We start from the raw sequence: 55627 nt of genomic DNA, 5'->3' as shown, positions 1-55627 counted from the left end.
CCGCTGATGCTGCTGCTCGCGCTGCTGTTCGCGCTCGCCCTCGACAGCGGCCTGCTGCGCCTCGCCCGCGTGATCCGGCTCGGCATCTTCGTCCCGTACGCGGTGCCCAGCGTGGTCGCCGCGCTCATGTGGGGCTATCTGTACGGGCCGGACTTCGGCCCGTTCGCCCAGCTGAGCCACGACCTCGGGCTGCCCGCACCGGACTTCCTCAGCGACGGCTGGATGCTCGGCAGCCTCGCCAACATCGTGACCTGGGAGTTCGTCGGCTACAACATGATCATCCTGTACGCCGCCCTGCGCACGATCCCGCAGGAGCTGTACGAGGCGGCCGCGATGGACGGAGCGGGCGCCTGGCGGATCGCCTGGTCCGTCAAGCTCCCCGCGCTCAAGCCCGCCCTGCTGCTCACCCTGCTGTTCTCCGTGATCGGCAGCTTCCAGCTGTTCAACGAACCCAACCTGCTGATGAAGATCGCCCCGGACGTCATCAGCAGCTCCTACACCGCCAACCTCTACGCCTACTCCCTCGCCTTCACCGGCCAGCAGGTCAACTACGCGGCCACGGTCTCCTTCCTCCTCGGTCTCGTCATCGTGTTCGCCTCCTACGCCGTCCTGCTCACCGCGAACCGCAGGAGGACCCCGTGACGACCACGACCCCGCCGGCCACCACGGCCCCCAAGGCCGCCGCAGCCGAGCCCACCCCCCGTAGGACCCGGCACCGCTCCCGTCGCAGCACCCCGCTGACCATCGCCATGCTGGCCGCGCTCGGCTACTTCCTGCTCCCCCTGTGCTGGCTGCTCATCGCCTCGACCAAGAGCACGCAGGACCTGTTCAACAGCTTCGGCCTGTGGTTCTCCCACGCCCCGCAGCTGCTGACCAACATCAAGGAGACGTTCACCCAGGACGACGGCGTCTTCGTGCACTGGCTGCTCAACACGGCCCTGTACGCCGTCGTCAGCGCCCTCGGGGCCGCGCTCCTCGCGGCGGCGGGCGGCTACGGGTTCGCCAAGTTCCGCTTCCGCGGCGACCGGCTCGCCTTCAACCTGGTCCTCGGCGCCGTCATGGTGCCGACCACGGCCCTGGCGATACCGACCTATCTGCTCTTCGCCAAGGCCGGTCTGGTCAACACCCCGTGGGCGATCATCCTGCCGTCCCTGGTCAACCCGTTCGGCCTCTATCTGATGCGTATCTACGCGGCCGACGCCGTGCCCGACAGCCTCCTGGAGGCCGCGCGCATCGACGGCGCGGGCGAGGCCCGCATCTTCTTCCGGATCGCCCTGCGGCTCCTTGGCCCCGGCCTGGTCACGGTGCTGCTGTTCACGCTCGTGGCGACCTGGAACAACTACTTCCTGCCGCTGATCATGCTCAACGACCCCAACCTGTACCCGATCACGGTCGGGCTGGCCTCCTGGGCCGCGCAGGCCCAGAACGGCGGGGCCGGTGCCAGCAGCGACATGCTCGCGCTCGTCGTGACCGGCTCGCTGCTCTCCATCGTGCCGCTCGTCGTGGCCTTCCTGATGCTCCAGCGCTACTGGCAGAGCGGCCTGGCCGCCGGCGGCGTCAAGCAGTAACCCCTCAACCACCCTTCGGAGGTCTCCTTCATGGCGGCTCTGCCTGCCCGCGTCCTGTTCGGCGCCGCGTACTACCACGAGTACCAGCCCCACCCCCACCCCGCCGAACGCCTCAAGACCGACCTGGACCTGATGGCCGACGCCCATGTCACCGTGATCCGGGTCGGCGAGTCGGTGTGGTCGACCTGGGAACCGCAGAACGGCCGCTTCGAACTCGACTGGCTGCAACCGGTGTTGGACGGCGCCCACGAGCGCGGCATCTCCGTCGTCCTCGGCACCCCGACCTACGCGGTGCCGCCGTGGCTGGCCCGCCAGTACCCGGAGATCACCGGCGAGGGACGCACCGGCGAGCGGTTCGGCTGGGGCGGCCGTCAGGAGGCCGACTTCACCCACCCGGCGTTCCGGTTCCACGCCGAGCGGGTCATCCGGAAGATCGTCGCCCGGTACGCCGACCACCCGGCCATCATCGGCTTCCAGGTCGACAACGAGCCCGGCCTGCACCTCTTCCACAACCACGGCGTCTTCCAGCGCTTCGTCGACCACCTGCGCGACAAGTACGGCGACGTCGAGACCCTCAACCGCGAATGGGGCCTGGTCTACTGGTCGCACCGCCTGTCCACCTGGGCCGACCTCTGGACGCCCGACGGCAACCAGCAGCCTCAGTACGACGTCGCCTGGCGGGAGTTCCAGGCCGCGCAGGTCACCGACTTCATCGGCTGGCAGGCCGACATCGTCCGCGAGTACGCCGCACCCGGGCAGTTCGTCACCACCTGCATCTCCTACACCCGCCCCGGAGTGGCGGACGACGAACTCACCGACCGCCTCGACATCGCCTCCGGCAACCCCTACTACGACATGCAGGACGGCCTGCGTCTGCCCGATCCCACGCCTGACTCGCACGAGCAGATCTGGAAGACCACCGGCGTGTGGGCGCTGTACCAGACCGCCGACTGGATGTTCTCCTCCCGCCAGGAACCGTTCCTGGTCACCGAGACCAACGCTGGCTCCATCGGCTTCCCGTGGGACAACCGCCCCGGCTACGACGGGCAGTGGCGTCAGGCGGCCTGGGCGCTGGTCGCCCGCGGCGCCCGCATGATCGAGTACTGGCACTGGCACACGCTGCACTTCGGCGCCGAGACCTACTGGGGCGGCATCCTCCCGCACACCGGACAGCCCGGCCGGACGTACGCCGAACTGGCCCGTCTGGGCGCCGAGTTCGAGACCGCGGGACCGCTCGTCGCCGGTCTTGAGCCGGACGCGGACATCACGATGGTGTACTCGACCCCGAGCAAGTGGCTGATGCAGAAGTACCCGCCGCTGGCCCAGCCGGACGGCAGCCCGGACCCGGCGGCCTACCACCGCTTCTTCGACCCGTTCTACCGCGGCGCGTTCGAGGCCGGGCGCCAGGTGCGCATCGTCCACGCCCGCCAACTCCACGACCCGGAAGGCGAAAGGGAGGGCCTGAGCCCCGCAGACGCCGTACTCCGCCATCCCGTCCTGGTCGTCCCGGCCCTGTACCTCGCCGCCGACTCCACCCTCGACTGGCTCGCCGCCTACGCCCACGCCGGCGGCCACCTCGTCCTCGGCCCCCGCACCGGCTACGCCGACCTCGAGGCCCGCGCCCGCGCCGAACGCGCCCCGGGACGGCTCGCCGAGGCCGCGGGCGTGTCCTACGACGAGTTCAGCAACCTCACCCAGGACATCCCGGTGCGCCCCGCACCCGACAGCCCCCTGCACCTGTCCACCGACGCCGCGGCGACCCGCTGGGCGGACGGCCTCACCGTCGCCGACGCCGACGTCCTCGCCGCCTACGACCACCCGCACTTCGGCCGCTGGCCCGCGGCCACCACCCGGCGCCACGGCGCGGGCCGTATCACCTGTGTCGGCACCGCCCCCGGCCGCGCCTTCGCCCGGGAACTGGCCGCCTGGCTGGCACCGGCGGTCCCCGGAGCATGGCGTGACCTCCCCGACTCCGTCACCGCGACCAGCGCCACGGCCACCGACGGCCGACGTGTCCACATCGTCCACAACTGGAGCTGGCAACCGGTCGCCGTGCAGGCCCCGTCGGACCTCACCGATGTGCTGACCGGCGCCACCGTCCCCGCCGGGACCGCGCTGGACCTCGGCCCGTGGGACGTCCGCGTCCTGGTCGTCTGAACCCACCGCACGGCCCTCAAGGAGGAGAGACATGCACAGAAGAAGACCGGCCCAGGCACTCGGCACCGTGCTGGCCGCGTCGGCACTGCTGGCGATACCGATGGCCAGTGCCCACGCGTACAACCCGACGGGCGGCATCCTCTACCAGCTCGGCAGCGAGCCGTGCCTGAAGGGGCGCGGCAACTGCGCCGTCTACCCGAAGTCGGCGCAACTGCCGGGCGGCCGCCTCGTCGCCTCGTTCGAGAAGTCGACGGTCGTCTCGGCGACCGGCTCCGCCGACCGGCAGACCCTGCCCGTCCACAAGAGCGACGACCACGGCACGTCCTGGCAGCCGCTGTCCGAGGTGAAGGCACCGGCGTACCTGTCCAGCGACCCCAAGTACGCCAAGTACACGAGCAATTGGACGAACCCCTACCTCTACGTCCTCCCCCAGGACGTCGGGAACCTCAAGCAGGGGACGTTGCTGCTCGCGAGTGTCGTCTCCGGCGACGACGCCTACTACAAGGAGCACAAGGCCGCCGACCCGAACTGGACGCCGTCCAACGACGGCGACCGCAGCGACCTGGCGATCGCCCTGTACTCCAGCACGGACAGCGGCGCGAGCTGGAACGTCGTCAACGTCATCGCCACGGGCGGCTGGCAGGGCGGCAGCGCGGGCGCGGTCGGGCAGAACGTCGCGACGGCGAACACGACCAGGCAGGTGGACCCGGTCTGGGAGCCGTATCTGATGGTCCACAAGGGCAAGTTGGTCTGCTACTACTCCGACGAGAACGACTACACCGGCTTCGACCCGGTCACCGGCGTCCCCACCCTGGACCCCGCCAATGACACCGCCCCCGACTCGCACGGGCAGATCCTCGCCCACAAGACCTGGGACGGCCGCAGCGCCCAGTGGAGCAGCCCCGTCGTCGACATCGCCGGGCTCACCCAGGACATGGGCGGCGGCAAGACGGAGATCGGCGGCGGGCGGCCGGGGATGGCGAACGTCGTGCGGACGACGGACGGCAAGTGGCTGCTGACGTACGAGTACTGGGGCGGTGGCGCGAACACCCGGTACCGGCTCGCCGCCGACCCGTTGAAGTTCTTCACCGGGTCCCCCACGGGCGACGCCGTCACCTCGCTGCCGGTCTCTCCCGGCAGCCGCCCGCTCGCCACCGGCGGCAGCCCGGTCCTGGTCCGGCTGCCCGGCGGGCGGCTGGTGTACAACGCGGCCGGCAGCGGCAGCGTCTGGGTCAACGACGGCGGTCGCGGCGACGGCGTCTGGAAGGAGTACCAGACCACGTCTCCGGCGGGCTACAGCCGCGACCTCCAGTACGTGGACGGCACGGGCCGGGTCGCGATCCTCAACAACCAGGGCACGTCGACCATCGCCTTCGCGGAAGTCGACCTCGGCCACTCCGCGGGCGCCTACTTCCAGTTGGTGAACCGCAGGACCGACCAGGTGATCGGCACCGGCGACAAGACCAACGACGCCAACCTCGGGAACGGGGACGTGCCCGACGTCCGGCTGGAGGACGCCGGCTCCGCCGGCAACCCGGACACCCAGTTCTGGCACGTGGTGACCGAGCCGAACGGCGGCGTCAGTCTGCTGAACAAGTCGGGAGGCCGCGCGGCGGCGATCTGGACCGGCAACGCCACGGCCGGACAGCGCATCGGCCAGTGGGTCGACAACAGCTCCACCGGCAGCTGGAACCTCGTCAAGACCGCCGACGGTTTCTACAGACTCCAGTCGGTCAAGAACCCCAGCCTGTATCTGACCGGCGCCTCCGCCGGCGCCCCGCTCACCCTGCAGAGCGCCGCTTCGGACGGTTCACAGGACTGGGAACTGATCGAGTAGCCCCTCCCGCATCGGCTACGATCTACGCCGACATCGCGTGTCGGTCACCGGCTGGGTGAGGCATGGAGGTGTCAGGAGATGCCTTCGGAGGCATTCCTTGTCAGTTCAGTTGAACCACACCATCGTGCACGCCCGGGACAACCGGGAGTCGGCCGAGTTCTTCGCCGGCCTGCTGGGACTTGAGATCACCACCGAGTGGGGCCCGTTCATCGCGATCGCCCTGAGCAACGGCGTCACGCTGGACTTCGCCACGATCCCCGCGGAGAAGATCACCCCCCAGCACTACGCGTTCCTGATCTCCGAGGAGGAGTTCGACGCGGCGTACGCGCGGATCCGCGAGCGCGGCATCGAGCACTACGCCGACCCCATGCGGCAGCAGCCCGGAACCATCAACCACCACGACGGTGGCCGCGGCGTGTACTTCATGGACCCGTCGGGCCACGCCATGGAACTCATCACCGTTCCCTACGGCGGCTGGGGCGAGTAACCGCACGCGTCGAGGGCCGCACCCCGTGCTCGGGGTGCGGCCCTTCGGTGTTCCGGACGTCTCAGGTCCGGGTCAGGCGTCCTCGACCGTCGCCGTCACGGGCGTGCCGATCTCCACCGTGCGGCTGACCGTGCAGAGCCGGTCGTGGGAGGTCTTGACCGCCCGAGGAAGAATCGCACGGGCCCGGTCGGCGCCCTCGCCGTCCGGGAACGTGACCTGGAAGGTGACCGTGAGGTCGGTCAGCCGGTTGCCGAGGTCGTCGCTGACCTTGTTGCCGGCCACCGTCACGGAGAACCCGGCGGGCTCCGCGTGGCGGCTGGTCGCGATGTCCACGTCCACGGCCGTACAGCCGCCGAGTGCCGCCAGCAGCAGCTCGACGGGGGTGAATTCGGTGTCGCCGTCGGCACCGGTACCGAAGCTGACGGTGCCGCCGCGGGTGTTGGTCGCGGTGAAGTGGCCGGTACTGGTTCGCTCGACGGTGACGGTACGCACGGGGTTGTCGGTCATGCCGTCGACATTAAGGGCACGGCCCGGATGTCCCGGCAGCCGCGCACGCGCCCGTGGCCGCTCATCCCCCGATTTCCGCCAGTTCCCGGCCGTCGGCGCCGTACGCGCGGAAGACAGGGAGGTTCAACGACTTCGAGCCCTCGGGGCTGTTCTCGTAGCTCCCTTTGACGGGCGGGCTGATGGCGTAGGAACTCACATAGGCGGGGTCTCCGGACAGCCGCACGACGGGGAGCACGGTGGTGCGGCCGTGGTCCGTCATCGTGATGCGGGCGGCAGGCGTCTTCCCGGTGTAGGCGAGGACGGTCACCACCCCCTTGGGGAAGGGGTACCAGTTGAGGGTCATGGGTACGTCGCCCGGCTGCTGCCGGTCCAGCGGCCCCACGCAGCTCGGCTTCTTGTCGAGCGGGTGCTTCGGGCAGAACTCCCGCTGCCTCAGCAGATACCAGACGCCGAGTCCGACATCGATCCGCTCTCCGGGCCGGACGACCCGTACCGGGGACCGGACGTCAGCCGTCCCGGGTGAGGCGGAGGGCCGCGGGGACTGCTGCCGGTCGGTTCCGGTGACCGCGTGGGAGGAGGCGGGCTCCTGGTCGAGGGCCAGTTCGCCGGCCGCGGGGGTCAGCAGCAGCGCGGCCAGGGCGACGGTCACCAGCCTGCGGCGCCGTCTGATGGTCGCGGCCCGGCGCACGACGCGGTCCCTCGGGAACGGCGTGGGCGCGCAGCCCCGCGCGGCCTCGTCCAGCGCCCGCCACAGCTCGGGCCCCGGCGGCTGTGGCGAGAGGTCGGCCCGCATGTCTGACACTCCCCTACTCCCCGTGGGTCATGGTGGCGGCGTACTCGGACAGGGCCGCGCTGGAGCGCAGCTTCTTCAGCGCCCTGCTGGCCTGGCTCTTCACGGTGCCGACGGAGCAGCCGAGGAGGTCCGCCGTCTGCTGTTCGCTCTGGCACTCCCAGTAGCGGAGCACGACGATGGCCCGCTGGCGGGGCGGCAGCGTGGCCAGGGCGTCGAACAGTTCCGAGCGCGTCTCGTAGTTCTCGCTGCCCGACGGGCCGCGCTGCTCGGGCAGGTGGGGTGTGAGGAGCTGTACGACCCGTCGTTTGCGCTGCCGGGTGGTGTTGTTGTTGATGAGCGCCCGTCGGACGTACTGGTCGGGCGCGTCCAGGGTCTGTATGTGATGCCAGCGCAGATAAATCTTCGCCAGCGTCACCTGGACGAGGTCCTCCGCCTCGTGATGGTCCCCGTTGGTCAGCAGATACGCGGTACGCACCAGCCGAGACCAACGGACGGCCGCGTACGTCTCGAAGTCCCGTAGATCCTCCTGCGGTGGCTCGCCTTCGTAGCGCCCTCCCATACATGGGCTGGTGATCGCGCGCACCCTGAGTTCCCCCGATTCCCTCCGCTGCCGCGCGCAGGTCAGGCGCGCGTGAGCTTCTCCCAGTAACACCCCGCACAGAGACCTCAGGTTGCCTGCGCCACGGATCCGGATGGGTGCTCGCGGCCCGGGGGCGACCGCTAGGCTCGTCGCCCCACCACACCGATGGTCACGTACCCCTCGCCCGGCCCCGGTGGTCGACGCCACGACCGGGTGCGGACGGTGTGCAGTCGCCCCTGGGTGAGGGCGAACCGCGGGAGCCGGACGCCGAATTCGGCCGCGACGGCGTCGAGGGCGTGCCGCTCGCCCTGGCGTCCATCACGCGGTGCGTCCGGTGGGAAGAGGAGATCCGGGTCCAGGCCGCTCGGCACGGGGCCTCGTCTGCTGATCGTGGTCGGTCGAACGGTGAAGGCGTACGACTCCTCGCCGTTCTCGGCGACCGACAGGTGGAAGACGCCGGGGCGCTGTCCGTCGAAGGGTTCGCTCCACACCGTCACCACCCTGGTTCCAGGAGAGGCGGCCGTGGCCTGGGACGCGGCGATGCTCCGGGAGGCCGCGATGCCCGGGGAGACGAACCACCTCTCGTCCAAGGAGGCACCCGGGTGGGCCTGGAGGGCGAAGCTCCAGCCCTCGCCCGCCAGGCCGACGGAGACCTGCGGTTCGTCGGCCCACGGCTCGCCGCCGGGGCCGCCGCGCGGCCGCATCCGCGACTCCCACACCATCGTCGGCTCGTCCAGGGCGCTGGTGCCTTCGGCGCCGATACGGCCCGGAAGCTCAGCCGGTTCCACGCCCTCGACGAGCAGGAAGCGGTACGACGTCAGGACCTGGCCGGGCTGTAGGTCCGCCAGCCACGCGAGGCCGGGCGGGTCCAGGTCGGGGGTGGGCGCGGGGGCGCTGCCGCCGTGGCCGGCTCTCGGTGTGGCCAGTAGCTCCCGGCCCCGTTCCGGTGTGATCAGGGGGCCGAGCAACGGGTCGGCGTACAGGCCGAAGGGGGCGAGATGCTCCGGGCCGAGGGGCCGCCACCGGGGCAGTGCGGCGCGCAGCGTGTGCCAGGCCGCGTCCGTCCGGCCCCAGCGGGCGTGTTCCCGCGCCTGCTCCACCGCGGCGCCGAAGGGTCCCTCGGGCGTGTAGCGGTACGTCCCGGCCCATACCTGGCGCGCGGCCTCCTCGACCGCGGCGCGCTCCGCTTCGGTGGCGTCCCCCAGACGTTGCGCCAGTGTCCTGTCCTCGCGGTTCATCCGTACGCCCTCGGCGGCCAGCACCGGCACGGCCTCCAGCGCGTACCGCGGGTCGGCCACCAGTTCGTTGAAGGACACCAGATAGGTCTCCCCCAGCAGCCGACGGATCTGGTCGCGCAGCCCCGCCGCCCGGGGTCTGCCGTACGCGACCGCCTCCGTCAGCGCCGCCGCGGCCTCCTCGTACCGGCCGGACAGGGCGGCCAGGCGGGCCGACTCGACCGACGCGTCCAGCGCCCGCGTGGTGGCGTTGGCGAACTCCGTCCCGGCCCGCCGCGAGCGGTCCATCTGGAGGTGGTGGAACTCCCGGTACATGTCGTCCATGAACAGCCTGAACGAGGCGTACCGTTCGGGCGGGCTCGCCCGCCACGACGCGTACGTGTACACGGCCCACTCGCCGTCGTCACCCACGTCCCCCGGATCCAGCAGGAGGTACACGGCGTCCGACTCCACGTCGAGTTGCAGGGCCCGTCCCCACATCCCGGCGAGCATCTCGTCCTCCGGCGTGGGGTGTTCCACCTCACCGGGGAAGTACTCGGACAGGCCCGCCGCGTCCTGGTGCCGGCGCACCTGACCGGTCCCGGCGAGCAGCCAGACGAACCCGCCCGCGTTCCGCCAGCCGTCGGTCACCGCCAGGAACTCACGGTAGGAGGGCGGCAGTCGGTGCCCGAGGCGCTCCTCCACCTCGCGGATCCGCTCCTGCGACGCGCCCGGGAACCCCAGCCATCGCGCGCGCACGGGTTCGTCGTCGGACGCGTTCCGCTCGCCTGGCGGGGGCGCCAACTGCTGTGCGTCCGCCCACTCCTGACTCCACCGCGCGAGGAACGGCCGCCAGTCCTCGATCATGTCTGCCATGACGCCGATGCTGCCAGCCGCCACTGACAACGTGAGGCACGGATGTCACGGCTCCGAGGTCTCTGTTTCGAGGGCGGCGCGGGTCTGCGGTCCGTACACGCCCGACTCGTCCTCCACGACCACCCGGGTCACCTGGTAGCCGCGGACGGCGCTCTCGACCTGGCTGTCGTAGGTGCCGTCGGCGTCGCCGCTGTAGAAACCGGCCTGGCGCAGCCGCAGTTGGAGCTCGACGACCTCCGGTCCCTGGTCGCCGGGGCGCAGGACGGGAGCCTGGCCGGCGGAGGAACTCGGTGTGGGAGTGCCCCCCGTGGCGGTGGGAGCCGCGGCGGACGCCGTCCGTGTCGGGGTGGCGGTGTCGGGCGGCGTGGTCGGGCTCGCGGTGGCGGAGGCGTCCGCCGAGCCGTCGGCCGAGGCGGGCGGTCGTGGGGGTGACGTCGTCGGCGAACCGGTCGAGGCCGAGGGGCGGTCGTCGGAGGTCCGCGGATCCGGGAGGCTCGCACGCACGCCGCCGGGCAGGGAACCGTCGCGGTCGGGGCCGTCGTACCAGTAGAGCCCGCCTACGACGCATCCCGTCAGCACGGCGGCCGTGGCACCGCCCCAGCCCGCGGTCAGCAGGGCCCGTCGGCGTCGGCGCTGCCGCACGGTGTCGTCCGGGGCGGGGTGACGCGGCGCCGGGGCCGGGTCGTCCGGTGAGAAGAGCGGCGACGACAACTCCCCTGCGCCGTCGGCCGGTTCCGCCGTCGGGTCGCCCTCGGTGGCGGCCACGGGAAGGTCGGGCGATGCGGTGGGAGTGCCGACCTCGACGAACGGCCGGATGCGGACGGGATCGAAGTCCTCCGCGGCCGCGGCCGCCGCGCTGCGTTCGGCACGGTGGGCGTCGGACGCACGGCGAGCGCAGGGGCACGCCGGGGTGCCGTCCGCGGCGCGAGCCGTTCCGCACTCCGGGCAGACAGGGCCTGCCTGTTCACTCACACGTGCTCCCTCTCCGTACGAGGTCCAGAGTCTAGACAGAAATGGCACACACAACCTGCACAACAGTTCGAGGATCGGAATCCCGGCGTCCGCACCGCCGGGATTCAGCCACCCGGGCGGGACGGGGTAGGTTCCTCGGCGTGAGTCGCTCGGGGGAGGAAACCTGCGTATGAAGTACGAGACCACGCCCTCGCCGGCCGTGGCGGAGCCGCACGACGGGTCGGCCGTCCGGATCGGCGTCCTCGCCCCGCTGACCCGGCCCGGCTGGACCGAGGCGGGCCACCATCTGCTCGCGGGGGTCGAGTCGGCCGTTCGCGAGGTCAACGACGCCGGTGGAATCGTCGGAAGGCCGCTCGAACTCGTGGTCCGGGACACCGCGGCCGACCCCGCGAAGGCCGCGGCGGCCGTGGCGGAACTGGCGGACCGGGGAGTGGCCGCCCTGGTCGGGGAGTATCACAGCGTGGTCGCGCGCGCCGCGGCCGGCCGGGCCGATGCCCTCGGGCTGCCGTACCTGTGCTCGTCGGCCGTGCTCGACGCGCTCACCGAGGGGCCGACGGACTGGGTCGCGCGCCTGTCCCCGCCGCAGTCGCGCGGCTGGCGGGTCTACGCGGACCACCTCCTCGACGCGGGCCACCGTCGCATCGCCGTGGCCACGCAGCCGAGTGTCTACTGGGCGACCGGGACCCGCGTCCTGCGCGACCACTTCGCCGCGCGGGGCGGCACGGTCGCCGAACTCGACCTGAGCGAGCTGTCCCCCGCCGCCGTCCGCGACGCGCTCGTCGACCAGCGCGCGACCGCGCTCCTGCTGCTGGCCGGCCATCCGGAACCGGCCGTGCCGATCGTGCGGTCGGTCCGCCGCGACGAGCGCCTCGCCGGCGTCCTGATCGGTGCCCCGGCCGGACAGCCGGAGTTCGCCGAATGGGCGGCGCTGCTGGGTGCCGAAGGCACCGCGATCCCTTTCCTGCGTTATCTGCCCGAGCGCCTCACGCCCCTCGGGGCCCGGGTCGAGACGCTCCTGCGCGAGCGGCTGGCCGCCGCGCCCTCCTTCGTCGCCTTCGAGGGCTACGACACGATCGTCGTCCTCGCCGAGGTACTGCGCGCCCACGGCACGGACCGGGCACGGATCGCCGCGGCCTGGCCGAGCGTCGAGGTGGAAGGCACCCGTGGCCTGATCCGGTTCTCCCGGACACCCGGCATCGGGGTCTGGCAATGGGCCTGGGCATCGATCCAGGTCGTCGACCGCGACCCGGCACGTCCCGATCGCTTCCGGGTCCTGCGCACCGGCTGACCGGCCGTCGCCTCCGCGTCCGCGCGTCGGCTTGTAGCATGGTGATCCACTTCCGGAGGACAGCATGCGCGCCCGAGACGACGCGAACTCTCTCGACCAGGCCACCAGCGAGTTCCTGACCGCACGCCCACGGCTCTTCGGCATCGCCTACCGCATGCTGGGGAGCGTCGTGGAGGCCGAGGACATCGTCCAGGAGGCATGGCTGCGCTGGCAGAACACCGACCACGCCGAGATCCAGGACCCGGCCGCGTTCCTGGCCACGGTCACCTCCCGGCTGGCCATCAACCTGGCCCGGTCCGCGCCCAAGCGACGGGAGGCGTACGTCGGACCCTGGCTGCCGGAGCCGGTGGAGACGAGCGCGGATCCGCAGGTGGGCGCGGAGCGGGCGGAAGCGGTCGATCTGGCGGTGCTGTTCCTGCTGGAGAAGCTGAACCCGGTGGAACGGGCCGCCTACGTGCTCAGGGAAGCCTTCGACTACCCCTACCAGCGCATCGCGGAGATGCTGGAGACCAGCGACGCCAACGCCCGGCAGCTGGTCAGCCGGGCCCGCAGGCACCTGGCGGCGGAGCGCCGGGAGCCGGTGAGCCCCGCCGCGCACCGCAGGCTGCTGGAGGTGTTCCTGTCCGCCGCGCGGACCGGTGAGCTCTCGGTCCTGGAGGAGGTCCTCACCATGGACGTCGTCAGCTACACCGACGGCGGCGGGATGCGCGGAGCCTCCAGGATCCCGGTCATCGGGCGTGCGCACGTCTCCAGGTTCGTCGTCGCCTTCGCGCCGCGCTTCTGGCCGGGTACCGAGGAACGCTGGGTCGAGGCCAACGGCCGGCCCGCCGTCCTGGTCACGGCCGGTGACACGGTGCTGGCCCTGGTCTCCGCCGAGGTGTCGGAGCGCGGCATCGAGCGCCTCATGTGGGTCCTGAACCCGGCGAAGCTGGCCCCGTTCGTGGCCTCTCTGGACGGCTGAGGCACCCACCGCGTCACCGGTGACCGAAGTTCTGCGCAGCCAGTCAGGCGGAACCGTGTCACAGGCGGGAGGGCTGTCCGGTCTTGTCTGGTGCAGAACGCATTCACGCACAGCACCGGAAGGAATTCCGTCATGAAGGTCGTAGTGATCGGTGGCACCGGGCTCATCGGCTCCAAGCTGATCGGCCGGCTCGAGGAGCACGGGCACGAGGCGGTCGCGGCAGCACCCAGCACCGGAGTCAACACCCTCACGGGCGAGGGGCTGGCCGATGTCCTCAAGGGCGCGTCGGTCGTCGTCGACGTGTCCAACTCCCCCTCCTTCGAGGACGCGGCGGTCCTGGAGTTCTTCCGCACCTCCACCGCCAACCTCCTCAAGGCGGAGTCCGAGGCCGCAGTGGCCCACCACGTGGCCCTGTCCGTCGTCGGCACCGACCGTCTGCAGGCCAGCGGCTACTTCCGTGCCAAGCAGGTCCAGGAGGAGTTGATCAAGGCGTCCGACGTGGCGCACACCATCGTCCACGCCACGCAGTTCTTCGAGTTCGCGAAGGGTCTCGCCGACGGCATGACCGACGGGGACACCGTTCGTCTGCCCGATGCCAAGATCCAGCCCATGGTCTCCGACGACGTGGCCGCGGCCGTCGCCCGCGCCTCGGTCGGCGATCCGGTGAACGGCGTGGTCGAGACCGCCGGGCCCGAGGTGTTCCAGCTGGAGGAGTTCATCCGCATGGGGCTCGCCGCCCAGAACGACCCGCGCACGATCGTGACGGACCCGAAGGCGACGTACTGGGGCGCCGAGCTGCGGGAGAACACCCTCCTGCCGGGTTCGGGCGCCCGTCTCGCCGAGACCCGGTTCGCGGACTGGCTCGCCCAGCAGGCGTGATCCCTCGCGGTCGGCCCCTGCCGGGAGGCGGGGGCCTGCCGCCCACGTGTCAGGAACAGGCCTGCACGGCAGCGTCCCAGACACCCGGATCCTGCCGGTGGTTCGCCTGTCCCCCGGCGAGGACGAGACGCAGCTCCTGGACGTGCGGGGTGTCCGCGGGCAGTCGCAGTCGTTCCAGGAGAGCCAGCGCGGCGGCGGGTTCCAGAGCGCCGTGGACGTCGTGGTACCCGGCCAGCAGTCCCTCGAAGAGCGCCGGGTGCAGGGCGGGAAGGCGTACCGCGGTGTCGTAGGCGTTCTCCTTCACCGGCCACGGCACCGGACCCGAGCACGCGAGCACCCGACGGGCCCGGCGGACCAGGGCGTCCGAGCCTTGCGTCACCACCCGCTCGACGTCGTTGCCGAGTACTTCGGCGAAGGCCGTCTCGGCGGTGGCGCGGTCCTCGAACCAGTCGACCCACAGCGAGTACGTGACCGTCTCCGCGTCCCGTTCGGCCTCCAGCCGCCGACGGTAGCCGTCCCACAGCGCGTCGGCGGGCAGCGGACCGTCCGGGCTCTGGTGGGCGAAGCGGATCTCGCACGTCACCCAGTACTCGTCGAGCAGGTCCAGCAGTCCGAACGCCAGCCGCACCTGGCCGGCCGCGTCCAGATCGTCGTCGGCGAACACCTCCTCGGCCCAGGAGTGCGCGACCTGACCGGCGGTGAGCGGTCGGCCGGGCGCCTCGGCGCGGACCCACCCGTCGCCGGCCTGCCGCACACCCCGCTCGCCCAGCCAGCGCCGCGCGTCCTCCATGGCTTGCGTCGTCATCCGGGAAGTATGACCCGCACGGCGACGCCCCTGATCCGCGGGTGTCAGGCGTTGAAGCGGTACGAGCCCGCCCGCGCCCGGTAGACCCGGTAGGCGGCCCCTCCCGAGGTGTCGTCGCGGAGGTGGGTGACGCCCCGGGGCGCGCTGACGGGGCGGTCCTGGGTGGGGACCCAGATCTCGGCCTCGGTGTTGTGCGGGACGGTCACCGTGAGAGCGATCCTGCCGTCCGCGCGGCGCCGCCACTCCGAGGCCACCGTGCCCCGCACCGTGTCGATCGAGGCGGTGACATGGTCGAGGGTCGCGGGCGAGAGGTCCATGTCCTGGGTGTCCTTCGGGACCCTGCTGTTGACCGCCGCGGCAGGGATGTACGGGCGAACGCGCAGCGTCTCGTAGGCGGTCGAGGTCGGTCTGATGCCGGCCAGGCTCTGGTAGAACCAGGTCGCCACGTTGGAGCGGTAGTGGTGGTTGACCGAGAGCCGGTCCGTCCACTGTTCCCACAGCGAGGTGGCGCCCTTGGCGATCTGGTACACGTAGCCGGATGCGCCGGTCCGGGTGACGGCCTTCAACGCCACGTCCGTGTAGCCGTGTTCGCTGAGGATGACGAACTCGTAGCGCGAGCCGTACATGTCGTTCTGCAGATGCTGGTCGGCGGCCACGATCCGGTCGGCGAGCAGCTTGGCGAGGGCCTTCGTGTTCTCCTCGACCGTCCTGGTCCCGGCGAGGTGGCGGGGGTCGTCGGGGCCGAGGTCGGAGCCGGGGACCAGGTCGAAGGCGATGGCCATGGCGTTCTCGCTGGAGATGCTGCCCTGGGTGAAGTACCCCTTGTCCTCGTCCCAGTGGTTCGCGATGAACGCCCTGCGCAGGGTGCGGGCCAACTGCGCGTAGTGCGCGGCGCGTTGGCTGCGCCCGAGAAAGCGGCCGACCTTGTCCATGTAGTCGCAGAAGTGGACGTAGAAGGCGAGGCTGATGACGGCGTTGCTGCCGGGGGGCTCCGCGCCGGAGTAGGCGCCGAGGGACGCCTCGAACGTGTAGTCGTTCTCGGGGGTGAACAGCGTCTCGTAGTAGGTCAGGAGCGCGTCCTGGTGGTCGTACAGCTCGGCGAACAGGCTGCTGTTGCCGTAGTACGTGTACAGCTCCCACGGGATGACGAAGTACGCCGAGTCCCAGGCCGGTACGGCCTTCCACGCGGCGTTCCAGCCGGGGGTGCGGTCGTAGCCGTAGCCGCCCTTGGCGACGGGGACGATCATGGGGAGTTGGCCGGTGGAGATCTGGTTGTCGGGGAAGTGGCGCAGCCAGTTGGTGAGGAGGGCGTTGACGTCCCAGGTCAGCGACTGCGACTCGGAGCTGGCCATGGCGTCGCCGGTCCAGCCGTTCTTCTCCCTGGACGGGGTGTCGGTGGGCTTCTGCACGAGGTTGTTCCGCTCGGCCCACTCCAGGTTGCGCTGAAGGCGGTTGAGCAGGGCGTTGTCGGTGCCGAAGGTGCCGGTGCGGGCGAAGCCGGAACGGGCCACGCCGACGGTCAGCACGTCCAGGTCACGGTCCGGGTCGGGAGCGCGGCCGAGGGCGGCTTCGAGGTTCATCACCTCCAGGTAGCGGAAGCCGAAGTGGCTGAACTGCTGCTCCCAGGTCTGCCGCGGGCGCCGGCCGAGGGTGTAGTAGTGCGTCTGGAGGTTGGCGTCGTGCTGGAAGTTCTCCTCCTCGACGGAGAGCGGGGAGGCGGTCGTTCCGTCGCCGGTGGAGATCCGGTTGCCGCCGCGGATCCGCAGGGTGAGGCCCTCCCTTTCGGGGCGGACTCCGGTGAGGGACAGGCGCACCAGGCCGGTGAGGATCTGGCCGTAGTCCAGGACCCAGATGCCGGAGCCGGGCGCCGTCTCGGCGATCGACACCGGGCGCAAGGTGTGGCTGACCAGGACCGGTTCGGCTTCGTGGGCGCGTACGGCGGCGGGCTTGAAGCCGTCGGGGACGGTCGTGGCGGGCAGCGGACCGTGGTGCTTCGGCGCCGGGCTCGCGCAACTCCCCGGCGGAATCAGGACGGTGGCCGCCCCCCAGTCGCGCCCGGCGCGGTAGCCGGTCGTGCGCCACTGCCCCAACTCCTCGGCACGGCGGGCGTCGTACTTCTCCCCCGAGTACACCGAGTCGAAGGTGGTGGGTCCGTCGGCGGCCTGCCAGTCCTTGTCCGTGACAAGTGTGGTCACCGAGCCGTCCGTGTACGTCACCACGAGCTTCGCCCGCAGTCGCGGCTGACCGGCGTAGGGCGCCAGCTGCCAGTACCACTCCTGAGGGGTCGTCACCCCGTACCAGCCGCGCCCCAGTTCGGCGGCGACGACGTTCTCCCGGCCCGCCCTCAGCAGCCGGGTGACGTCGAAGGTGTCGTACAGGACCGTGCGGTCGTACGTGCTCTGGTCGGTGAGCAGTCGCGGCACGTTGGTACGGCCCCCGGTGGCGGGCTTGGCGTCGACCGTGAGCGGGTCCCCGTTGACGGTGAGGGTGACGTTTCCGGCGGCGGAGAGGTGAAGCCGGGCCTGGGCGATACGACGCCCGCGCGGCAGGGCGAAGGCGCGGCGCAGGACCGGTGCCGGGTTGGCGATGGGGAGGATGGCGTTCTTGGCGGGGATGTAGGGGTTCTTGGGCGGGAACGTCAGCCCGTCGAGGGTGGCGATGCCGCTCTCGAACGGGTTGGCGCCGGTGGTGAGGTCGGCGGTCAAGTCAGGGGCGCCGGTGCCGGTCACCCTGACGCTGCGGACGACGGCCGAGGTGCCGCCGGCGAAGCCGAAGCTGCCGTGGCGGCGGATCTGGTCGCCGGTGAGGGTGCGGGTGTCGACCTCGACGCCGTTGACCGTGGTGGTGACGGTGAGGCCGCGCACCTCGACGACCACGGTGTGATCGCGGGTGGCCCAGGTGTCCTTCGTCAGCCCGGTCGAGGCGGGCAGGACGACCGTGCCCACGGGGACACCGCGGGTGCCCGCGACGGTGGGGTTGGTCTCGCTCTGGGGGTCGTACCGGTTCACGCCCCAGTCGGGCTCCGAAGTGCCGTCGTCGACCGAGGTGTTGCCGGCGTAGTGGCTGGTCCTCATCACCAGGTGCAGGACGCCGTCGAGCTCGCGGACGGTCCAGTTCAGGCCCTCACCCCAGGTCTTGCCGATGGGCTCGGCGCGCAGGAGGAGCGACAGCCCGCCGGTGGGGTCGGCTCCGCCGCGGAAGACCACGGTCGCGGTGAGGTCCCGCCAGTCGTGGTCCTGTGCCACCCGGCCGCCGATCCAGCGCGCCCCGGCCCAGTCCTCCTCCCCCTTCAGCAGACCGGTCTCCCAGCGGGCGGGCTCGCTCCAGGGGCCGCGCACCCCCTGCTCGTCCCAGGTCCGCACCCGCCAGTGGTACGCCCGCTGCGACCGCAGGTCCGGCCCCTCGTACGGCACTTCGACACTGCCGGACCCCGTGACCCTGCCCGTGTGCCAGACGTCCGCCTTGCCGGGGGCGCTGCCGACCTGGATCTCGTACGCGCTCTGCCGGGGCACCGGCGGCACCCAGCTGAACGCCGGCGCGGTCTCGGTGCCCAGCGGGGCGACCCGTGAGTTGACCTGAAGGTTCGCCGGCGACGCGCCGCGCGCGCCACCGCTCGCCGCGACGGCGTCCGGTGCCGTGGCGAGCGGGAGTGCCACTCCCGCACCTCCCGCGGCCGCCGCCGTCATGATGCCGAGCAGGTGCCGGCGGCTCAGTGCGGCGGTTCTGTTGTCCTCGTCCACGGCCCACCTCGTTTGAAACGTTTCAATACCTTCCAAGTGGAAAGCTTACGAATGGGTGGGCCGGAGGACAATGGGTGTGCCCGGTTCTTCTCATGGCGGCCCGAGGCCCGGCGGGCGCCAATCGATGCCCACCGGGGCGGACACGACCTGGTAGGACTCCGTCAGGTCTGTGGTGGGAACACCCGCTCCCCCGTGACCGTCTCGGTGATGCCGATGGCCTCGATCGGGCAGGACTCAGCGACTTCGAGGACGGTGCCGGAGGCCGGGAGCGTGGCCGACCGCGGGCGGCCCTGGCCGGTCTCGTCGAGTTCGAACTCCTCCGGTGCGCTCGCCGCGCACAGGCCGGTGCGGACGCACCGGCGTCGGTCGACCGTCACGGCCCAGTGGTCGTCGGCCATCACCGGCCCCCCTCGATGACCAGCGGCAACGTCCTCCAGCCGCGGACCGTCGAGGTCTGCGCCAGTTCGGCGTGGTCCCAGTCCACGTCCCAGCCGGGGAACCGCCGGAGCAGTTCCTGGGCCGCGATCGTGCCTTCCAGGCGCGCCAGTGCCGCGCCCAGGCAGTAGTGGGCGCCGACGCCGAAGCTCATGTGCTGGCTGACCCGGTGGATGTCGAAGCGGTCCGGGTCGGTGAAGCGCCGGGGGTCGCGGTTGGCGGCGGCCTGGACGAACAGGAGGGCGCTGCCGGCCGGGACGGTACGGTCGTACAGCTCGACGTCCCGGGTGACATGGCGTGCGGTGAAGGGGCCGGTCGGTTCGAAGCGGAGGATCTCCTCGATGGCGTTGGGAATGAGGGACGAGTCCTCCCGCAGTTCACGGCGGGCCGCGGGGTAGCGGGCCATGAGCGCGCCGAACCAGCCGATCAGACGGCCGGTCGTCTCGTTGCCGGCACCGGCGACCACCGTGCAGTAGGTGAGGACCTCGTCGTCGGTGAGGGTGCGGGTGACGCCGTCCTCGTCCTCGAACTCGGCGGTCATCAGGTCGGTCATGAGGTCGCCGGAAGGGTGCTTCTTGCGCCAGTCGATGTACTCACGGAACGCCTCGGTGCTGAGGATCTCCGTCTCGTCGATCTTGCCGCCGTTCTTGGTGCCGAGGGTGTCGTCGGTGTAGTCCCGGATGGCGGGTTGGTCGGCCTCGGGGATGCCGAGGAGCATGCCGATGACCCGCATCGGCATCTCGGCGCCGACGGCCTCGACGAGGTCGAACCGCTCGGCGCCGGTGACCGGTTCGAGCGCGCGCCGGCAGAAGTCCCGTACGCGGGGCTCCAGGGTGGCGATCCGGCGGGGCGTGAACACCCGGGCCAGCAGGCGCCGGTGGATGTCGTGGACCGGCGGGTCCTCGAAGATCAGGGTGCCCGGCGGGAGTTCGATGTCCGCCTGGACGATCTCCAGGATGTCGCCGCGGGCGGAGGAGAAGGTCTGCCAGTCGGCGAGGCCGCGTTGTACGTCGGCGTAGCGGCTGACGGCGTAGAAGTCGTGCCGGTCGTTGTAGTACAGCGGCGCCTCTTCGCGGAGCCGCCGGTACAGGGGGTAGGGGTCGCGGGCGAGGGCGGGGTCGTAGGGGTCCCAGTAGATGGTGTCGGTGGTGGTCACGGACACACCTCCCTTGGTGTGCGGCCTACTTGAGCAGGGCGCCGGCATCGATCGGGAGCGTCACGCCGGTGATGAAGCGGGCCTCGTCGGAGGCGAGGAAGAGCACGGCGTTGCTGATGTCCAGCGCCTCCACCCAGGGGGTGGGCAGGACGTGCATGCTCTGGGAGACGGCCGCGAAGTCGTCGACGGTCGGGTTCTCCAGGTCGGGGCGGAACATCCGGTAGGTGCCCTCGTGCATCACCATCGGCGTGTTCACCTGGGTGGGGTGCAGGGTGTTCACACGTATGCCATGTGCCCCCAACTCCCCGGCCAGCGTGCGCATCAGCCCTACGACGCCGTGTTTGGCGGCGATGTAGTGGCCGATGTTGGCGTAGCCCTTGAGGCCCCCGACGGAGCTGGTCAGGATCACCGAGCCGCCCCGGCCGCCGGCCAGGATGTGCGGGGTCGCCACCTTGGTGGACAGCCATACGCCGGTCAGGTTGACGTCGATCATGTCGCGCCAGGTCTTCTCGTCCATCACGTCGAGCGTGGCGCCGCCGCTGCCGAGACCGGCGTTGGCGACGACGATGTCGAGGCGGCCGAACTCGCCGACCCCGTCGTCCACGGCCGCCTTGAGGGCGTCATGGTCGCGTACGTCCGCCTGCACGGCGTGGATTCGGCGGCCCAGCTTCTGGACCTGGTTGACGGTCTCCTCCAGGTCCTCGGGCGTGGACATGGGGAACGTGACGCCGTCGAGTTGCTCGCACACGTCGACGGCGATGATGTCGGCGCCCTCCTCTGCCAGCCGTACGGCATGGCTGCGGCCCTGGCCGCGGGCGGCTCCGGTGATGAAAGCGACCTTGCCCTCGACTCGTCCGGGCATGACTGACCTCGATTCCTGGGACGGGTGGTTCCTCGGCGCGCGGCGCGCGGAAGCGAGTTGAACGAGTGTTTAACACTGGCGCTGAACAACTGTTTAACAGCACCTCCAGGTGCCGTCAAGGACAATGAGCGGCATGACCGCTCCTCGCCGCATGGGCACCGAGAACTCGAAGACGCGCCAGGTCCTGCTCGACGTCACCGAGCGGCTGATGCTCAGGGAGGGGTACGCCGCGGTGGGCATCCGCCGGGTGGCACGCGAGGCGGAGGTGGCGCCCGCGCTGGTCCTGTACTACTTCCGCACCCTCGACGACCTCTTCCTGGCCGTGTTGCGCCGACGCGGCGACGAGGAACTGGAGCGGGTGACGCGGCAGTTGGACGGACCCCAGCCGCTGCGCGCCCTGTGGCGGCTCACCAGCCACCCCGGCAATGCGCTGACCACGGAGTTCACGGCGCTGGCCAATCACCGCAAGGCGATCCGCGCCGAACTCGCCGACCGGGCCGTGCGCTACCGGGAGGCACAACTGGAGGCGCTCACCCGCCGCCTCGCGGAGACGGGCACGAGCCTGCCGCCCGAGGCGACTCCGGCCGTGCTGCTCATGCTGACGAACGCGCTCGGCCGGATCCTGATGATGGAGAACACGATGGGCATGACGGCCCACCACGACGAGGCCCGCGCGTTCGTGGAGAGCTTTCTGGAACGGTACGAGGGCGCCGCCGAGGACTGAGAGCCACGGCGCGCGGTACGTCGGGGTGTCGCGAACGGCGCCACAGGGCGAGCGTCGCATTCTCGGACGAGGACGCCCCCTATGAATACTTACCATATGGTAAGTATTCGATATCTGTTTGCTGGGGAAAGTGAGCACGCTGTGGGAGAGGCGAAAGCGCGGGGTCCGTACGCCAAGACGGCGGCCCGCCGCGCCGAGATCGTACGGGCGGCACGCGACAGCTTCGCCGAGAGGGGCTACGCCAAGGCGTCCCTGCGCGACATCGCCGAACGCGTCGGCATCACCCACGCAGGCCTCCTCCACCACTTCCGCGACAAGGACGAACTCCTCGCCGAGGTGCTGGCCCAACGGGACTCGGAGGAATGGTCGGACGGCGTGGCGCAGGTCGACAGTCCGTCCCGACTCCCGCCGTACCTCGGCGAACTCATCCGACACCACCAGAAGGCGCCCGAGCTGATGCGCCTGTGGATCGAACTCGCCGCGGCTGCCTCACGTCCCGATCACCCGGCCCACGGCTACTTCGTCGAACGCTACGCACGGGGCCGCGCCCAGTTCGCGGACGGCTTCGCCGACGAGTCCGCACGCGCGAGCCTCCGCGGCGGCCTGAGCCCGGAGAGCGCGGCGATGCTCTTCCATGCCGTCCTCAACGGGCTGCAGTTGCAGTGGGTGCTCGATCAGGAGCTCGACATCGTGGGGCCGGTCACTGACTTTGTGCGGTTGCTGTTCGAGGAGGCGGATGGTGGTGCCGCGGAGGAGTGAGCGGGGGCCGGGGGGCCGCCGCCCTTATGGCTCCCGCAGCTGATGGCCCGGAAACAGGGTGCGGTCGGCTGAACTGGGGTGACAGCCACGCGATGTGACAGAGAGTCGTGGGTATTCCGCCCTGCTGCCACTGATCGACGAGCGGTCGGCCGCGTTCCGGAGCGCGGTTGCCGCCGCGCCCAGCCTGCGGCGAGCTGGGCGTCGTAGGTGTGCACCAGCACCTCCTCCGCGGCATCCTTGGTCGGCGGAGCCGGCACGGAAGACCGAGGGCGACCCGCAGGTGTTCGAGCAGCTGATCGCCTGGGAGCCCGAGGAGTAGCCGCCTCGTACGGTTCGGGCCCGCCGTCGCATCGCCGCTGCGTCCAAGGATCTTCCATTCCGCCTCCGTCTTCACCGCCGTCACGAAAACGCGGCTGCCGGCAGCTCTGCCTCGGTCTCTTCCCAGGGGATCCAGAGGCCCAGCTCGTCCTCCAGAAATCGTAGGAACGCGACGTCACCCAGCTCGTCTCCGCGCGGGACGAAGCCGAGCGCCACTTCCGCCGGGGCGCCGTTCGTGAGGTGCGGCAGGCCGGGCTCGAAGGAGGTCACCGGTTCCCCTTCCAGGGCGTAGTCGACACGGCTGAAGCCCTTGGCGTTGCGGTGGACGGTGAACGCCCTCCCCCGCCGGGACAGCGCGGCCAGACGACTCCCCGTGTGGCACTGGAACTCCTCCAGCGCGTACGCCCACCCCGGCACCGCACCCGCTCGGACGACGGTGCCGGGCGGATCGGGAAGAAAGCCTCCGCTCGTCAGACGGGTGACCGCCGCTTCGTCTTCCCAGTCCAGGAAGTCGAGGTCGCTGATGTGGGCGTCCTGGTCCCTGACCAGCAACTCGTACGCAGCGGAGCGAGTCAGCGGGACGATGTGCGGTTCCTCGGCTCCTACGCTGCACAGCAGTTCGTGCGGCGAGAGGCCCTCGCTGAGTGTGAGGGTGAAACTGACGTCGTAGACGTCCGCAATCCAGCGCAGGCCGTTCTGCTCATGTCGCCGATCCATCAGCTTCGTACGGCGTCAGGGGCCTGCGGGGCCCGTACCCGGAAGCCGTGCAACACGACGGCGCTCGCGTCGATGTCGCCGGGTTCGGTGCGCCCCTCCAGGACGAACCCGCAAAGTGCCCGCAGGGCCTCTTCGCCGAGCTCCAGGGGATGGAAATGGAAGGGGAGCGGGTACGGCTTCTCGTCCTCGCCCGCCCAGTAGGGGCGCTCGAAGGCCAGTGGGTCGCCGATGTTCTCGATGATTCCGCTGTCCGGGGACAGACTCAGCGAGCGCAGCAGGCGGCCGTCCTCCCAGACCGCGAAGGCCAGCCAGTCGACGACGCTGTGCATCGCGTGCAGGTCCTCGCAGGGCTCGAACTCCCCACCGGGACAAAGGCGTCGCATCATGTCGGACGTCCGCGCCGGATCCGCCGCCCCCACCTGACGCAGCAGGCCGGGCACCTCACCGTCGGCGTACACGAGAAGTCCCGTCTTGGCTCCCACAGACCCTCCCCAGGTCCAGCCCGATCAATGGCGGTCGCACCATAGCCGCCCGCACTGACAGTGAGAGTTCCGCTGAAGCCCCGACAGGTCGAGGTGGAAGCAGGGACCCTGAGCCGTCTCCTCGTGCTCGACCTCCAACGGGCAAGGTCGTAGGTACGTGGACCGAGGCTCAGTTGGTCCCCTTCGCCGATGCGGCGGCAGCCCCCTCCTCCTAGGGTCCGAACAGCCAGGAATGATCAGCCCGACACCCAACGCCCTTGCAAACAGGAGGACTTCCCTTGATCGTCGTCACCGGTGCCACCGGCAACGTCGGCCGTGCTCTGGTCGAGCGGCTTGCCGCCGCAGGGCAGTCCGTGCGGGCGGTGAGCCGTGATCCGGAAGGCGCCGCGCTTCCGCCGGGCGTCGAAGTGACGCGCCTTGAGTCGGTCGGGCTGTTCGAGCGAGCTTCGAAGCTGTTCCTCCATGTGCAGGCCACCGGCGACGGCGCGGGCGCCGTCCTCGACACGGCCCGCGCCGCCGGCGTACGACACGTCGTCATGCTCTCCTCGGGCATCATCCAGGACGGCGCTGACGAGACCCACCCGATCCACATCCGGCACGCGCGGGTCGAGCAACTCGTCCGGGACAGCGGCATGGAGTGGACCTTCCTGCGCCCCAACGCCTTCGCCACCAACGCCTTCCAGTGGGCGCCGCAGATCCGACGCGGCGACGCCGTGCACGGTCCCTTCGCGGGCGCCGCCTCCGCGCCGATCCACGAGGACGACATCGCCGCCGTGGCCGAGCGCGCTCTGCTCGACCCCGGCCACGAGGGTGTCGTCCACCGGCTCACCGGGCCCGAGGCGATGACCAACGCGGAACAGATCGCCACCATCGGGCGGGAGCTCGGGCGGGAGCTGACCTACGTCGAGACTCCCGTGGAGGAGGCGGAAGCCACGCTCTTCCCGCACATGCCGCGGCACATGGTGCGGGCGATGCTGAAGTCCTTCGCGGCAACGGTCGGCACCCGGCCCGAGATCACCTCGACGGTAGAGAAGATCACCGGTCGTCCGGCCCGGGCCTTCGCGGCATGGGCGGAGGAGCACCGGGCCGACTTCGCGGTCTGAGCGGACCTCGTCACTTCTCGGCCGGGTAGACGTCCGTCACCTTGCCCTGAGGGGTCGTCTGCAGGTAGCCGGACCCGTAGTCGTCGGACAGATACACGGACATCGAGGCCGGCTCGTCGAAGATGGTGTTCGCCGACTCCGCGATCACGTAACGCAGTTTCGGATCGGGGACGTTCAGCTTCTTGTCCGCCTCCTTCAGCAGCGCGGGGACCTTGTCCCATGCATAGCCGTCGAGGGTGAACGGCTGGTGGCCACCGGACAAGGAGTTCTTGATGATCCCCTCCACCACACCCCTGTCCGGATAGTACGAGTAGGAGTCGTACTTGGTGTCGCTGCCCTTCACCATCACCTGGGCCGACACATAGTCGTCGTAGACCGTGAAGTCCCCGAACCTGTCCCGCCCCGTCTTCTCCTTCAACGCCTTGATGGCGATGCGGATGTTGGCCGGTGTCAGCATCGAGCCACTGGCGACGCCCCCGTCCGACTCGTCGGCCCCCTCCGACTCCTGACTCGACGGAGCGGAAGTCGTCCGCGACCCCGTCGGCTTGGGAGTGGACGACGTAGACGTGGACGTCGAAGGGCCGGCGCCCAGGTTGCCGCCCGTCTTGTCGTTGTCGTCCAGGGGCAGCAGCCACCACGCCAGGCCCACCGCGCCCACGACGGCGACGGCGGAGACCGCCCTCACGGCCGCCGTGCCGGTGCCGCGTCCGCGGGTCGTCGTCACCGGTGCTGTCGGCGGCTGGGGTGATATCTGCACCGGTGGGCCGGGCAGGACCGGCGGCGGTCCGAAGCCCGTCGAGGTCGACGGGGATGCGTGCGGCGGGGTGAGCGGGTACGACGTCGCCTCGTCCCTGACCGCCACCGGACTCGTCGGCCGGGACTCGATCTCGGCCAGTGCGCGGTCCAGTTCGGCCGCGGACGGTCGTGCCGCCGGGTCCCGTACCAGCACGCGCATCAGGATGTCGCCCAGGGCACCGGCCCGCGCGGGCGGTGGTACGTCCTCGTGGAGGACCGCGGCGAGGGTGGCCAGGGTGGTGCCTCGGCGCAGCGGGTGTCGGGCCTCCACGGCGGTGTACAGCATCATCGCCAGTGACCACAGGTCGGAGGCGGCGCCGCCTTCCTGGCCCGTGATGCGCTCGGGGGCCATGAAGTCGGCCGTGCCGATGATGGAGCCGGTGGCGGTGAGGGTGGTCGATTCGCGGATCGCCGCGATGCCGAAGTCGGTGAGGACCGGGCGACCGTCCGGTCGCAGCAGCACGTTGGCGGGCTTGACGTCCCGGTGTTGGATACCGGCGTCGTGCGCGGCGGTCAGCGCGGCCAGCACCCCGCGGCCGATGCGTGCCGCCTCGGCCGGTGGCATCGGGCCCTGGGCGAGGCGGTCGGCCAGGGAGCCGCCGCTGACCAGTTCCATGACCAGCCAGGGGTACGTGCCCTCGCCGCCGTCGACGATGTGGTGGATGGTCACGACGTTCGGGTGGTCGATCCGGGCCAGCGCCCTTGCCTCGCGCAGCACCCGCTCGCGCAGCAGCCGCGCGCCCTCGGGGTCGTACTCGGCGAGGTCGCGGTCGGGCGGGCGGACCTCCTTGACCGCCACCAGCCTGTGCAGCACCAGGTCCCTGGCGCGCCAGACCGTGCCCATCCCACCGCCACCGAGACGGGCCTCAAGTTCGAAGCGCCCGTCGACGACGCGTCGTTCGGCGCGTCTGTCTGCCTCACTCATGGGCCGGAGCCTAGCGGTCCGCGCCGACACACCGCGCCGCCCCCTGGCTGCGACAACGCTTGACTTCGGTCGTCCCGGCTGGCTCGGTGGTGCACAGCAGTACCCGCCCGGTGCCCCGGCCGGCTCGATGGTGCCGGGCAGCCCCGCCCGTCCCCTCCCTGGGAGCGCAGAATGACCGGACCCGAACCCGGACCCGTGGATCAGGCCCCCGACAGCACGGAGCTGCGACGGACGGACCCGCTCACCCACCTCACGCTGGAGCAGCTGCGGCAGCGGACCAGCATGAAGTGGCGCACGCACCCCGAGGACGTGCTTCCGCTCTGGGTCGCCGAGATGGACGTGCCGCTCGCCCCCGCGGTCGTCGAGGCGCTGCGGTCGGCGATCGAGCTGGGCGACACCGGCTACCCGCACGGGGCCGCGTACGCCGAGGCTCTCGCCGCGTTCGCCGCGGAGCGGTGGGGGTGGGACGGGTTGCGGGTGGAACGGACCGCGATCGTGCCGGACGTGATGCTGGGGATCGTCGAGGTGCTGCGGCTGCTGACCGATCCGGGCGATGCGGTCGTGGTGTGTTCGCCGGTGTACCCGCCCTTCTACGCGTTCGTCTCGCACGACGCCCGTCAGGTCGTCGAGGCGCGCCTCGGTGCCGATCTGCGGATCGACCTGGACGCGCTGGAGGACGCCTTCGTGCGGGCCCGGGGCAAGGGGCGGCGACGCGCGGTGTTCCTGCTGTGCAACCCGCACAATCCCACCGGTGTCGTCCACACCCGCGCGGAGTTGGAGGCCGTCGCCGGCCTCGCCCGTCGGCACGGCGTACGGGTCGTCTCCGACGAGATCCACGCGCCCCTGGTGCTGCCCGGCGCCACGTTCACTCCGTTCCTCGGTGTGGCCGGTGCCGAGAACGCGTTCGTGCTGGCCTCCGCCTCCAAGGCGTGGAACCTGGCGGGCCTGAAGGCGGCCCTGGCCGTCGCGGGCCCCGAGGCCGCCGACGAACTGAGGCTGCTGCCCGAGGAAGTCGGCCACGGGCCGAGTCATCTCGGCGTCATCGCCCACACCGCGGCCTTCCGCGAGGGCGGTGACTGGCTGGACGACCTGCTGCTCGGGCTCGACGCCAACCGGACCCTGCTCGGCCGCCTCGCCGAGCGACACCTTCCCGGCGTGCGATGTCATCGCCCCGAGGGGACGTATCTGGCGTGGCTGGACTGCACTCGGCTCGGGCTGCACGCCGACCGGGGCGGCGACGGGCCCGGCGTGGTCAGCGACCTGGCCGGGCCCGCGAAGTTCTTCCTCGACAGGGCCCGGGTCGCGCTCAGCTCGGGGCACGTCTTCGGCTCCGGCGGCGAGGGGCACGTACGCCTCAACTTCGCGACGCCGCCCGCCGTTCTGCGCGAGGCGGTCCTCAGGATGGGGCGCGCGCTGGACGAGGGCCTCTAGGAGCGACTGCCTCTTCCCCTGCCATCAGGACGATCCCCAGCCCCGTCACCGTCCCGTCGCGGGCGCCCCGTTCAGGACGTCGACCCGGCCCGTGTCCAGTGAGTAGTAGGCGCTGACCACGGCCAGGCCGCCCTGCTTCGCCAGCGGGGCGAGGGAGGTGTTGCTGCGCAGGGCCGCGGCGGTCTGCCGGGCGTGGACGCGGATCATGGTGTCGACGGGGTCGTCGGTCTTCTGCTTGAGCGTCGCCGCGTAGGCGGTGCGGAGGGAGTCGGCGATCGCCTGGAGGTTGCCGGGCAGGGTCGTCCGGTCGTGCAGCGCCTTGTACGCCGCCTTGATCGCGCCGCAGCGCTGGTGGCCCAGGACCACGATCAGCGGGGTGCCCGCCGTGACGGGGCCGTACTCGACGGAGCCGGTGACGACCGGCGCGACCACTTGGCCGCCGGTGCGTATGACGAACAGGTCGCCGATGCCGGTGTCGAACACGAGCTCCGGCGGCACCCGCGAGTCGATGCAGGACAGGACGACGGCGTACGGCTTCTGCTCCTCGGCGACGGCCTCGCGCCGGCGAGGGTCCTGGTCGGGGTGGAGCAGCGCGCCCTTCACCCAGCGCCGGTTGCCCTCCATGAGCCGCGTGAAAGCTCCCGCGGGAGTGGAGGGACCCGTGCTCGCCGAGGCGGAGGGGGTCGCGGTCGCGCCCGCGGCTCCGACCTGGGTGACCTGCGGGGTGCCCGCGGCCGACGAACAGCCGGTCAGCAGGGCGGCGGTGGCCGCCAGGCCTCCGGTGACGACGGTCCTGCGCTGTGGGTGTGCGGTGATGCCCATGAGTGCTGTTCCCCTCCGGCTTTCGGTGCCGTGCTGAAGGCCGCTTCTCTTTGGTGGAGCGGCTGTTGTCACTCTCGCCAGCCGCGGGGAAGCGCGGATGCAGCGGTCGTACAGGGCAGGGGAAGGAATGATCCAAAACGCGGAGCGTGGCGAACGGGAAGAGAAGAGATGATGGTTGGTCACGCCAACCCGGCCAGCTCCTTGGTTCAGGGCAACCTTTCGGCCACCTCGGCAGTCGAAGCGATCATGTCCCAGATTCTCAACGGCCGAGGTGTCAGCGCCCGGTTCGACTCCGACGGGGTCCACATCACGCGCTCCGACCACCAGGTCGACATCCCGCTCTCGGCGATCCAGGACGTCCGTGCAGCGCAGGCGCGGAGCCTCGAGATCCTGCTCACCGACGGCACGGCCCACCGGGTGGAGGGCGGCAACCCGACGGCCACGGCCGCCTTCGTCGCCGCGCTCGTCCCGCTGCTGCCCGCCGAGCGGGTCCCCGGGGCCGGCGCCGTGGTCACCGACACGGAGTCGTCGCACGACTGGGGCCTGTACGCGATCATGGCACTGGGCGCGGCGCTGGCCGTGGCCTACCTCGGGTACGCCGGGTGGGTCGCCTTCGCCCATGGCTCGCGCGTCCTCGGGGTCGTCCTCGGCCTCGTGCCGTTGCTGGGCGGTCTGACCATGCTCGGGGCCGGGCTGGCGGAGACGGTCCGCCGGACCGTGCTGAGTCGACGCGGGATCACCGTCCTCGCCAAGGCGGTGGCCAAGGACGGCAAGAAGACGGTGTACGGCTACACCGACGCCGACGGCGCCACCCATCGCTACACCTGCAAGCGCACGCTCCAGCGCATCCAGCTCGCCTACGACCCCGCCCGACGCGTGAGCGACGCCCACGCGGACTGGCTTCCCTTCGTGGTGGGCCGGGTCTTCGTCAAGGTCGTCGGAGGCGCGTTCTGGGGGGTCATCGGCGCGCTGATGGTCTTCGGCGTGCTGTGGTGACGGAGCGTCGCGTGGGGCGTGCCGCTGGCAGCAGCGCGGAGGGCACGACAGCATGACAAAGGGCCCGCTCCGCGAGTTGCACGGAACGGGCCCCAGTCCTTGAGCGCCGGGCAGGCCTTGCACCTGCATTTCCCCGCAGGAAGCGGGGCGTCTTTCCTTGGACCACCAACGCAGTGCCGGTGTGCCGCAGTTGCGGTGACCGGCTCAAGATCAAGCATACCGTATGTACGGCGGTGGCCCCGACCGTGTCAGCCGCGGCGGGGATCGACGAGGATCTTGGGGCCGAGGCCCGCGTCCGCCGGGCGCTTCCCGGCGAGTACGGCGCCGACGTCGGTCAGCGCGACCGTCGCGGCGACGAGGGGCCGGGGATCGACACTGCCCTCCGCGTACGCCCGGATCGCCGCCTCCAGACCGGGAGACGCGGACAACACGCCCACCGCGGTGACGTCCTTGAGGGCCAGGGTGCGGGTGTCGACGCGGCTGGGTTCGCCGGACAGGCCCACGTACACGAGACGTCCCGCCGGCTCGACCAACCGCAGGGCCAGGCCCGGCAGATGGGCGGCGTTGGAGGCGTCGACGACCGCGTCGTAGGGAAGGTCGGGGACGGTGTCCTCCCGCCAGACGTGCGCGAAGCCGAGTGCGCGGGCGAAGGCGAGGGAGGCGTCGGTCGCGCCCATCAGGTGGACCTCGGCCCCGGCGGCCCGGACGAACATCGCGGTGAGCAGGCCGATCGTGCCCGGGCCGAGGATCAGCACCCGGTCACCCGGACCGCAGGCCGTGGCCCGCGCCGCGCGCAGGGCGTTGCCGCCGGGTTCGACCAGGGCGCCGAGTTCGGCGTCGACGCTGTCGGGCAGGGCGTGCAACGAGGCGGCGGGGACGACCAGTTGCTCGGCGAGGGCGCCGGGGCGGTCGCCTCGTACGCCGACCTCCTGCCGTGTGTCGCACACGTGCTGGTGGCCGCGTCGGCAGCGGCGGCAGTCGCCGCAGCCGAGCATGGTGTCCCCCATGACGCGCCGGCTGAGCCACGCGGGGTCCACACCGTCGCCGACCGACACGACGCGGCCCGCCCACTCGTGGCCGAGCCGCATCGGATAGGCGGCGTGGCCCTGGTGGAGGTAGGTCATCGCGCCGGTGAAGAACTCGACGTCGGTGCCGCACACGCCGACGCGTTCGACGTCGACGACGGCCTCGCCGGGGCCTGGCTTCGGAGCCGGGACCTCGTGGACCGCGTACTCCCCCGGTGCGGTGAGGACGAAGGCACGCATGGGCGGGCGGCTCACCGCGGGGCGAGCACGTGCTGGCGCTGGGTGCCGAGGTGCTGGATGCCGAGTTCCATGACGTCTCCCGGCTGGAGGTACACGGGCGGGTTGAGGCCCATGCCGACGCCGGGCGGGGTGCCGGTGTTGATGAGGTCACCGGGTTCCAGGACGAGGAACTGGCTGAGGTAGTGCACGATGAAGTACGGGTCGAAGATCATCGTCTTGGTGCTGCCGGTCTGGCGGCGTACGCCGTTGACGTCCAGCCACATGTCGAGCGCGAGGACGTCGTCGATCTCGTCGGCGGTGGCGAGCCAGGGCCCCGCGGGGTTGAAGGTCTCGGCCGACTTGCCCTTGGCCCACTGTCCGCCGCGCTCCAGTTGGAAGGCGCGTTCACTGACGTCGTTGACGACGACGTACCCGGCGATGGCGTCGCGGGCGTCGTCCACGGAGTCCAGGTAGGCGGTGCGGCGGCCGATGACGATGCCGAGTTCGACCTCCCAGTCGGTCTTGGCGGACCCGCGCGGGATGCGCACGTCGTCGTTCGGGCCGATCAGGGTGTTGGGCGACTTGGTGAACAGGATGGGCTCGTCGGGCACGGACATGCCGCTCTCGGCCGCGTGGTCGCGGTAGTTCAGACCGATGCACAGGATCTGGTGCGGGCGGGCGATCGGAGCGCCGATCCGTTCCCCGGCGAAGCGGGACACCTGACCGGCGGCCACCCGCCCGGCGACGACGGGGCGGACGCGGTCGATGCCGCCCGAGCCGAAGAACGCCTCGTCGAAGTCGGTGACGGTGTCGGAGAGATCGACGTAGGTGTCGGCGTCGATTCGGGCGACGGGCTTCTCGGCGCCGGGCGCGCCTATGCGCATGAGGTGCATGGTGTTTCAGTCTCCAGGGGTGAGCGGGCGGTGCGGATCGCCGAGAAACCCGAGCGTGGCGCGGATCTCGTCCACCGCGTCGACCAGGGTCCGCAGGGGGGTTCGGTAGGTGAGGGCGCTGACGCTGACGGCTCCGGACGGCGCGGCCGGCGAGGTGGCGTAGAGGGGTACGGCGAGGCAGTTGACGCCGGTCTCGTTCTCCTCGTCGTCCACGGCATAGCCGCGCTGCCGGACGGCTTCCAGGTCGCGGTGCAACTCCTCGGCCGTGCACCGGGTCCGCGGGGTTCGGCGCTCCAGCGGCGTGCGGCCGATCCAGTGCCGTACGGCGTCGAGTGTGTCCAACTCGTGGGCGAGCAGCAGCTTTCCGACGCCGGTCGCGTGGGCCGGGTTGCGGCCGCCCACGGTGGAGGTGAGGCGGACGGCGCCGGTGGGCGGGTCGACCTTGGCGCGGTAGACGACCTCGCGTCCGTCGAGGACCGCGTAGTGGGCGGTCTCGCCGAAACGCGCGGCGAGCCTCCGGAGCAGCGGGCCGACGCGGACGTGGTCCGGGCGGGCCTCGTGATGGGCGAAGGCCATGCGCAGGAACTCGTCGCCGAGCACATAGCGGCCTCGGACGTCCTGGTCCGCGAGTCCGGCCCGGCGCAGGGCGCCCAGCGCCCGGTGCACGGTCGGTTTCGGGCTGCCGATCACCCGGGTCAGCTCTTCGAGGCCCACGCCTTCGGGGTAGTGGGCGAGTTGTCTGAGGACGGCGAGCACACGGTCCGAGCCCACCAGGCGTGGGGAGTCGTCGTCACCGGGGTCTGTCGAGCCGTCGTACGTCTGCGTATGCTCCATGGCGTTCCACAGATTAGACCTAGGTGTCGATTGTTGGAAGGGAGCTCCGGAGTGACGCTCCGCAGCGCGCAGTGGTACGGCGGCCAGGACCGCAACGCCTACATCCACCGGGCGTGGATGCGCCGCGGTGTCCCGGACGACGCCTTCAGCGGGCGTCCGCAGATCGCGATCGCCAACACCGCCTCGGACCTGACCCCTTGCAACGCGCATCTCAACGAGGTCGCCGCCTCGGTCCGCGACGGTGTGTACGAGGCGGGCGGCATCCCGCTGGACCTGCCCGTGGTGTCGCTCGGCGAGACGAACGTACGGCCCACGGCCATGCTGTGGCGGAACATGGCGGCGATGGCCACCGAGGAGATGCTCCGCGCCAACCCCATCGACGGCGTGGTGCTGTTGGGCGGCTGCGACAAGACGATCCCGTCGCTGCTCATGGCCGCCGCGTCGGTGGATCTGCCCGCGGTCGTCGTACCGGGCGGCCCGATGCTGAACGGGACCTTCCGTGGTACGCCGCTGGGCTGCGGCACCGATGTGTGGCGGCTGTCGGAGGAGGTGCGGGCCGGCACGCTCACCCAGGAGCAGTTCACCCGCTCCGAGTCGGCGATGATCCGCAGCCGTGGGCACTGCAACACCATGGGCACCGCCTCGACGATGGCACTGGTGGCGGAGGCGCTCGGCACGGTCGTACCGGGAGTCGCCGGGACGCCCGCGCCCGACAGCCGACTGCTCCAGGCCGCGCACGGTACGGGCCGGCTGGCCGTGGACATGGTCGCCGCCGACCGACGGCCGGGCGCCTTCCTGACCCGGGCGAACTTCCACAACGCGATCGTGGCGCTGGCCGCGATCGGCGGCTCCACCAACGCCGTCGTCCATCTGCTCGCCATCGCCGGGCGGTTGGGCATCGAGTTGAGCCTGGACGACTTCGACCGCGTCGGCTCGCGGGTGCCGGTCCTCGTGGACCTCCAGCCGGCCGGACGGTTCCTCATGGAGGACTTCCACCGCGCCGGAGGGCTGCTCGCGGTGCTGCGCGAGGTCCGCGACCTGCTCGACCCGCAGGCGCTGACCGTCACCGGCGAGCCCCTCGTGAAGTACCTGGACGACGCCCCCATCTGGGACCCCGAGGTCATCCGCACCCGCGCCGAACCCCTCGTCGCCGAGGGTGGCATCGCGGTGCTGCGCGGCAATCTCGCCCCGCGCGGGGCGCTCGTCAAACCCGCGGCGGCCTCCCCGCATCTGCTGCGCCACCGCGGGCGGGCCGTGGTCTTCGACAGCATCGAGGACTTCCACGCCCGTATCGACGACCCGGACCTGGAGGTGGACGCCGACTCGGTCCTCGTCCTGCGCGGCTGCGGGCCCAAGGGGTATCCGGGCATGCCGGAGGTGTCGAACATGCCGCTGCCGAAGAAGCTTCTGGAGCAGGGCGTCCGGGACATGGTGCGGGTCTGCGACGGCCGGATGAGCGGTACGGCGTACGGGACGGTCGTGCTGCACGTGACACCGGAGGCGGCGGCGGGTGGCCCGCTGTCGCTCGTGCGGACCGGGGACTTCATCGTCCTCGACGTCGAGGCCCGCCGGATCGACGTCGACGTACCGGACGACGAACTCGCCCGCAGAACCCCCGACAAGGCCACCGTCGCCGGTTTCGCCAACCCGCGGCGCGGCTGGGAGCGCCTCTATGTCGACCATGTGCTCCAGGCCGACACCGGGGCCGACCTGGACTTCCTGGTGGGGTCCAGCGGCTCCGAGGTGACCCGGGAGTCCCACTAGGGCCTGCCCGGCGGATCAGGTCGCAGACGCGGGGCCTGGGACGCCCAGCCGCGGCGTTGTCGTCGGTTGCCGACGCTCCGCGTCGCCGCCCTCCTCCGCCTTGCAGCTGGACGCCCCAGGCCCCGCTCACCGGCGTCAATGAGGTGCCGCGCTTCCCTGCGACCTGATCCGCCGGACAGGCCCTAGCGCACGGGAGTTCCTAGGCGGCCCGGGCCCGCAACCGGCGCAGCATGCGGGCGTCCTCGAAGCCGACCGAACGGGCCGCCGCGTCGAGGGTGGCGCCGTGGCTGATGAGGTGCTGGGCGCGTTCGAGGCGGAGGGTCTGCTGGTAGCGCAGCGGGGTCAGGCCGGTGGCGCGGGTGAACAGACGGGTGAGGGTGCGTTCGCTGACGCCGGCGGCCGAGGCGAGGGCGGGCAGGGGAAGCGGCCGGTCGAAGCGGGCGTCGATGAGGTCCTGGACGCGGTGCACGGTGTCGTCGAGGTGGGAGCGGTGCCGGAACATGGCGCTGGACTGGGATTCGTGGCCGTTGCGGCGGGCGTAGACGACCATGTCCCGGGCGACCTTGGCGGCGACGGCCGGTCCGTGCCGGCCGGCGACCAGGTGCAGGGCGAGGTCGATCCCGCTGGCGATGCCCGCCGAGGTGATGACCCGGTCGTCGGCGGTGAACAGGACGTCGCGGACGACCATCGCCCCCGGGTGCCGGGCGGCGAGTTCGTCCTGGACGTCGTGGTGCGTGGTGCAGTGGCGGCCCTTGAGCAGGCCTGCCTGGCCGAGTGCCTCGGCTCCGGCGCAGACGCTGGCCACCGTTCCGCCACGGGCGTGGTGGTCGCGCAGGGCCCGCAGCGCGGGGGCGCCGATCGGTGGCGAGTCGGCCAGGGTGACCGCGCGCCAGCCGGGGACGATCACGAGGTCCTCGGTCCCGAGCTCGGGCCAGTCGACTCCGGCGACCAGCGGCAGGCCCTGCGCGGTGGGGACCTGCGATCGCTCGGCGACGTAGGTGAGGGTGTAGGGGTGCCCGAAGTCGGCGGCCGTGGAGAAGACCTGCGCGGGTCCCGCCAGGTCCAGCAGATGGACTCCGGGCACCAGGAAGAAGACGACGTGGCTCACGATCCGGTCATCATGCCGGACGCCGGGCCGCGGCCTCAAGGCCCTCGACGGTGGCGATGGTGGCGAAGCGTCCGGCGAGCGCGTACTCGGTACGGCGGACCACCTCGTCGGCGGGCAGGGTGCGCGGGTCGGCGAGCAGTTCGGCGACGCTCAGGTCGGCGGGGGCGTCGCGGTGCGGGACGGGGTTGGTCGCCGTCGCGTCGACCACGAACGTGACGTCGTAGCCGAGGTCGCTCGCGACGCGCGCGGTGGTCTCCACGCACTGCTCGGTGCGGATGCCGCAGACGGTGAGTTCGCGGATGCCCCGCTCGGTCAGCAGTTGCTGGAGGTTGGTGGTGGTGAACGCGTTGTGCGAGGTCTTGTGGAGGAGCGGCTCGCCGTCGCGCCGCTCCAGCTCCTCCATCAGCCGGACGTGGCCGAGGGCGGGGTCGAAGACATCGGCGCTGCCGGGCTCCGAGTGGAGCACCCACACCACCGGCTCCCCCGCCTCGCGGGCCAGCCGGACCAGCCGGTTCACCTTGTCGGTGATCTTCGGGTCGGAGATGGTCTCCCACAGCGGGCGGGCGCGGAAGGACTCCTGGACATCGATGACGATCAGGGCTCGGGTCATGTCCCCAGCGTGGCCCCTGAGAGCCGGGCGGTGACAGGCCGGATCGGGTCCGGGGACGGACCGATCCGGTCACCGACCTCTCGTTGCCCGTGCGGTGGTCAGCGCACCCGGTCGTAGATCAGTGCCATCTCGCCCGACTCGCCGACGTCCCGGTGGGTGAGCGTCCACTTGGAGGCCGGCAGGCCGTCGTCGAACAGCCGCTCCCCGCCCCCGGCGATCTCGGGGCAGACGATGAGGTGGAGCCGGTCGAGCAGGTCGGCCGCGAGGGCGGCCTTGATGACGCTCGCGCTGCTGTTGATGAGGATGTCGCCCTCGCCGTCGGCCTTGAGGTCGGCGAGGACCTCCGCGGTGGGGGCGTTCACCACGCGGGCGCGGCTCCACGGTGCTTCGGTCAGCGTGGTCGACAGGACCACCTTCTCGGTGTCGACCAGCCACTTCGCGTATCCGCGGTCGCGCGGGTCGGCGTTGTCGTCCTCGGCGACCGTGGGCCAGAAGCCGAGGAACCCCTCGGCGTTGCGCCGGCCGAGCAGCACGGTCGTCGCGTGCTCGTGGATACGGGTGAGGTGGTTCCGCGCGACCTCGGTGATCGCGTACGGGACGATCGCGCCGAGGTCGCCGGGCCCACCGGGGCCGTTGAACCGTCCGTCGAGGGTGAGACTGATGTTCGCGGTGACCTTGCGGCCGGTCGAGTCGCTCATGGCTGCGCTTCCTTATCCGTTGGTCCGTGCGTCGGTCGTGCCCTTGGTGGTGTGCGCCGCGCCGAGGGTGTCGGCGAGGTTGTCGAGCACCCGCTCCCAGCCGGTTCCGATCCCGGCGACGTAGGGGGCTGATGCGACGGTCGTGTCGGTGATGCGGAGGTCGAGCCGCAGCCGTGTCCCGTCGGGGACGTCGGTGAGGTTCAGGTCGTAGTGGCCGGTGAACGAGACCGCGCCCGCGGCGTCCAGCACCGAGAGGTCGAACACGAGGTGCTCGCGGTCCGTGGCAGTGTGGACCCGGCCCTCGGAGCGGTAGCGCCCTTCGGCGTCCCGGTACTCGAGGACGGCCGTCCCGCCGGGCCGCGCCTCCAGGACGCACTCGGTGATCGTCATCGACGGCGGGGCCCACCAGGACCCGAGCAGGTCCGCGTCGGTCCAGTGGAGCCACACCAGGTCCCGGGGTGCGGGGAGCACGCGCTCGAACGAGAACGTACGTCCGTCCGCCCACCGTTCCCGGTCCGCCGCCGCGGTCTCCGCCTCGATGGCGGCGCGGTAGCGCGCGATGACATCCCGCTCGCCCGCGTGTGCTCCGGCGGTCTCGACCAGGGCCCGCAGCCGTTGCTCCAGAGCCGCCAGGGGTGCGGTCTCGACCGCGTAGACCCGGCGTTGCCCCAGCGGGAAGACCGTCACGAGGCCGGCCCGGGCGAGGGTCTGCAGGTGCTTGGTGGTCTGGGGCTGGCGCAGCCCGGTCAGTTCCGCCAGTTCACCGACGGACCGGGGGCGCTCGACGAGGAGTTCGACGATGCGCCACCGCGCTCCGTCTCCCAGGGCTGCTGCGATCCGTTCCATGCCCTGAAGTATTCACTAGACAGAATATTCTCGTCAAGGAATTCAACGAGGGCGATTCGTGTACGCCGCGACCGCCATCACCACGAAGGAGACCGCGACGATTCCGGCGCCGACGAAGAGCGGTGCCCGGTACCCCAGGCCCGCCGAGAGGGCGAGTCCGCCGAGCCAGGCGCCGAGGGCGTTGCCGACGTTGGACGCGGACACGTTGGCGCCGGCCGCGAGGGCCGCGCGGTGGGCGTGGTCGGTGACACGGGTGATCATGCCGGGGACGGCGGCGAACCCGGTCAGCCCCAGCAGGAAGACCAGGACGACGGAGGCGGGGGCGTTGGCGGCCAGCAGGCCGAACGCGGCCAGGGTGACGGTCAGTCCGAGGAGGGCGAGCAGCAGGGCGCGGTCGCGATCGCGGTCGGCCGCTCGCCCGCCGATCACGTTCCCGACGACGAGGCCGACGCCGTACACCATCAGCAGCCAGGCGACGTCCGCCGCCGAGAAGCCGCCGACCTCGGTGAACGTGTAGGCGAGATAGCTGAACGCGCCGAACATCCCGCCGTAGCCGAGCGCGGTGGCCGTCAGGGTCAGCCAGACCTGCCAGGAGCGGAAGGCGCGGAGCTGGGTGCGCAGGTCGGTGGGCGGGACCTGTCCCGCCCACGCGGGCACCAGGGCGACGATCCCCGCCAGCGCCAGCACGCCGATCGCCGTCACCGCCCAGAACGCCGACCGCCAGCCCCAGCGTTCGCCGACCAGCGCGCCGAACGGCACGCCCAGCACGTTCGCCAGGGTCAGTCCGGCGAACATGACCGCCACCGCGCGGGACTTCCGCTCCGGCGCGACAAGGCTACGGGCGACCAGGGAGCCGATGCCGAAGAACGAGCCGTGGCACAGGGCCGCGACGATCCGCCCGAGCATCATCACCCGGTAGTCAGGCGCGACGGCGGACAGCAGGTTGCCGACGACGAACAGTGCCACCAGAGCGACCAGGACCCGCTTGCGGGACAGGCGTGCCGTCGCCGCCGTGAGGACGATCGCGCCGACCGCGACGCTCAGCGCGTACCCGGAGATCAGCCGCCCCGCCACCGCCTCGGACACCGCGAAGTCCGAGGCCACCTGCGGCAGCAGTCCGGCGATCAGGAACTCGGTCAGGCCGATGCCGAAGCCGCCCAGCGCCAGCGCGACGAGACCGGGCGGCAGCCGCCCGGCGGGCTTGCCGTGGAACGTCCGTACCGCGACCTCGAATCGGCTCATGATCCACCCTCGCCCGGGATGGCGGGCCGGTCCATGGACAAAGCCCGTCGCCCCTTGGACGAACGAACCCGCTCACGCCTGGGCGTGGATGACCGTGTCGGAGGGTTCGGCGGCGACGATGAGGACACCCCGTTCCTCGCCCGAGGGCAGGGAGGCACGCCGGATCAGGTCCTCCCACTCCCCCGGCCATTGCGTGGTGTCGTCCCACAGGATGCCTTCGAGGCGTACGCCGTCCAGCTTGGCGGTGCTGAGATCCGCGCCGACGAAGTCGCTGCTGGCCCGCTCGACCTCGGCGACCGCCTTGGCGAGGGCGTCGGCCTGGTCGCAGCCCTGGGTCAGGTCGTCGATCAGGTCCTGCGCGATGGCGTCGACCCCGAACTGGTAGGCCGGCGTGGCCGGTTCGAGGGTGGCGATGGCCGGCGCCAGCTCCTCGTCGAGCAGTTGGCGAATCCGGTGCAGGTCGTGCAGCAGCCGTTCGGCCGGCTCGGCGAGGGCCGACTCGACGGCCACCAGATAGTCCAGTCCGGTGAGTGTGACCGGGGAGCGCTGTGGCTTCGGCATCCGGGACAACTCCCGCAGATGTTCGCGGAGTTGCTCCACCACCGATGCCGCGTCGACGACGGTTCGCGCGGTGTCCTCCAGAAGGTCGCTCAGATTCTGCACGAGGCGTACGGCGACCCGCATGCCCTCGGCCAGATCGGCGGGCCAGTAGCGGTGGGCGAGGCGGAGGGCCTGCTGGCGGTATTTCACCCGCACCGGCGAGGGGCGGTTGGAGAGCGGACCGCGTTCGGCCAGGCGTGCCTCGTGCGCCAGGTCGCGCCGGGCGAGGGCGGCACGGGCCTCCCGGGAGCGGCGCCGGCTGACGGCGGTGCCGACGGCGCGGTGGGTGGCGGCCAGCAGCCGGTCCAACGCGAGGTCCGGGGTGCGCAGTTCGGGTGGGCCGCCCTGTGCGGCGAGGCGGTCGGTGACGGCGGTGCCGAGCCGCCGGTGGGCCCTCATGAGCAGCGCGTCGAGCCGGTCGGGACCGTCGAGGTCGGATGTGCGCGGGTCGCGGTCCATCACGTCGCCCTCCTCTCGTCGCCGAAGCGGCCTTCCAGGCGCAGCCCTTCCCTGAGGGCCGCCCTGGCCCGGGCCAGGTTCTGGCGTACGGCCGCCTGTGTCGTACCCATCGCGCGGGCGCTCTCCTCGGTGGTGAATCCGTCCAAGTGCCAGGCCAAGGCGGCCCGTTGCTTGGCCGGCAGCTGGAGCAGCAGGGACATCACCCGGCGTTCCTCCTCTTCGAGCTCGGCGGCGTGCGCCGGGGTCTGCCAGCGCAGATGGGTCTCGGGCTCGGGCATCTCCGCGCAGGCGTCCTCGGGTTTGACCTGCTGACTCACCCAGGACCGCCAGGCCACCCTGCGCAGCCAGGCGCGCGGATGGGTGATCGACAGATCCGGCGCGCACATCTGGGTGAAGGCGTCCTGTGCGGCGTCCTGTGCCTCCACCCAGGAGGCGCCCTGGAACAGCAGGAAGCGGACCAGCGCCGGGTACTGCTCGTGGTGGAGCGCCTCGGCGAGTTCGATGCCGGGGAGCGGGACCGTACTGGTCTCGACGTGGTCGGCGCGATCGACGGCGGTGTCGATGTCAGTGCTGAGCGCGTCCTCCATGGCCGCTCCCCCCGTTCCGGCCGACACGGGCTGGGAGGGGGTGCTGGGCCGTCCATCCGGTGGCGCTGCGGATCCGGTCGGTCTGCCCGTCCTCGGCGATGCGCGCCCGCTCCACGCCGGCGCTCAGCCGCCGTTGCGCGACCTTCACCATGCCGTTGACAACGCTGACGGCCACGGTCACCACCGCACCGACGATCACAGGATCCATGCCGTACCTGCCCCTTCCGGAGGTATCGCCCGGGCACCACCCGGGCATCGAACGCACCACAACAGTGCTGATTTATCCGGGAGTTGTGACATTCGGCTGGTCACAGGGGTGTGTACGGGGCAGGCTGTACCCATGATCGGGAGGGGGAGGGGCGGAATGTCCCCGAGGGTTCTTCACGACCCGGCGTCCGGTGAGATGGACCTCAGCGCCTCGGCCGCCGAGTTGCACCGGCTGGCGCGTGCCGTGGCCGAGGGCGAGGGCCTGCTGTGGACCACGGCCGGGCCGGACGGCGACGCCCTGGCGGGGGTCGAGATCAGCGACGCGCCGGGCCCCGGCGTCCGCATCGGCCTGGACCCCGCCCGGCGTGTCCTGCTCATCGCCGGCGACGGCGACGCCCGGGCCCTCCTCTCGGCCAACCTGCACGACATGGCCGACGCGGAGGACGGCGGTCACCTCCACGTCGACCACTTCCCCGACCACCCCTATCTGGCCGAGGGATCCCTGCCGCTGGTGGTCAACAGCCCGCACGGGGGCATGCCGAGGGCCTGACACACCGGTCAGCGGCAGGGATCATGCCGAGGTCCTGACACCCGGGTCAGCGGCCGGCGGCCACCGCCTCCGCGCCCGCCTGCGCGAACTTCTCGTCCAGCGCGCCGGACGGGGCGCCCGCGACGCCGATTCCGGCGATGGGCGCGTTCTGGGCGGTGACGGGGACACCACCGGCCAGGAACAGCGTGCCGGGGATGTCCTTCAGGTTCGGCGCCTGCTTCAGGCGCTCGGCCAGCTCCGAGGTGGGGGCGTTCCAGGAGACCGCGGTGTAGGCCTTGCGCTCGGCGGACTCGTAGGACTGGGGGCCGGCGCCGTCGCCGCGCAGGGTCACGAGCGTGTTGCCGTTGCGGTCGACGACGGCGACCGTGACGCGCTGGTTCTCCTTCTCGGCGGCGTCCAGCGCGGCCTGGGCGGCGCGGGTGGCGGCGTCGATCGTCAGGTGGGTGGACGTGGTGGTCGCCTTGGCCGGGGCGGAGACCGCGGCGGCAGCGGCGGGCGCCGCGGCCGGTGCGGAGGCGTTGGCGGAGACCGCCCCGAAGCCCGCGAGGGCGACGGCGCCGAGCACGGCACCGCCGAGGGCGACACGGGCGCGGCGGGAGACCTTCTTGTGCTGGGGCTGCACGGCGTTCATGGGTCGGTCGACTCCTTCGGTGGGCGGGCGGCCCGGTTGCCGTCCCGTTTCCTGCTCTCCACCCTCGGCCCGGAACCGGGCCCGGACGGTCGACGTTCCGGCTCGCTCGGGAGCGCGGACGGATGACAGGGGGGTCATCCGATCGGTTGACCTGCGCGGCCCGCGTCGCCGGTGACAATGGAGGTGTTTGCCCAGTTCAGCGCCCACAGTGAGGAAGGGAGGCGAGCCCCCTGAAGCCGGACCGCACGCAGGACCGCACACCGGACCGCACACCGGACCGCACGCCGGGCCACCCGGACGAACCGAGCGCCGTGGACACCCGGTGGCTCGGCCTCGTGCTGCACGCGGCGTTCTTCCTGCTGCTCGGCGGCGCGCTCGCCCGGTTCCTGCTGCGTCATCCCGGCGAGCCGCGCACCCCGTGGATCATCGCGCTGTGCGTCGTGCTCGTCGTCCTGCATCTGCTCGGCCCGAAGGCGGGCCGCCCCGGTCCGCGGAACTCGGCCTGGCTGGCGCTGGTCGTGGTGGTGTGGATGGTGCTGGTCGTGCTCGCGCCCAGCTTCGCCTGGTGCGCGGTGCCCCTCTTCTACACGGGGCTGCGCACCCTGCCGCCCCGCGCGGCCCTCGTCCTCGTGGCGATGCTGACGGTGTTCGTGGTGGCCGCTCAGGTGCAGCTCGGCGGGCGCTTCGACCCGAACCTGGTGCTCGCGCCGCCCGCGGTCGCCGCGCTCGCCACGGCCGTCTTCCTGCAGATGGAGCGGCAGACCGACCGTCAGCGCGCCCTCATCGACGACCTGCTCCGCACCCGGCGTGAACTCGCCGCCTCGGAACGCCGCGAGGGCACCCTCGCCGAGCGGGAGCGACTCGCCATGGAGATCCACGACACGCTCGCCCAGGGTCTGTCCAGCCAGCGGATGCTGCTCCAGGCGGCGGACCGGGTGTGGGACGGCGAACCGGACAAGGCCCGCGCCCACGTACGCACCGCCGCCTCCGTCGCCGAGCACAACCTCGCCGAGGCGCGCCGCTTCGTCCACGACCTCGCCCCCGCCGACCTGGCCCGCGGCGGCGGCCTCGCCGAGGCGCTGCGCGCGCTGGCCGTCCGGGAGTCCGGCGCGCAGTGGACCGTACGCGTCCATGTGGACGCCGACGACGAACGGCTCGCCAGGCTGCCCGACCGCGTCCAGTCCGCCCTGCTGCGGATCGCCCAGGGCGCTCTCGCCAACGTCCGCGAGCACGCGGGGGCGAGCGGTGCCGCGCTCACCCTCACCCTCCTCGACGACGAGGTGGTCCTGGACGTCTCCGACGACGGCCACGGCTTCGACCCCGCCGCGCTCCCCGACTCCCCCGTCGAACGCGGACACGGGCTCCCCGCGATGCGCGCCCGACTGCGCGCTCTCGGCGGCACACTGACCGTCGAGTCCCGCCCCGACGAGGGCACCGTCGTGTCCGCCGCCGTCCCATTGGGGGCACCCCGATGACGACGCTGTCCGACTGGGACACCCCGATGACCACGCTGTCCGACTGGGGCACCCCCGAGGAACGCCGCTGCCTCCTGGAAGCCGGCCCGATGACCTGCCGCCACAACCCCCAACAACGCTCCGCCGAGCACCGCCACGCCCCCGAAGGCGCCCTCGATGACCACCACTGTCCCCCGGACGCCGACCCTACGGCCTGCCGCCACGCCCCCCGAAGACCACCGCGATGACCGCCGCCCCGGCAGACACCCCGATGCCCCCCGCCGCCCCCTGGACGCCGACACGACGGCCTGCCGCCACAACCCCGACAAGCACCGCCACCACTCCCCCGAAGACCACCACGATCACCACCGCCCCGGCAGACACCCCGACGACCCCGCACGCCGCCCCGGCAGACGCCCCGATTCCCCCCGCTGCCCCCCGCACGCCGACACGATGACCGCAGTTGCCCCAAGGAAGGCGCCCCGATGACCTCCGACCCCGCGTCCGCGATGCCCCCGGGCCCCGCATCCGCCGCCGTCCGCATCCTCGTCTGCGACGACCACGCCGTCGTACGGGCCGGGCTGCTCGCGCTGCTCGACAGTGCCCCGGACATCGAGGTCGTCGGGGAGGCCGGCACCGGTGAGGAGGCGCTCGCGCTGGCCGGGAAGCTCACGCCGGACGTCGTGCTGATGGACCTCCAGCTGGGCGAGGGCATCGACGGCGTCGAGACCACGCGCCGTCTCACCTCCGCGCCCGGCGCCGCCCCGCACGTCCTTGTGCTGACGACGTACGACACCGACGCCGACATCACCCGCGCCATCGAGGCCGGCGCCACCGGCTACCTGCTCAAGGCCGAGCGCCCCGAAGAGCTGTTCGCGGCGATCCACGCCGCCGCCGGGGGCCGCACCACCCTGTCGGCGCCCGTCGCCGGCCGCGTGATGGCCAACCTGCGCAAGCCGCCGCCCACCCTCACCGACCGGGAGCGCGACATCCTGGCCCAACTGGCCCTGGGCATCGGCAACCGGGACATCGCCCGCGCCCTCTACATCAGCGAGGCCACCGTCAAGACGCATCTGCGCCGCGTCTACGACAAACTCGGCGTGGACACCCGCGCGGGAGCGGTGGCGGTCGCCAAGGAGCGCCGGCTGCTGCCGTGAGGGTCCGCGCTCGTGGCTCCGCTACTTCTTCACGCCTTGCGCCAGACCGTCGTGTCCACCTGGACGAAGCTCAACCCCGGCTTGTCCCACAGCGCGGTCGACTTCACCTGGATCACCATCAGCGCGATGTCACCCGAGGGGTGCTGGATGCAGAACTCGCTGCCCGCCGCCGACGCGGCCAGCGAGAAGTTGTGGAACTCCTTGCCCTTGGCGCCGCTGAGCATGAACTTGCAGTCTTCGTAGGTGTTGCCCGGATCGCCGAACATCTGGACGATCGAGCTCTTGTCGCTCTCCAGCGCGCAGCCGATCTCCTTGCAGGTGAAGCGGATGTCGCCCTTGCGGTCGTCGCGGATCTCCGGCCGCTCGCCGCTGTGGAGGTACAGGGAGTTCTTCTCGTCCAGGTTCATGGGCGAGAACCCCGGGATCGCCTGCGGCTGCTGGTCCGCACTCGCCTCGGCGCCCGCCGCATCCCCGGCTCCGTCACCCACTGCCGCGTCGGCCACGTCCGCAGAGCCGTCCGCCGCTGTCGACGAGGACGCCGACGACCGTCGGGATCCGGTGGGTTCCGGTGTCGAGGACGTGCTCGTGCCCCCGTCGCGAGCCTCGGCGTCCCCGCTCTTGGCCCGCCACACCAGTCCCGTCACCAGCAGCGCCGACGCGGTCACGACGGCCGCCGCGATCAGTGCCGTACGTCTGCGCCGAGCCCGCCCCTGGTCCGGCGCCGTCGGCGTGGACGGCCGCACCGGGGCGATCAGCGGCTGCCGCTGTGCCAGGGAACCGGCGGCGGGCGCCGAGGCGGGCCCGGACGCCGACACCAGGGTCGGCTCCGGTGCCGAGAGCTGCGCCCAGGCGGAGTGGGGGGCGGGGGCCGACGCCGCGTCCGCACCAGCGTCTCCCTCCGCAGCCGCGGCCGGCCCGGGAGCGGGAGACGGAGCCTGGGCCACGGTGGCATCGGCGACCGGTGCCTGTAGCGCCGTGGGGTCGGGGACCGGCGCCGGGGCCGGCACCTCCGGGCCCGTGATCTCCCGCCACACCGCCGGTCCGCCGCCCGCGTCGGCGTCGCGGCCCAGCCGCTGCCGGCACCACTCGACGACCTCGGCCGCGGTGATGCGGTCCTTCGGATCGGCGGCGAGGCACCGCGCGATCAGCGGCCGGATCGGTTCGGGCAGACCGGACAGGTCGGGCGCCGCGTGCACGATCCGGTACAGGACGGTGGCGGAGGGGCCGTTGCCGTACAGCGGCGTGCCGAGGGCGGCGAAGGCCGCCGTCTGGCCGAGCGCGAAGATGTCGGTGGCCGCCGTGATCTCGGTGGCGAGCGCCTGTTCGGGGGCCATGAACTGGGGTGTGCCGATGGCGGCGCCCGTGGTGGTGTGCGCGGTCAGATCGGCGGCCAGGGAGATGCCGAAGTCGATGACGCGGGGACCGTCGGCGGCCAGCAGCACGTTCGACGGTTTGAGGTCCCGGTGCACGATGCCGACCCCGTGGATCGCCTGGAGCGCCTCGGCCACACCCGCCATCAGCCACAGCACCGCCGGGACCGGCAGCGGCCCGCGCCGGTGGACGGCCTCCGCGAGGGAGGGCCCGGGGACGTAGAGCGTGGCCAGCCAGGGCGGTGTGCCGTCGGCGTCGGCGTCGAGGAGTTCCGCGGTGTAGGCGCCCCTGACCTGCTGGGCCGCGTTGATCTCCCGGCGGAAGCGACGGCGGAAGTCGGGATTGTCGGCGAGTTCGGGCCGTACGACCTTGATGGCGACCGGCCGGCCGCCCTGGGTGTGCGACAGATAGACCCGCCCCATGCCGCCCGCGCCGAGCCGCGCGGCAAGCCGGTAGCCGGCCACCTGTAGCGGATCGTCCCCCTGTAGTGGCTGGAACGCCTCGGACGCGTCGTTCATCGGCCCCCGTCCCCCCTGCTCCCCTGGTTGTCGTGTCGGCCGGCGTCTGTTTGACGGTTTGACCAACGGCAGAAGCCTAAGGGGTGTCCGGGGCGTTCTGATCAGGACCCTTCTCCCTGTGCCCGTCCCCGCTCCGGCGGCCCGCCCCCGTGTCCTCCCGGACGTCGGCCGGCACCGACGTAACGTGGTGGGCGGTCACGACGGGTGGCCGCGGTCCAAGGCCCCGGGTGGCGTGATGTGTTGGAGTGCGACGGCCGACCTGGTGGCCGGTACGGCGGTCTCGGCGGTCGGCGTCGCCTGTCTGGCGCGGGTGCGCGATCCGCGCGATGTCCCGCTGGCCGGACTTCCGTTGTTGCTCGGGGCGCATCAGGTCGTCGAGGCGCTGGTGTGGAACTCCGGTGGCGGCAGCGGGACGGCGACGGTGGTGTGGGCCGTCATCGCGCTGCCCGTGCTGGCTTTCGGCGTGCCGGTGGCCGTGTGGTGCGCGGCCACGCCGCGGGCCCGGCGCCGGTTGGCGGTGCCGCTGGTGGCCGGGGCCGTGACGGCCGCGGCGCTCGCGCAGGCCCTGGTCTCCGGGCCGGTGACGGCGGAGATCCGCGGGCACACCATGGGCTATTCGATCGGGCTGCCCCACACCCCGCTGCTCATCGCCGGGTATCTGCTGGCGACCGTGGGCTCGCTGCTGCTCTCCGGCGACCGGCGGCTGTTCGTGCTGGGGCTGCTGATGGGCGGGGGTGCGCTGGTCTGCTCGGCGCTGTGGCGGCTGGAGTTCGTCTCGACCTGGTGCGCGCTGGCCGCCCTGTGCTCGGTGGTGCTGCTCGGCTGGGTGCGTTCCCGGTCTCGAGGGGCGGTGGAGGTTTCCCTCTGAGGCCGTCGATCTTTCCCGAGCGGCCTGCGCTCCGCGCCTCCCGTGAGCCAGGATGAGCGGGTCATGAACCCGCACGTCGTGAACCGCCGAGCACCCCTGCCCGTCCTGCGGGCCGCGGTGTTCGCCGTCGTCGGCTCCGTGCTGGGGGTGAGCGCCCACCATCTGCTCGGTGCGGAGTCCGTGCCGTGGGCGCGGGGGGCGACCGTGGCCGCCGGGCTCTTCGGCCTGGGGCTGGTCGGCGTGCGCCGGCCGCGGCATGTGGGCACGGTCGTGGTGTGCAGCGTGGCGGGGCAGTCGGGGCTGCATCTGTGGCTGACGCTCACCGCGCACACACCGCGGGCGCACGTCCACCACCACGGCCACACGATGGTGCGGGAGGAGCCGCTGCACGGCTCCGTGGCCATGACGGCGGCCCACGCCCTGGTCGCCGTACTCGTCGCGGTGCTGCTGCACCGTGCGGACGTGGCCTGTTGGACGCTGGCCCGGGGCGTGGACACGGTGCTGGGCTCGGTGCGAGGCCATGTGGCCGCCGCGCGGGCGCTGTTCACCCGGCCACAGCCGGCCGGGCGGCTCGGTGTACCGGTTCCGTGCACGGCGGAGGACGCGCGGACGGCGCCCACGGGGACCGTTCTCGCGTACGCGGTGGTGCGGCGGGGGCCGCCGCGGGGTCGGGCAGCTCTCGTCACCTGACCCGATCGGGGCGCCTGTTCGGCTCTCGCCGTACGGCGGCCCCGTCCTACCCCCATGCCTGGAGACACCCAATGTCCCGCATCACCCGCCGTCTGACCGTCGCCGTGGCCGCGGCGGCAACCGCCGTACTGTGCACCGCCGTTCCGGCCGCCGCCCATGTGGAGGTCGAGTCGGACGACGCGCAGGCGCTCGCCCGGAACGCCGAACTCACCTTCACCGCCGAGTCGGAGTCCGCCACCGCCGGGATATCCCAGATCCGGGTGGTCCTGCCGGACGGCATCGCCCCGTCCGACGTCACCTACGAAGACGGCCCCGAGGGCTGGAAGTTCAGCGCGACCGACGACGGCTACACCGTGAAGGGCGCGGCCCTGAAGGTGGGCGCCGACGCCGAGTACTCCGTCGTCGTACGGCAGTTGCCGGACGCGAAGGAGCTGGCGTTCAAGACGCTCCAGACATACGGCGACGGCAAGGTGGACCGCTGGATCGAGCTGGACGAGTCCGGCGACGACGACGGACACGGCCACGCGGAGGGCAACCCGGCGCCGGTGCTGGAGCTGAAAGCCGCCGCGCCGGGCGCGACGCCGGTCGGCCCGTCGCCCAGCGTCTCCGAGAGCGCGTCGGCGACACCGACCGCCGAGGAGACCGACGCCTCGCCGACCCCGCAGGCGGCCGACGCCGAGCAGGACGACGACGGCGGTCTGTCGGCCGGGGCGTGGATCGCCGTCGCGGTGGTGCTGGTCGTGGCGGTGGCCGTCGTGTTCGCCGTACGCCGCAGGAACGGCGCCCGGCAGTAAGCAGGGGCGGCGCCCGGCAGAAGGCGAGGGCGCCGGTGTCGCGGGGGCTGGTCAGTCGCGCGGTTCGCCGGGACCATCCGGGAGGACACCGTCGAACCGGCGCGGAGGAGTGCCCCCGATGAAGGCCATCGTCCAGTACGCGTACGGCTCCACCGATTCACTGCAACTGCGGGACGTCGAGCGTCCCGTGCCCCGTGACGACGAGGTGCTCGTGGAGGTGCGGGCCGCGGGCGTCGACCCCAGCGTGTGGCATCTGATGACGGGCCGGCCCTACATCGCCCGGCTCAGTCCCGAGCTGGGGCTTCGGCGCCCCGCCCATGTCGTGCGCGGCTGGGACGCGGCCGGCCGGGTGGCGGCGGTCGGGGAGAAGGTGACCGGGTTCAAGCCGGGGGACGAGGTGTTCGGGCAGTGCGACGGCTCCTTCGCCGAGTACGCGCGCGCCAGGCCCGATCAGCTCGCCGCGATGCCGGCGGGCCTGTCCTTCGTCCAGGCCGCCGCCCTGCCGGTCTCCGGCATCACCGCGCTCCAGGCCCTGGATCTGGCGCTCCCGGCCCCCGGCCGGCGGGTGCTGGTGATCGGCGCCTCGGGCGGTGTGGGCACCTTCGCCGTGCAGCTCGCCGCGCACTACGGTGCCGAGGTCACCGGGGTGTGCGGTCCCGGCGCGGCCGATCTGGTCGGATCGCTGGGCGCCACCGACGTCATCGACTACACCCGGGAGGACATCACCGCCCGCGCCGTCCGCTACGACCTAGTCATCGACGCCGCCGGCAACCGTTCCCTGTCCCGGTTGCGCCGGGTCCTGGCCCCGCGCGGCACGGTCCTCTTCGTCGGCGGCGAGGACGGCGGGCCGGTGCTGGGCGGCCTGGACCGCCAGGTGCGCGGTCTGGTGCTGTCCCTCTTCGTGGGGCAGCGCCTGCGCCCGGTCTTCGCCCGTACCCGGCAACCGGACCTGCTGAGGCTCAAGGCCCTGGCGGAGACGGCGGCGATCGCCCCGGTGATCGACCGGACCTATCCCCTGGACGACGCCGTGGCCGCCGTACGGCATCTGGAGAGCGGTCATCCGCGCGGAAAGCTCGTCGTCACCGTCTGAGCGGCTCGGTCAGCCCGGCGTCGGGGGTTCCAGGCGGGAGAGCCAGGTGGTGAGCAGTTGCTCCAGGGTCTCGGCCTCGGTGGGTGTCAGCAGGTCCAGCAGTCGGCGTTCGTTGTGCATGTGGTCGGTGAAGGCCTGGTCGACCAGGGCGCGACCGGGGTCGGTGAGGGCGACGATCCGGCCGCGCTGGTCGTCGGCGGAGCGGCGGCGGGTGACGAGGCCGGCCCGCTCCAGCCGGTCGATCCGCTTCGTCATCGCGCCGGTGGTGACCATGGTGTGCGCGGCGAGCTCGCCGGGCGCCCGCTCATAGGGCGCACCGGCCCGGCGCAGGGCGCACAGGACGTCGAACTCCCCCTCGCCGAGGCCGTAGCGGCCGTAGACGAGCACGAGCTCCTCGGTGAGCCGGTCGGCGAGCCGGTGCAGCCGGCCGATCACGCCCTGCGGACCGACGTCCAGATCGGGGCGCTCGCGGCGCCAGTCGGCCTGGATACGGGCTACGCGGTCCGGCGGCTGCCGGTCTTCCGTGGACATGCATCCCACTTTAGCTTCCCGGGAAGTTATATTAGCTTCCATGGAAGCTAATACGCGGTGGGTGGCGCTGACCGCGGTGGCGCCGGTGGCCTGGGGCACCAACTACTACGTCACCCATGAGTTCCTGCCGACGGACCGGCCGCTGTACGGGGCCGCCCTGCGGGCGCTGCCGGCCGGCCTGGTCCTGCTGGCCCTCGCCCGGCAGCGACCACGCGGGGTGTGGTGGTGGCGGTCGGCGGTGCTCGGGCTGCTCAACGTGAGCGTGTTCTTCGTCCTCGTCTACGCCGCCTCGCAACTGCTCCCGACGAGCGTGGCCTCGACCGTCATGGCCGTGTCCCCGCTGACGATGATGCTCATCGCCTGGCCCCTGGTCGCCGAGCGGCCCGGCGCCGCCCCTCTCACCGGCGCCGCCGTCGGACTCGCCGGGGTCTGTCTGATGCTGTTCACCGGCGCGGACGGGGTGAGCGTGCCGGGGATGCTCGCGTCCGGCGGGGCGATGCTGGTGTCGGCCTTCGGCCACATCCTGACCAAGCGGTGGAACGCGGGCGGCGCGGTGCTCGCCTCGACCGCCTGGCAGCTGACCGCCGGGGCGCTGCTCCTGCTGCCGGTCGCGGCGGCCGTGGAGGGTCCGCCGCCCGCCCTGTCCGCTTCGGCGCTGCTGGCCTTCACCTACGTCTCCGTCGTCGCCACGGCACTGGCCTTCACCGTGTGGTTCGCCGGCCTACGGCGACTGCCGGCGGGGACGGTCGGTCTGATCGGGCTGCTCAACCCGGTGACCGGGGTGCTGCTCGGCACGGCGCTCGCGGGCGACGCGCTGACCGTCCGGCAGGTGTGCGGGCTGCCGCTGGTGCTGCTCGGCGTCGTGCTCGGCCGCCCGGGACGCGCGCGGCCCGGCCGCTCGGCCGGTGCCGGCCGCCTGCAACGCCCCGTGAAACGGAGCAAGGTGGAGGGGTGAGCGAACGACGCTTCGACGTGTGGACCGCCGGCGACGCCTACGAGCGGTACATGGGCCGGTGGAGCCGGCTGGTCGCCGACGAGTTCGTCGGCCTCCTGGACCGTCCGCCCGGGGACCGGTGGCTGGACATCGGCTGCGGGTCGGGGGCGCTCACCTCCACGGTGGCCGTACGGTGCCGGCCCGGCGCCCTGCTGGGCGTGGAGCGGTCCGCCGGCTTCGCGGCGACGGCGCGCACGTCCGCTCCCCCGCCGACGTGGGTCGCCGTGGCGGACGCCCGGGCGCTGCCGGTACGGGACGCGGTGTTCGACGTGGCCGTCAGCGGTCTGGTGCTGAACTTCCTGCCCGCGCCCGGCGTCGCGCTGGCGGAGGCGGTGCGTGGGGTGCGGCCGGGCGGCGTGGTCGCCGCCTATGTGTGGGACTACGCCGAGGGCATGGGCTTCCTGCGCCACTTCTGGGCCGCCGCCACTGCGGTCGACCCGTCGGCCCGGGCCCACGACGAGAGCCGGCGCTTCCCGCTCTGCCGGCCGCCCGCACTGCGTGCCCTGTGGAGCGAGGCAGGGCTGACCGAGGTCACGGTCGCACCGATCGGGATCCCGACCCTGTTCGCCCACTTCGACGACCTGTGGACCCCGTTCCTGTCCGGCCAGGGCCCGGCCCCCGGCTATGTCGCCGCCCTCTCCCCCGACCGCCGCGAGCAGCTGCGCCGGACGCTGCGCGAACGGGTGCCGACGCGGGCCGACGGGACGATCCCGCTGACGGCTCGCGCCTGGGCGGTACAGGGGCGCAGGCCCACGACCTCAGCGCGCCGGGCGGGCCGGACGCGTCGGTGACGGTGACGCACCCGCCGTCGAGAGGTCGACGCCCTCACAGCGCGGGAAGTGGCTCACCGAGACGCGGCTCGCGCCGCTCCGTCAGCCAGAAGAGATACCCCCGCAGATAGGTCTCCAGGCGTGGACCTGTGCGCGTCCGGCCCACCACTCGCGCACCGCCCGCGGTGTCCAGTGCCGGTCGCCGTCCCAGGCGTAACCCCCCATCGGCTCGTCCCGGGCCATCCGCACCAGCCCCGCAACCTCACGGGGGTTGGCGGGTTGACGGTGGACGAACTCATGGCCCAGGTCGCTGGAGAGCACGTGCTCGGTGGGTCCCAGTAGGGCAGGTCCTGCCAGGGCCCTTCCGACGGGCAGGGCATGTGCCTTTCCGCCCTGCCCGTCCGCTCCGCGCGGGCCGTCAGGGATGCCGCAGCAGTGCGCAGACGAGGTTCTCCTCCAGCTCGCGCATCCGCTCCACCTGGGCGGGGTCGGTCGCCTTGTTGATCTGCGTGGTGGCGGAGAACGTCAGCGAGCGGCGGCCGTCCGGGCTGGCCGCGACGAGCTGGGTGTAGCCGAGGGTGTTGCCGGTGTGGCCGTACACGGCACCGCACCGGGTGTCGTACCGGAAGAGCGCGAGGCCCGCCCGGTTGTGTCCGGGCCCGGCGGGTTCGGAGGCGCCCTCGATCCACCGGCGCTGCGCGTGGATCATGCGTCCGCCGTAGAGCGCGCCGCCGACGTAGCCGCGGATGAAGCGGTTCATGTCGGCCGGCGTGGAGACGATGCCTCCGGAGGCCCACACACCGGACATGCCGAGGACCTCGCTGACGTCCTCCGGCGCGGCCGGCGGGTCCACCGCGTAGCCGTGCATGTACGGCTTGGGCATCCGGTAGCCCTGCGGGAGGCTGGTGCGGTGGAGGCCGAGCGGCCGGTAGACGAGTTCACGCAGGAGGCTTTCGTACCGGGTCCCGGTCGCCGCCTCCGCCATCAGCGCCACGGCGATGTTGTCCGAGTTGGAGTACTGGTAGCGGCTGCCGGGGGCGAAGCGGAGCGGCTTGTCGGCCACGTAGTCGAGCAGGCGGCGGGAGTCGAAGTGGTGCCGTGGGTCGGCGCGGATCTCGTCCCGGAACGCGGTGCTCTCCGAGTAGTCCGGCAGCCCGCTGGTGTGCTGGAGCAGCTGGCGCAGGGTCACCGCGCCCCAGGCGGCGGGCAGCCGGGGCAGCCGGTTCGCCAGGGTGTCGTCCAGGTCGAGGGCGCCGCGGTCGGCCAGTGCCAGGGCGACGGCCCCGCTGTAGGCCTTCGCCGTACTGGCGATGCGCATGTGGTCGTCGGGGCGGGGCGGGCGGCCGGTGCGCAGGTCGGCGGCGCCGGCGGTGAGAACGCGGGTCTTCCTGCCGTAGTCGAGGACGGCGATGACGGCGGGTGGGCCGCCGGGGCTGTGGACGAACCGGTCGAGCTGCTCCTGGAGTCGGTGGTCGTCACCGCCTCGCGGGGCGGCGGACGCGGGGCCGGCGGCGGTGACGGGGGTCAGTACGGCCACGCAGAGCGCGGCGACGGAGGCGGCGCGCAGGGCGGAGGTCAGAGGCATCAAGGGCTCCCGGGAGTGGGCTGGGCTGCGGTCCAGCCTGTCCGGCCCCACCTGTGGCCTGCCCCTTGTGCTGCTGCATCCGGCCCAGTGGGTCTCCGCCCCGCTCTCTCACAGCCGTACGACGATCAACGCCGTGTCGTCCGTCGCTCCTTCCGGCGGCAGCAGTTCCAGCAGCACCGCGTCCGCCATCGGTTCGGGTTCGGCCTTGCGGTGCCGGGTGAGGGAGTCCGCCAGCCGGGCGAGGCCGATGTCGATGTCCTCGCGGCGGCGCTCCACCAGTCCGTCGGTGTAGAGGACCAGCGTGTCGCCCGTGCTGAAGCCGGCGGTCGCCTCGGGGCGCGGGACGGGGGCGGGGCTGGCGTCCAGCGGCGGATCGGTGGCCCCGTCGAGGAACTCCACCCGGCCGTCGGCGTGGACGAGGGCCGGCGGGGGATGGCCGGCGCTGCTGTAGGTGATCGTGCGGGCGTCGAAGTCGACGAAGGTGGTGACCACGGTCGCGGACTCGGCACCCGGGACGACGTTGGCGTACCGGCCGAGGACGTCGAGGGCCTGCGCGGGCCCGTCGGCGACCCGGGAGGCGGCGCTCAGCGCGCTGCGCAGCTGGCCCATCACGCAGGACGCGGCCAGTCCGTGCCCCACCACGTCGCCGACCGCCACACAGATGCGGTCGCCGCCGATCCGGTCCACGAGGTCGTACCAGTCGCCGCAGACGTTCAACGCGCCGACGGCGGGCCGGTAGCGTACGGCCGCCCGGTGGTCGCGCACCTGGCGCGGCGCCGGGAGCATCGCCTCCTGGAGGGCCAGGGCGACCTCGCGCTCGCGCGCGTGGGCCTTTCTCAGCCGTTCGTTGACCTCCTGCAACTCCCTGGCACGGATGTACAGTTCCGCCTCCAGCGCCCGGGCCCGGGTGCCGACGGGGCCGCCGCGGTCACGGATGAACTCGGTGACCTCCTCGACCCGGTGCACGAGCAGCACGACCTCGCCGTCCGGGCCGAACACGGGGGCGTTGATCGGACTCCAGTAGCGCTCCTCCCACTGTCCCGGCTCGTCCAGGGAGTGCACGTCGTAGCGCTGCACGGCCATGGTGTCGCGCTCACCGGTGGTCAGGACGCGCTGGAGGGAGGCCGCGAGGTTGCGCATGCCGGAGGCGGCCGGGTCGCCGGGGTTGTCGGGGAAGACGTCGAAGAGGTAGCGGCCGACGAGTTGTTCCCGGCTGCGTCCGGACATGCGGACGAACTCCTCGTTGGCGTCCACGTACACCAGCCCGGGGGTCAGCACCGCCACCATGCCGGGCAGCGCCTGGAACACCGCCGCGTAGTCGATCCCAGCGTCCGCCATGGCTC

At 72.0% G+C, this 55627-nt stretch carries 54 protein-coding genes (1 of these 54 only partly in view); 24 read left to right on the top strand and 30 right to left on the bottom strand.

What is annotated here, in order from left to right; all coding sequences use genetic code 11:
* The 5 genes from ACIHIX_RS32080 to ACIHIX_RS32060 form a co-directional block, all read left to right on the top strand.
* On the top strand, positions 1-642 hold the 3' portion of the coding sequence (locus ACIHIX_RS32080) for a carbohydrate ABC transporter permease (protein WP_399962312.1). It extends 237 nt beyond the left edge of the window; only the last 642 of its 879 coding nucleotides appear in the window; its start codon lies beyond the left edge, outside the window; its stop codon occupies positions 640-642.
* Complete coding sequence (locus ACIHIX_RS32075) at positions 639-1568, top strand: carbohydrate ABC transporter permease (protein WP_399962309.1); 930 nt, start codon at positions 639-641, stop codon at positions 1566-1568. Before ACIHIX_RS32080 ends, ACIHIX_RS32075 begins: the two co-directional genes overlap by 4 nt.
* Positions 1569-1598: 30 nt before the next feature.
* Positions 1599-3725, top strand: coding sequence for a beta-galactosidase (locus ACIHIX_RS32070; protein ID WP_399962307.1), 2127 nt, complete (start codon positions 1599-1601; stop codon positions 3723-3725).
* A gap of 31 nt (positions 3726-3756) precedes the next feature.
* A complete protein-coding gene (locus ACIHIX_RS32065) occupies positions 3757-5562 on the top strand; it encodes an RICIN domain-containing protein (RefSeq protein WP_399962305.1) in 1806 nt (601 codons plus the stop codon).
* Between the two features lie 97 nt (positions 5563-5659).
* Positions 5660-6049 (top strand): VOC family protein, encoded by a 390-nt coding sequence (locus tag ACIHIX_RS32060; RefSeq protein ID WP_399962303.1) that lies wholly within the window; start codon positions 5660-5662, stop codon positions 6047-6049.
* A 72-nt stretch (positions 6050-6121) separates the two neighbouring features.
* Here ACIHIX_RS32060 and ACIHIX_RS32055 read toward each other — a convergent pair whose 3' ends face one another.
* From ACIHIX_RS32055 to ACIHIX_RS32035, 5 genes are all read right to left on the bottom strand, one after another.
* A complete protein-coding gene (locus ACIHIX_RS32055) occupies positions 6122-6556 on the bottom strand; it encodes an OsmC family protein (protein WP_399962302.1) in 435 nt (144 codons plus the stop codon).
* Between the two features lie 61 nt (positions 6557-6617).
* Positions 6618-7349 carry a hypothetical protein gene (locus tag ACIHIX_RS32050; protein ID WP_399962300.1) on the bottom strand — a complete coding sequence of 244 codons (732 nt, stop codon included), beginning with the start codon at positions 7347-7349 and terminating at the stop codon, positions 6618-6620.
* Positions 7350-7362: 13 nt separating this feature from the next.
* Positions 7363-7908: a SigE family RNA polymerase sigma factor gene (locus ACIHIX_RS32045; RefSeq protein ID WP_399962298.1), complete on the bottom strand. Its 546-nt coding sequence runs from the start codon at positions 7906-7908 to the stop codon at positions 7363-7365.
* Between the two features lie 161 nt (positions 7909-8069).
* Positions 8070-10019, bottom strand: a complete 1950-nt coding sequence (locus ACIHIX_RS32040) for an SMI1/KNR4 family protein (RefSeq protein WP_399962296.1) — start codon at positions 10017-10019, stop codon at positions 8070-8072.
* Positions 10020-10064: 45 nt separating this feature from the next.
* Positions 10065-10991: a peptidoglycan-binding protein gene (locus ACIHIX_RS32035; protein WP_399962294.1), complete on the bottom strand. Its 927-nt coding sequence runs from the start codon at positions 10989-10991 to the stop codon at positions 10065-10067.
* A 169-nt stretch (positions 10992-11160) separates the two neighbouring features.
* Here ACIHIX_RS32035 and ACIHIX_RS32030 point away from each other — a divergent pair, with 169 nt between their 5' ends.
* The 3 genes from ACIHIX_RS32030 to ACIHIX_RS32020 all read left to right on the top strand — a co-directional run bounded on the left by ACIHIX_RS32030 (position 11161) and on the right by ACIHIX_RS32020 (position 14119).
* The gene (locus ACIHIX_RS32030; protein WP_399962292.1) at positions 11161-12279 is read left to right on the top strand and encodes an ABC transporter substrate-binding protein; all 1119 of its coding nucleotides are present in this window, start codon (positions 11161-11163) and stop codon (positions 12277-12279) included.
* Between the two features lie 64 nt (positions 12280-12343).
* Positions 12344-13240, top strand: coding sequence for an RNA polymerase sigma-70 factor (locus ACIHIX_RS32025; protein WP_399962290.1), 897 nt, complete (start codon positions 12344-12346; stop codon positions 13238-13240).
* A 132-nt stretch (positions 13241-13372) separates the two neighbouring features.
* Positions 13373-14119 carry an SDR family oxidoreductase gene (locus tag ACIHIX_RS32020; RefSeq protein WP_399962288.1) on the top strand — a complete coding sequence of 249 codons (747 nt, stop codon included), beginning with the start codon at positions 13373-13375 and terminating at the stop codon, positions 14117-14119.
* 49 nt (positions 14120-14168) lie between these two features.
* On the opposite strand, the gene ACIHIX_RS32015 is transcribed toward ACIHIX_RS32020, so the two are convergent.
* The 5 genes from ACIHIX_RS32015 to ACIHIX_RS31995 form a co-directional block, all read right to left on the bottom strand.
* Positions 14169-14924 (bottom strand): hypothetical protein, encoded by a 756-nt coding sequence (locus ACIHIX_RS32015; RefSeq protein ID WP_399962287.1) that lies wholly within the window; start codon positions 14922-14924, stop codon positions 14169-14171.
* 44 nt (positions 14925-14968) lie between these two features.
* On the bottom strand, positions 14969-18664 hold the full coding sequence (locus ACIHIX_RS32010) for a family 78 glycoside hydrolase catalytic domain (protein WP_399962285.1): 3696 nt from the start codon (positions 18662-18664) through the stop codon (positions 14969-14971).
* Between the two features lie 161 nt (positions 18665-18825).
* Positions 18826-19062, bottom strand: a complete 237-nt coding sequence (locus tag ACIHIX_RS32005) for a ferredoxin (RefSeq protein WP_399962283.1) — start codon at positions 19060-19062, stop codon at positions 18826-18828.
* Positions 19062-20255, bottom strand: coding sequence for a cytochrome P450 (locus tag ACIHIX_RS32000; RefSeq protein WP_399962281.1), 1194 nt, complete (start codon positions 20253-20255; stop codon positions 19062-19064). The genes ACIHIX_RS32005 and ACIHIX_RS32000 overlap by 1 nt, the downstream gene beginning before the upstream one ends.
* A 25-nt stretch (positions 20256-20280) precedes the next feature.
* Entirely contained in the window at positions 20281-21117 is an 837-nt protein-coding gene (locus ACIHIX_RS31995) for a mycofactocin-coupled SDR family oxidoreductase (protein WP_399962279.1), read from the bottom strand.
* Between the two features lie 133 nt (positions 21118-21250).
* Here ACIHIX_RS31995 and ACIHIX_RS31990 point away from each other — a divergent pair, with 133 nt between their 5' ends.
* Positions 21251-21841: a TetR/AcrR family transcriptional regulator gene (locus tag ACIHIX_RS31990; RefSeq protein WP_399962277.1), complete on the top strand. Its 591-nt coding sequence runs from the start codon at positions 21251-21253 to the stop codon at positions 21839-21841.
* Positions 21842-21982: 141 nt separating this feature from the next.
* Positions 21983-22600 carry a TetR/AcrR family transcriptional regulator gene (locus tag ACIHIX_RS31985; RefSeq protein ID WP_399962275.1) on the top strand — a complete coding sequence of 206 codons (618 nt, stop codon included), beginning with the start codon at positions 21983-21985 and terminating at the stop codon, positions 22598-22600.
* 399 nt (positions 22601-22999) lie between these two features.
* Here the strand turns inward: ACIHIX_RS31985 and ACIHIX_RS31980 are convergent, their stop codons facing one another.
* Positions 23000-23635 carry a DUF6461 domain-containing protein gene (locus ACIHIX_RS31980; RefSeq protein ID WP_399962273.1) on the bottom strand — a complete coding sequence of 212 codons (636 nt, stop codon included), beginning with the start codon at positions 23633-23635 and terminating at the stop codon, positions 23000-23002.
* Positions 23635-24117 carry a DUF6928 family protein gene (locus tag ACIHIX_RS31975; protein ID WP_399962271.1) on the bottom strand — a complete coding sequence of 161 codons (483 nt, stop codon included), beginning with the start codon at positions 24115-24117 and terminating at the stop codon, positions 23635-23637. The genes ACIHIX_RS31980 and ACIHIX_RS31975 overlap by 1 nt, the downstream gene beginning before the upstream one ends.
* A gap of 278 nt (positions 24118-24395) precedes the next feature.
* Between ACIHIX_RS31975 and ACIHIX_RS31970 the strand changes: the two genes are divergently transcribed.
* On the top strand, positions 24396-25220 hold the full coding sequence (locus tag ACIHIX_RS31970) for an NAD(P)H-binding protein (protein WP_399962269.1): 825 nt from the start codon (positions 24396-24398) through the stop codon (positions 25218-25220).
* Positions 25221-25230: 10 nt separating this feature from the next.
* Here the strand turns inward: ACIHIX_RS31970 and ACIHIX_RS31965 are convergent, their stop codons facing one another.
* Positions 25231-26940, bottom strand: coding sequence for a serine/threonine-protein kinase (locus ACIHIX_RS31965; RefSeq protein ID WP_399962267.1), 1710 nt, complete (start codon positions 26938-26940; stop codon positions 25231-25233).
* Positions 26941-27111: 171 nt separating this feature from the next.
* Between ACIHIX_RS31965 and ACIHIX_RS31960 the strand changes: the two genes are divergently transcribed.
* Positions 27112-28371 carry a MalY/PatB family protein gene (locus ACIHIX_RS31960; protein WP_399962265.1) on the top strand — a complete coding sequence of 420 codons (1260 nt, stop codon included), beginning with the start codon at positions 27112-27114 and terminating at the stop codon, positions 28369-28371.
* A 45-nt stretch (positions 28372-28416) separates the two neighbouring features.
* On the opposite strand, the gene ACIHIX_RS31955 is transcribed toward ACIHIX_RS31960, so the two are convergent.
* On the bottom strand, positions 28417-29193 hold the full coding sequence (locus ACIHIX_RS31955; protein ID WP_399962263.1) for a carbonic anhydrase: 777 nt from the start codon (positions 29191-29193) through the stop codon (positions 28417-28419).
* A 246-nt stretch (positions 29194-29439) separates the two neighbouring features.
* Between ACIHIX_RS31955 and ACIHIX_RS31950 the strand changes: the two genes are divergently transcribed.
* Positions 29440-30189 carry a hypothetical protein gene (locus ACIHIX_RS31950; protein ID WP_399962261.1) on the top strand — a complete coding sequence of 250 codons (750 nt, stop codon included), beginning with the start codon at positions 29440-29442 and terminating at the stop codon, positions 30187-30189.
* A gap of 248 nt (positions 30190-30437) precedes the next feature.
* On the opposite strand, the gene ACIHIX_RS31945 is transcribed toward ACIHIX_RS31950, so the two are convergent.
* Genes ACIHIX_RS31945 through ACIHIX_RS31935 form a run of 3 tightly spaced genes read right to left on the bottom strand, consistent with a single transcriptional unit; the run spans position 30438 to position 33160 of the window.
* A complete protein-coding gene (locus ACIHIX_RS31945; protein WP_399962259.1) occupies positions 30438-31454 on the bottom strand; it encodes a zinc-binding dehydrogenase in 1017 nt (338 codons plus the stop codon).
* 11 nt (positions 31455-31465) lie between these two features.
* Complete coding sequence (locus ACIHIX_RS31940) at positions 31466-32326, bottom strand: fumarylacetoacetate hydrolase family protein (protein WP_399962257.1); 861 nt, start codon at positions 32324-32326, stop codon at positions 31466-31468.
* Between the two features lie 6 nt (positions 32327-32332).
* A complete protein-coding gene (locus ACIHIX_RS31935) occupies positions 32333-33160 on the bottom strand; it encodes an IclR family transcriptional regulator (protein ID WP_399962255.1) in 828 nt (275 codons plus the stop codon).
* 51 nt (positions 33161-33211) lie between these two features.
* On the opposite strand from ACIHIX_RS31935, the gene ACIHIX_RS31930 reads away from it, so the two are divergent.
* On the top strand, positions 33212-34924 hold the full coding sequence (locus ACIHIX_RS31930; protein ID WP_399962253.1) for an IlvD/Edd family dehydratase: 1713 nt from the start codon (positions 33212-33214) through the stop codon (positions 34922-34924).
* 199 nt (positions 34925-35123) lie between these two features.
* Here ACIHIX_RS31930 and ACIHIX_RS31925 read toward each other — a convergent pair whose 3' ends face one another.
* The 8 genes from ACIHIX_RS31925 to ACIHIX_RS31890 all read right to left on the bottom strand — a co-directional run bounded on the left by ACIHIX_RS31925 (position 35124) and on the right by ACIHIX_RS31890 (position 41282).
* The gene (locus tag ACIHIX_RS31925; RefSeq protein ID WP_399962251.1) at positions 35124-36032 is read right to left on the bottom strand and encodes a GlxA family transcriptional regulator; all 909 of its coding nucleotides are present in this window, start codon (positions 36030-36032) and stop codon (positions 35124-35126) included.
* A gap of 10 nt (positions 36033-36042) precedes the next feature.
* Positions 36043-36642, bottom strand: coding sequence for a cysteine hydrolase family protein (locus ACIHIX_RS31920; RefSeq protein ID WP_399962249.1), 600 nt, complete (start codon positions 36640-36642; stop codon positions 36043-36045).
* A gap of 98 nt (positions 36643-36740) precedes the next feature.
* Complete coding sequence (locus ACIHIX_RS31915) at positions 36741-37340, bottom strand: dihydrofolate reductase family protein (protein WP_399962247.1); 600 nt, start codon at positions 37338-37340, stop codon at positions 36741-36743.
* Between the two features lie 12 nt (positions 37341-37352).
* A complete protein-coding gene (locus tag ACIHIX_RS31910) occupies positions 37353-38186 on the bottom strand; it encodes a metalloregulator ArsR/SmtB family transcription factor (protein WP_399962245.1) in 834 nt (277 codons plus the stop codon).
* 42 nt (positions 38187-38228) lie between these two features.
* Complete coding sequence (locus ACIHIX_RS31905; protein ID WP_399962539.1) at positions 38229-39374, bottom strand: MFS transporter; 1146 nt, start codon at positions 39372-39374, stop codon at positions 38229-38231.
* 126 nt (positions 39375-39500) lie between these two features.
* Positions 39501-40487: a hypothetical protein gene (locus tag ACIHIX_RS31900; RefSeq protein ID WP_399962243.1), complete on the bottom strand. Its 987-nt coding sequence runs from the start codon at positions 40485-40487 to the stop codon at positions 39501-39503.
* On the bottom strand, positions 40487-41074 hold the full coding sequence (locus ACIHIX_RS31895) for an RNA polymerase sigma factor (RefSeq protein ID WP_399962241.1): 588 nt from the start codon (positions 41072-41074) through the stop codon (positions 40487-40489). Before ACIHIX_RS31895 ends, ACIHIX_RS31900 begins: the two co-directional genes overlap by 1 nt.
* On the bottom strand, positions 41052-41282 hold the full coding sequence (locus tag ACIHIX_RS31890) for a hypothetical protein (RefSeq protein ID WP_399962239.1): 231 nt from the start codon (positions 41280-41282) through the stop codon (positions 41052-41054). Before ACIHIX_RS31890 ends, ACIHIX_RS31895 begins: the two co-directional genes overlap by 23 nt.
* Before the next feature lie 156 nt (positions 41283-41438).
* Here ACIHIX_RS31890 and ACIHIX_RS31885 point away from each other — a divergent pair, with 156 nt between their 5' ends.
* Positions 41439-41831 (top strand): hypothetical protein, encoded by a 393-nt coding sequence (locus ACIHIX_RS31885; protein WP_399962237.1) that lies wholly within the window; start codon positions 41439-41441, stop codon positions 41829-41831.
* Positions 41832-41877: 46 nt separating this feature from the next.
* On the opposite strand, the gene ACIHIX_RS31880 is transcribed toward ACIHIX_RS31885, so the two are convergent.
* Positions 41878-42462, bottom strand: a complete 585-nt coding sequence (locus ACIHIX_RS31880; protein WP_399962235.1) for a heme-binding protein — start codon at positions 42460-42462, stop codon at positions 41878-41880.
* Between the two features lie 311 nt (positions 42463-42773).
* On the opposite strand from ACIHIX_RS31880, the gene ACIHIX_RS31875 reads away from it, so the two are divergent.
* From ACIHIX_RS31875 to ACIHIX_RS31865, 3 genes are all read left to right on the top strand, one after another.
* Entirely contained in the window at positions 42774-43937 is a 1164-nt protein-coding gene (locus ACIHIX_RS31875; protein ID WP_399962233.1) for a sensor histidine kinase, read from the top strand.
* Positions 43934-44164, top strand: coding sequence for a hypothetical protein (locus ACIHIX_RS31870; protein WP_399962231.1), 231 nt, complete (start codon positions 43934-43936; stop codon positions 44162-44164). Before ACIHIX_RS31875 ends, ACIHIX_RS31870 begins: the two co-directional genes overlap by 4 nt.
* Before the next feature lie 237 nt (positions 44165-44401).
* Positions 44402-45073: a response regulator gene (locus tag ACIHIX_RS31865; protein ID WP_399962229.1), complete on the top strand. Its 672-nt coding sequence runs from the start codon at positions 44402-44404 to the stop codon at positions 45071-45073.
* Positions 45074-45102: 29 nt separating this feature from the next.
* Here ACIHIX_RS31865 and ACIHIX_RS31860 read toward each other — a convergent pair whose 3' ends face one another.
* Positions 45103-46962 (bottom strand): serine/threonine-protein kinase, encoded by a 1860-nt coding sequence (locus ACIHIX_RS31860; protein WP_399962227.1) that lies wholly within the window; start codon positions 46960-46962, stop codon positions 45103-45105.
* A gap of 235 nt (positions 46963-47197) precedes the next feature.
* Here ACIHIX_RS31860 and ACIHIX_RS31855 point away from each other — a divergent pair, with 235 nt between their 5' ends.
* From ACIHIX_RS31855 to ACIHIX_RS31840, 4 genes are all read left to right on the top strand, one after another.
* Positions 47198-47830: a DUF6629 family protein gene (locus ACIHIX_RS31855; protein WP_399962225.1), complete on the top strand. Its 633-nt coding sequence runs from the start codon at positions 47198-47200 to the stop codon at positions 47828-47830.
* Between the two features lie 63 nt (positions 47831-47893).
* Positions 47894-48520 carry a hypothetical protein gene (locus ACIHIX_RS31850; protein ID WP_399962223.1) on the top strand — a complete coding sequence of 209 codons (627 nt, stop codon included), beginning with the start codon at positions 47894-47896 and terminating at the stop codon, positions 48518-48520.
* A 71-nt stretch (positions 48521-48591) separates the two neighbouring features.
* Positions 48592-49314: a DUF1775 domain-containing protein gene (locus ACIHIX_RS31845; protein WP_399962221.1), complete on the top strand. Its 723-nt coding sequence runs from the start codon at positions 48592-48594 to the stop codon at positions 49312-49314.
* Between the two features lie 118 nt (positions 49315-49432).
* Positions 49433-50404: an NAD(P)-dependent alcohol dehydrogenase gene (locus ACIHIX_RS31840; protein WP_399962219.1), complete on the top strand. Its 972-nt coding sequence runs from the start codon at positions 49433-49435 to the stop codon at positions 50402-50404.
* Between the two features lie 9 nt (positions 50405-50413).
* Here ACIHIX_RS31840 and ACIHIX_RS31835 read toward each other — a convergent pair whose 3' ends face one another.
* Positions 50414-50935 (bottom strand): MarR family winged helix-turn-helix transcriptional regulator, encoded by a 522-nt coding sequence (locus ACIHIX_RS31835; protein ID WP_399962218.1) that lies wholly within the window; start codon positions 50933-50935, stop codon positions 50414-50416.
* A gap of 40 nt (positions 50936-50975) precedes the next feature.
* Between ACIHIX_RS31835 and ACIHIX_RS31830 the strand changes: the two genes are divergently transcribed.
* Together ACIHIX_RS31830 and ACIHIX_RS31825 are read left to right on the top strand one after the other, a co-directional pair.
* Positions 50976-51890 carry a DMT family transporter gene (locus ACIHIX_RS31830; protein WP_399962216.1) on the top strand — a complete coding sequence of 305 codons (915 nt, stop codon included), beginning with the start codon at positions 50976-50978 and terminating at the stop codon, positions 51888-51890.
* Positions 51887-52720, top strand: a complete 834-nt coding sequence (locus ACIHIX_RS31825) for a class I SAM-dependent methyltransferase (protein ID WP_399962213.1) — start codon at positions 51887-51889, stop codon at positions 52718-52720. The genes ACIHIX_RS31830 and ACIHIX_RS31825 overlap by 4 nt, the downstream gene beginning before the upstream one ends.
* 397 nt (positions 52721-53117) lie before the next feature.
* On the opposite strand, the gene ACIHIX_RS31820 is transcribed toward ACIHIX_RS31825, so the two are convergent.
* Both ACIHIX_RS31820 and ACIHIX_RS31815 read right to left on the bottom strand, forming a co-directional pair.
* The gene (locus ACIHIX_RS31820) at positions 53118-54284 is read right to left on the bottom strand and encodes a serine hydrolase domain-containing protein (protein WP_399962211.1); all 1167 of its coding nucleotides are present in this window, start codon (positions 54282-54284) and stop codon (positions 53118-53120) included.
* Positions 54285-54392: 108 nt separating this feature from the next.
* Positions 54393-55622 carry a PP2C family protein-serine/threonine phosphatase gene (locus ACIHIX_RS31815; protein ID WP_399962209.1) on the bottom strand — a complete coding sequence of 410 codons (1230 nt, stop codon included), beginning with the start codon at positions 55620-55622 and terminating at the stop codon, positions 54393-54395.
* Between the last annotated feature and the right edge of the window lie 5 nt (positions 55623-55627).

Source organism: Streptomyces sp. NPDC051913 (assembly GCF_044593635.1).
In the GTDB taxonomy this organism is placed as follows: domain Bacteria; phylum Actinomycetota; class Actinomycetes; order Streptomycetales; family Streptomycetaceae; genus Streptomyces.
This window is presented reverse-complemented; position numbering and strand designations above follow the sequence as displayed.

Coding starts and splice junctions, on each gene's coding strand:
- ACIHIX_RS32070 (WP_399962307.1), top strand. CDS start 1,599: ATGGCGGCTCTGCCTGCCCGCGTCCTGTTCGGCGCCGCGTACTACCAC.
- ACIHIX_RS32065 (WP_399962305.1), top strand. CDS start 3,757: ATGCACAGAAGAAGACCGGCCCAGGCACTCGGCACCGTGCTGGCCGCG.
- ACIHIX_RS32055 (WP_399962302.1), bottom strand. CDS start 6,556: ATGACCGACAACCCCGTGCGTACCGTCACCGTCGAGCGAACCAGTACC.
- ACIHIX_RS32050 (WP_399962300.1), bottom strand. CDS start 7,349: ATGCGGGCCGACCTCTCGCCACAGCCGCCGGGGCCCGAGCTGTGGCGG.
- ACIHIX_RS32045 (WP_399962298.1), bottom strand. CDS start 7,908: ATGGGAGGGCGCTACGAAGGCGAGCCACCGCAGGAGGATCTACGGGAC.
- ACIHIX_RS32040 (WP_399962296.1), bottom strand. CDS start 10,019: ATGGCAGACATGATCGAGGACTGGCGGCCGTTCCTCGCGCGGTGGAGT.
- ACIHIX_RS32030 (WP_399962292.1), top strand. CDS start 11,161: ATGAAGTACGAGACCACGCCCTCGCCGGCCGTGGCGGAGCCGCACGAC.
- ACIHIX_RS32025 (WP_399962290.1), top strand. CDS start 12,344: ATGCGCGCCCGAGACGACGCGAACTCTCTCGACCAGGCCACCAGCGAG.
- ACIHIX_RS32020 (WP_399962288.1), top strand. CDS start 13,373: ATGAAGGTCGTAGTGATCGGTGGCACCGGGCTCATCGGCTCCAAGCTG.
- ACIHIX_RS32015 (WP_399962287.1), bottom strand. CDS start 14,924: ATGACGACGCAAGCCATGGAGGACGCGCGGCGCTGGCTGGGCGAGCGG.
- ACIHIX_RS32005 (WP_399962283.1), bottom strand. CDS start 19,062: ATGGCCGACGACCACTGGGCCGTGACGGTCGACCGACGCCGGTGCGTC.
- ACIHIX_RS31995 (WP_399962279.1), bottom strand. CDS start 21,117: ATGCCCGGACGAGTCGAGGGCAAGGTCGCTTTCATCACCGGAGCCGCC.
- ACIHIX_RS31990 (WP_399962277.1), top strand. CDS start 21,251: ATGACCGCTCCTCGCCGCATGGGCACCGAGAACTCGAAGACGCGCCAG.
- ACIHIX_RS31980 (WP_399962273.1), bottom strand. CDS start 23,635: ATGGATCGGCGACATGAGCAGAACGGCCTGCGCTGGATTGCGGACGTC.
- ACIHIX_RS31965 (WP_399962267.1), bottom strand. CDS start 26,940: ATGAGTGAGGCAGACAGACGCGCCGAACGACGCGTCGTCGACGGGCGC.
- ACIHIX_RS31960 (WP_399962265.1), top strand. CDS start 27,112: ATGACCGGACCCGAACCCGGACCCGTGGATCAGGCCCCCGACAGCACG.
- ACIHIX_RS31955 (WP_399962263.1), bottom strand. CDS start 29,193: ATGGGCATCACCGCACACCCACAGCGCAGGACCGTCGTCACCGGAGGC.
- ACIHIX_RS31950 (WP_399962261.1), top strand. CDS start 29,440: ATGTCCCAGATTCTCAACGGCCGAGGTGTCAGCGCCCGGTTCGACTCC.
- ACIHIX_RS31945 (WP_399962259.1), bottom strand. CDS start 31,454: ATGCGTGCCTTCGTCCTCACCGCACCGGGGGAGTACGCGGTCCACGAG.
- ACIHIX_RS31940 (WP_399962257.1), bottom strand. CDS start 32,326: ATGCACCTCATGCGCATAGGCGCGCCCGGCGCCGAGAAGCCCGTCGCC.
- ACIHIX_RS31935 (WP_399962255.1), bottom strand. CDS start 33,160: ATGGAGCATACGCAGACGTACGACGGCTCGACAGACCCCGGTGACGAC.
- ACIHIX_RS31920 (WP_399962249.1), bottom strand. CDS start 36,642: ATGACCCGAGCCCTGATCGTCATCGATGTCCAGGAGTCCTTCCGCGCC.
- ACIHIX_RS31915 (WP_399962247.1), bottom strand. CDS start 37,340: ATGAGCGACTCGACCGGCCGCAAGGTCACCGCGAACATCAGTCTCACC.
- ACIHIX_RS31910 (WP_399962245.1), bottom strand. CDS start 38,186: ATGGAACGGATCGCAGCAGCCCTGGGAGACGGAGCGCGGTGGCGCATC.
- ACIHIX_RS31900 (WP_399962243.1), bottom strand. CDS start 40,487: ATGGACCGCGACCCGCGCACATCCGACCTCGACGGTCCCGACCGGCTC.
- ACIHIX_RS31895 (WP_399962241.1), bottom strand. CDS start 41,074: ATGGAGGACGCGCTCAGCACTGACATCGACACCGCCGTCGATCGCGCC.
- ACIHIX_RS31890 (WP_399962239.1), bottom strand. CDS start 41,282: ATGGATCCTGTGATCGTCGGTGCGGTGGTGACCGTGGCCGTCAGCGTT.
- ACIHIX_RS31885 (WP_399962237.1), top strand. CDS start 41,439: ATGTCCCCGAGGGTTCTTCACGACCCGGCGTCCGGTGAGATGGACCTC.
- ACIHIX_RS31880 (WP_399962235.1), bottom strand. CDS start 42,462: ATGAACGCCGTGCAGCCCCAGCACAAGAAGGTCTCCCGCCGCGCCCGT.
- ACIHIX_RS31870 (WP_399962231.1), top strand. CDS start 43,934: ATGACGACGCTGTCCGACTGGGACACCCCGATGACCACGCTGTCCGAC.
- ACIHIX_RS31865 (WP_399962229.1), top strand. CDS start 44,402: ATGACCTCCGACCCCGCGTCCGCGATGCCCCCGGGCCCCGCATCCGCC.
- ACIHIX_RS31860 (WP_399962227.1), bottom strand. CDS start 46,962: ATGAACGACGCGTCCGAGGCGTTCCAGCCACTACAGGGGGACGATCCG.
- ACIHIX_RS31855 (WP_399962225.1), top strand. CDS start 47,198: ATGTGTTGGAGTGCGACGGCCGACCTGGTGGCCGGTACGGCGGTCTCG.
- ACIHIX_RS31850 (WP_399962223.1), top strand. CDS start 47,894: ATGAACCCGCACGTCGTGAACCGCCGAGCACCCCTGCCCGTCCTGCGG.
- ACIHIX_RS31845 (WP_399962221.1), top strand. CDS start 48,592: ATGTCCCGCATCACCCGCCGTCTGACCGTCGCCGTGGCCGCGGCGGCA.
- ACIHIX_RS31840 (WP_399962219.1), top strand. CDS start 49,433: ATGAAGGCCATCGTCCAGTACGCGTACGGCTCCACCGATTCACTGCAA.
- ACIHIX_RS31835 (WP_399962218.1), bottom strand. CDS start 50,935: ATGTCCACGGAAGACCGGCAGCCGCCGGACCGCGTAGCCCGTATCCAG.
- ACIHIX_RS31830 (WP_399962216.1), top strand. CDS start 50,976: ATGGAAGCTAATACGCGGTGGGTGGCGCTGACCGCGGTGGCGCCGGTG.
- ACIHIX_RS31820 (WP_399962211.1), bottom strand. CDS start 54,284: ATGCCTCTGACCTCCGCCCTGCGCGCCGCCTCCGTCGCCGCGCTCTGC.
- ACIHIX_RS31815 (WP_399962209.1), bottom strand. CDS start 55,622: ATGGCGGACGCTGGGATCGACTACGCGGCGGTGTTCCAGGCGCTGCCC.